Genomic DNA, 57,671 nt, shown 5'->3' with positions numbered 1-57,671 from the left:
GCGCATGATCCGGCAGGGTGAAAAATTTAACCTTTCTTTCGAGTTTGGAAACCATAACCTGAAGTCATTTTACAGTGTATTGGCGAGGAGCTTCCATAATCTGGGAACACCACTTTTTACCTTCAGGTTTTTCGAGAACATCTGCGATGAATTCAAGGAAAACTGCCTTCTGCTCATCATCCAGAACCAGGACAAGCTGCCGATTGCCGGAGTTCTCACGTTCTTCTATAAAGACCAGGTTCTCCCGTATTATGCGGGCTCCCTGGTTGAATACCGGGATCTGGCACCCAATGACTTTATGTACTGGCAATTAATGAAATATGGCTGTGAAAACGGCTATCGCTTTTTCGATTTCGGAAGAAGCAAGGAAAATACCGGATCATTCCATTTTAAAAGACATTGGGGTTTTGAGCCAAAGCCATTGTATTACCAGTACTTCCTGAACAGGCTCACGGAAATGCCCAATCTCAGCCCTGCAAATCCCAAGTACCAGAGAAAGATAAAGCTCTGGAAAAAGCTGCCCCCCTGGGTTACCCAGACTATCGGACCATCCCTGTCGAAGTATCTGGTATAAAAAGTATTCCCGGTATAGGCCGAATGAAAATACTTTACCTTGCGCATAGAATCCCTTATCCTCCCAACAAAGGGGATAAGATTCGCTCATTCAATGAGATCAAATGGTTATCAAAGAAGCACCAGATTTATCTCTGCTGTCTGGCGGATAATCCGGAAGATCTTCACTATGGAGACGATCTTCTGGCTTATTGTCAGCAGGTGAAGATAGTGCCTGTCAATCCCCGGATTGCCAAATTGAAAAGCGTATTCGCTCTTTTTTCCGGAGAATCTCTTTCCATACCCTACTTTTATGCCAAAACCCTGCAAACGGCAGTTGACCATTTGCTGGCAACTGTGGCTTTTGATTGCATTCTGTGCTTTTCCTCGCCGATGGCTGAGTACATCTTCCGCTCGCCTGCCCTTGGCAGGCGCAGCTCCGGTGCACCCTCTGCTCCCCGCCTGGTTATGGATTTTTGCGATGTGGATTCTGATAAATGGCTCCAGTACGGACAGACTGCATCCTTTCCCCTCTCCCGCATCTATCGGCTGGAGGGCCGAAGATTGGCCCGCTACGAGAGGAAAACTGCGGAGTTTTTTGACCACTCGGTAGTCATTTCCCAAAAAGAGGCTGAGATCTTTCAAACCCGGAATCCTCATATCTGCCGGTTGACCGTCATTGCCAACGGCGTCGATTATCACTATTTCGATCCTGACGAGCTGCATCCTCTCCCTCCGGACTCTTCGCTGTATTCAGCTCCCGGGAAAAAGAGCGGCTATCCTGTTCTCCTGTTTACCGGGGCCATGGACTATCATGCTAATGCGGACGGAGTGATCTGGTTCAGTAAGGAGATTTTCCCCATGATCAGGAAAGCCGTACCGGAAGTACGGTTTTATATCGTCGGCAGCAATCCCGGACGGAAGGTAAGAGCCCTCGATAATGGAGATACTATCAGGGTAACCGGCTTTGTCGAAGATGTAAGGCCCTACTACCAGAGAGCTGATATTTGTGTCATCCCTCTGCGGCTGGGCCGGGGAGTACAGAACAAGGTTTTGGAGGCTATGGCCATGGGCAGGGCTATAGTTACCACTTCCAAAACCATCGAGGGCATTCATGCAGTACCGGGAGAACATCTCCTGGTAGGCAACGATCAGGACAGCATTTCGCGTGCAACAATAACCCTGTTGGAAGATGAAGATCTCAGGGCAAAATTGGGAGCCAGGGCGCGCCAGCAGGTAAGAGCCTGGTATAACTGGTCCGCCTGCATGGAAAAACTGGAGTCTCTCCTGCAGGAAGGCCATGACCGTGATTTGGCCGCCCGGAGAGAATACAGTCACCATTCAACCATATTGTCAGGAGCTGATTGATAAAGCGATGTGCGGAATCTCAGGGATACTCTATTACCAGGATCGGCCGGTTGGCGAATCTTTGCTCACGACGATGGCTGAAGTGCTGAAACACCGTGGGCCTGATGATGCAGGATATTTTCTGAACAGCACCCAGGCCGATCCACCAACACCCAGGTGGAAGATCACTCCCGGAAAAGGGAATGTCGGCTTCGTTCATACCCGGCTCAGTATCATCGACCTTTCTTCAGGTCACCAGCCGATGACCAATGAGGATGAAACCGTCTGGATTACCTTTAATGGCGAGATCTATAATTTTCCCGACTTGAAAACCGAGCTGCGCAATAAAGGACATCGGTTCAAAACCAACTGCGATACCGAAGTCATTATTCATGCCTATGAAGAATGGAAAGAAGAGTGCGTCAAGAGGCTGCGGGGCATGTTCGCTTTCGCCATCTGGGATGAAAAAGCTCAGACGCTCTTTTTAGCCAGGGACCGGCTTGGAATAAAGCCTCTCTATTTTTATGCAGACCAGACCAAATTCCTGTTCGGCTCAGAAATAAAGGCCATTCTGCAACATCCCGAAATATCCAGAGACCTCAACCTGGAAGCCCTCAATGACTACTTCTCCCTGCTCTATGTCCCGGCCCCGAAAACTATTTTTCAGGGAATCGCCAAGCTCCTCCCCGGATGCACCCTCACGGTACGATCCCGCGAAATTACGCTCAACAGGTATTGGGACCTGAATTTCGGTGAAACAACCCACCAGACAGAGAGTGAGTGGTGTGAAGCGATTCTGGCCAAACTGAAGGAGGCTGTTTCCATCAGGCTTATCAGCGAGGTGCCGTTAGGTGCCTTTTTAAGTGGCGGGGTGGATTCCAGTGCAGTCGTGGCCCTGATGTCCCTCCTCGTGCCAAAGCCGGTGCAGACAACTTCCATCGGCTTTCATGAAGAAAAGTTCAATGAGCTCCCCTATGCCCGATTGATGGTGAATCGCTATAAAACGGATCATTATGAAATGCAGATCTCGCCAAATGCCGTAGAGGCCCTGGAAAAACTGACCTGGTTTTTTGATGAGCCCTTTGCTGATTCCTCTGCCATTCCCACCTATTACGTCTCCTGGGCAGCACGGCAAAAAGTGACGGTGGCGCTTTCCGGTGACGGCGGTGATGAAAATTTTGCCGGTTACCGGCGCTACTATTTCGACCGGCTGGAAAATACCGCCCGGTCCCTTTTCCCTGCTTCGGTACGAGAGAATATCATCGGTACCTTAGCCAGATTGTATCCCAAGGCGGATTGGCTGCCCCAGATGTTTCGGGCCAAAACGCTTTTGACAAACCTCTCTCTTGATCCCGTGGAAGGGTTTTATAACTCCATGTCCTGCTTTGGCCAGTTCAGGGAAAGCATTCTGAATCCCGACCTGAAAAAAGAGCTGCATGGCTATCATCCATCCCGCCTGTTTCACGAATATTATGAACGGGCCAATACCGACGATCCGCTTTCCAGAGTACAATATGTTGATTTTAAAACCTATCTGGTTGACGATATCCTCACCAAGGTAGACCGGGCCAGTATGGCCCATGCCCTCGAAGTGAGAGTCCCGCTGCTGGACCACGAATTTGTGGAACTGGTGGCAACCATACCTTCCAGCCTGAAACTCAAGGGGAAGAAGCCAAAGTACATATTCAAAAAAGCAATCGAACCCCTGGTCCCGGAGGAAATTTTGTATCGGAGAAAAATGGGGTTTTCGATGCCGATTTCCGGGTGGCTGAAGAATGATTTAAAAACCATGTTTGAAAGCTCCGTCTTCGAGAAAGGCTCCATTTGTGAAAGGTATCTGAATACAAAAACCGTTGCCACTCTGTGGAAGGAGCATCAGGCCGGATCAGGAGAGTATTCGGCAGAATTGTGGAGTATCCTGTTTTTTGAGTTTTGGGGAAGAAACTGGCTCCAGGATATCCAAGAAAAATAACCTCCCGACAATAAGCGAGAAGAAATGTTCCAGTCCATTTTCACCAATTACGAAGTCGCCAAGTTATCCGCAGGTAATGCCAATTTGACCAATGCGGTGATTTTTTCGATCCTGCTCATTGCCTCTTTTCTTACCTTGAAAAAGGCTGATTCACAACTCCTTGACAAGTTACAGACAGGTCAACTCAAAGGTCTGGCCATTTTGCTGGTGATTATTGGACACCTGTGGCTTCATGTGTCAAAGACAAAAAGCAGTATCATCCTCAGTGGTGATGCCGTTGCCTTATTCTTTCTCCTTTCCGGCTATGGCCTGACTATGTCGAGCAAAAACAAAAAGCCCGGCTTGAGAGATTATTTTCTCCAGAGAATGAAAAGGGTAATGGTACCCTATTGGATTGCAACGGTTTTATTGATTGTATTAGACTATCTGATTCTGCGAAGATCCTATCCATCAGGAGATATCCTGTTAACCTTCCTGGGAATCAATATCAATACCACAACACGCCATATCGATTACGTACGGTGGTATATTACCGTGTTAATTTTATGGTACATTTTGTTTTTTGTTGCTGCTTCTCTACCCGGCAGGAAGAAGGTTATGCTCTTTCTCCTGACCTGTTCAGCGATAATGTTCTCCCTGAACTATTATGTCACTCATCTCGGCTGGAATCAGATCTTCGCTTTCCCGGTCGGCTGCGCGTTAGGCTATTATCATCCGTTTTTCAGGGAATCGTTTACCAATACCAAAAATAAACCAATCCTCTTTGGCGTATCCCTGTTGTGCATAGTCTTGAGCATAGGGATTAAATCATTTTTCCTGCCTGCCGTAATTACTGTCATACCCTCCATCGTGTATGAATTTGCCAGTGAAGTCATCGGCATCCTTTTTTGCATGGGATTGATCTATCTCTTCGCATGCATCGGGTCCTGGAATTACTATAGCCAGTTTCTCACCTATATCGGCAATATTTCTTATGAGTTGTTTCTGTTGCATGGAGCTTTGTTAATCAAGTATAACCCGATTGTTTCGGGCAGCTCCATACTGAGTCTATCAGTTCAGTTTGCATTTCTCCTGATGGTGACCATGCTGTTGGCCTCTTTATTTCAAAAAGGGATACAAGCAATTGCCTGAAGCTTTACTGAAAGCTGATTCTCAGTATGCCGAGCGGTTTCAGCCACGGGCATGGAGCAGCCGGATTCTTTTCCATCACCGCACCCAGGGACAAGGTGCAGAGGGTGTTCATATCCGGGGCATGGCAGGAGGATTCAAAAATTGCGGATATCAGGTCGACATTATCGGTCCTCCCGGAATCGACCCTTTTGCCGTATCAGTAAAACCTGAGACTGCAAGCGCAAATAATGGTTCTCATGGTTCATTGTTAAACAGGTTCTGGCACATGGTGAGTAAAAACACACCTCAGGTTGCCTTTGAAATTATGGAGCTTGGCTATAACGTTTATGCCTATAAAAGTTTACGTAAGATGTTAAGCCTTTATAAATATGACTTTTTATATGAGAGATACGCTCTCAACAACTTTGCTTCGACTTTTCTGGCTCAACGATATGGAATTCCCCTCGTGCTTGAGGTAAACGATGCAACTGTCATTGAAAGATCGAGGCCCTGCGCCCTCAAGGAGATGGCACGGTCGATAGAGAGAAAAGTATTTGAAAAAGCAAACCTTTTGATAACCATTACTCACCACTTTAAGCAATTGATCCTCGATCAATACCGGCAAATCCCCGAAGAAAAAATTTTAGTCCTGCCCAATGCCATAGATCCTCAACGGTTTGAGATACCTCCATCGAAAAAACTGAGGAAAGAATATCTTGGTATTCAAGCCCGATATGTAATCGGCTGCGTTGGAGCATTCGTATATTGGCATGGCCTGGATTTTCTCCTTCAATCTGTCCATGATCTTCTTGAGGAAATGGATATCCATGTCTTACTGGTAGGTGATGGACCGGTCCGGAAAGATCTTGAAAAACTCATCAATGTCTTGAATATCCAGAACAGGGTTACGATAACCGGCTTTGTCGATTATCAGGATGTTCCACGATATATTGAGCTCTTTGACATAGGCTTGATGGCGGGCTCGAATATGCATGGTTCGCCAATGAAGATATTTGAATATATGGCTCTGGGAGTCCCGCCGATTGCAGCGGATTATCCTCCTCTGCGGGAGATAATCCGTGACGGTGAAGACGGAAGCCTGTTTCCACCCAATGATACGGTATCATTGAGGATGAAAATCAGAGAATTGCTGGATGATGGAAAGATGAGAAACCGTATGGGCAGGAGGGCAAAGGAGAAAGTGATGAATCAATTTACCTGGCTGGGAAACGCTGAAAAACTGCTTCAAAAACTGGGGAAGGTGAAAGCTCCCCAAAAGCCTTCAGGTAACTATCAGCTCATCCCTGTTTCAAAGGAATAGACACCATGGTACCGTCCCCAGTGAAAAGCGCATGCAAGCAGTTGTTATTTAAGGCTAAAATTTACCGTTTCAGTCTTCTTTTAGAGAGATTTTTCGTATTGCCTTATCATATGATAACCGATAAGCCCAACGGCTTTTATCCGGAAACATCAACCAGTCATTTTGAACGGCAAATTGCCTTCCTGGTAAAGAATTACCATGTTATGTCACTTGACGAAATCATGGAGAGATCCCAAAAAGGAGAATCCCTGCGCGGTTGTGTAGCCATCACTTTTGATGACGGGTTCAAAGATAACTTTGAGAAAGCTTACCCGATTCTGAAAAAATATCAGGTTCCGGCTACTATTTTTGTAACTACGAGCTATGTTGAAAGCGGGATCGCACCCTGGTTTATCAAGCTGCGCTTCATGTTTATGAAAACAGACAAAACATATCTGGAGCTTGCCGCTGATAAGCGCATTACCGCTCCCCTGCGAACCAGAGAGGAAAAGTTTGCTGCATCCGAGAAGGTCATGAGATATTTCAAAGATTGTCCCGATGAGCAGCGGCTCCGTCTGCTCGATGAATTGGGCATAAGACTTGCAGTTAATGATTTCAGGGAGCTTGATAACCTCATGTTAAGCTGGGATGAAATCCGGGAGATGTCTGAACAGGGGATTTCCTTTGGGGCCCACACCGTCAACCATCCGATATTGACCAGGATACCGCTTGCTGTGGCTGAAGAGGAAATCCAGCAATCAAAAAAAACGATCGAGGAAAAGGTTGGTAAACAGGTGAGCAGTTTTGCTTATCCATTTGGCAAAGAAGCCCAGTACAGCCCTGAGATGTTCAATATATTGCGGAAACTTCATTTTAACTGTGCAGTAACAACGATAATAGGTTCAAACAATCACCATACTGAAGCATTTGCACTGAAGCGGTGGTACCCCTGGGAATTATCTCAAATTCTTTAAGATGATAACCAGTGGAAATTATAGAGGTAACTATGCTGAAAATTATTCCGGTCCTTGCCCTTGGTATCCTGCTCTTGTGCCCTCCATACCCGGTTTGGGCGACATCCGAGAATGCCTCACATGAAGATATAGTTAACGAGTATCGAGAAGAAACTCAAAGTGCAAAAAGAATTGGCATTCAAGAGGCATTTGAAATCTATAAATCCGGCAAAGCCATCCTGATTTCAGTTGATGGAGCAAATTACTACAAGAGCAGACGTATTCTTGGATCTGTTAACATTCCTTTATCGACGCTGGAGAAAATTAACCTCCCATATCCAAAAGACCAGACAATTTTACTCTTCTGCAGGTGAGCGGGTGAGGCACAGAGCGCTCGTGCAGCGATCTTATTACGTGAGCAGGGATATACAAATGCACTGTGTATCTTAGGCGGGCTTGATGAGATGCCGAAAGCAGGTTTTGTCCTCGTAAGAAATGGAAAAATTCTCATTGGAAAACATTGAGTAACTCAGCTCTGATAAAATCCAGAATACTGGATACGGAACTATCCTCGCCTCGCGGATTAAGTTTCAGGATTATTGATAATTCCGAGGAATTTGAAAGCCTTCACACTGTCTGGAACAGACTTGTTCAGAGAAGCTCAAACAGGGCCATAACCCAGACCTGGGAATGGCTGTATACCTGGTGGGAAATCTATGGTGATGAAAGATATCTGTTTATTATTCTCGGATCTGAAGGTGAGGAAATCATCGGGATAGCTCCTCTTTCGATACACCGTGAAAATATCCGGTATTTCAAGTTATTACCGTACAAAACCGCAGGTTTCCTCGGTTCCGGCAGAACCAGTGAGAGAAACGTTGTTTCCGATTATCTTGATTTGATCATTCGGGAAGGCAGAGAAAAAGACTTTATCGATGGCCTGGTGAAATGCCTTTCCGGTCTCCCTGCCTGGGATGAAATAATTTTAGAAAACGTTTCCGCCGAGTCTCCTGCTTCAACCCTGCTCCATGAGGCTGCCCGAAAGAATGGGTTAAATTTTCAAATCACCAAACGCACTCCGAGCATCTTGATTAAACTCCCTGATACCTGGGATGAATATCTTCAATCCATTCAGGGAAGTCTCCGCTACAAGATCACCAGAGGGAGAAAAGAATTCAATAAACTGTCAGGAACCTATCATGTGGTTCAGCATGAACATGAGCTTTCGAAAGCATTCGATGATCTGGAAGCCTTGCATCAGCACAGATGGCAGGGCAAGGGACAGCCCGGAGCTTTTTTCAGCCGGAAATGGAAGGCATTCCATAAGAAACTGATACCTCTGGCATTCAATAACGGCTGGTTAAAGCTGTGCTTTTTACATTTAGAGAACAGACCCGTGGCCGCTAATTATAATTTTGCCTTTGACAACAAAATTCATTTTTTCCAGGCTGGGCTTATTCCTCACGAAAATACCCATGTACGGCTTGGATTGCTGCTGCACAGCTACTGCATAGAGGAGGCGATTCATGAAGGCTATAAGGAGTATGATTTTCTCAAGATAGGAGGCCAGGGTGCCGGTTATAAGGAAATGTGGGAGAACTATTCACGGGATTTACTGGAAATACGGATATCCAGACGCTCCACGCAAGAGAATATGTACAGATTGTTAACCGGTTGTTACAACCTCATAAGAAGAGGAAAGCACGAGATTGAATCCAAAATTAAAAATTGATTTTGATACGGAAGTTGACCTCGATTCACGTGGATTTCCATCGGTATTCATACTCAACTTAGCATATACGGGACTTGGCATCGCCAGATCTTTTGCCGAAACAGGGATAAAGGTTTTCGGAATAGGATCGAAAAGATGGGCATGCGGTAATTATAGCAGATATGTTAATTTTTTCCATTCTCCGGATTCTCAGGCCGAACCGGAGAGGCTCTCTCAGTTTCTGATAGCCCTTGCTCAAAGAGAAACCCAAAAGCCGGTCATCTTCCCCACCAGAGACCATGATATTCTTTTCCTCAACAGGTACCGGGAAAAACTCGAACCCTATTTTATCATTGCCCTGCCGGAAAAGAACACCCTGAATACGGTCATGGATAAGTGGAAATTGTTTGAAGCTGCCAAAAGGTGCAATGTCACTACACCGAAAACATATGTAATTGGCAGAGAGGATGAATTAGGTTCAATAAGCTCTCAAATTGACTACCCGGTTATCATAAAACCTCTTCGTGCGGCTGACTGGAGAAAAGACAGAATTTGGAAGATTGTAAAAAGGAAAGCGATTTATTGCCCATCCGAGAAAACTCTTTGGCGGGAATACAATAGATTCAAGCACATCAATCCTACGGTATTGCTGCAGGAATATATCGAGGGTGCGGATGACGATATTTATACCTTTTGTTCCTATTGTGACCGGCATTCTCATGTTCTGGTTTCTTTCAATACCCGAAAGAGAATCCAGAGACCGGAGAGGTTCGGTACCGGGATTGTTGTTCAAAGCGCTGTTAATAATGAAATCACTGAATGCAGCAAACGCCTGTTAAAATTTATCGGATTTACCGGCACATCGGAAATTGAGTACAAAAGGGACCCTGCCACCGGAATCTATTACCTGATTGAAATAAATCCCCGGTTCTGGGACCAGCACCGGCTGAGTGGAAGCTTTGGCATCAACCTCCCTCTGGTCGCCTACTCTGACCTCACTGGCAAAGGCAGGCCTCCATCCTCCTCCTCAAAATATCAGCCAGCTACCTGGATTGCCGAAGATGGCTTTATCAAGCATTTCACCAGCGAATTGTTCACCCGGAGAAAAAAACCGGGGGATATACTTCATAAATTGGGCGGGAACATCAATTACGCGGTCTGGGATAGAAAGGATCCCCTGCCATTCCTTATTTCCCTTGCCCTGATGATCACTGATATGTCAAAACAAGTAACACAAAGGATATCCTCATGGGTGGAATAGCCGGCATTACCTATTGGTCCGCTGAGGCACCAGGTACAGGGGAGGAGTTACTTTCCCGGATGGTTGCTGCGATGCAACACCGGGGAGCAGACTGCAAGGTGCAGTCTTTGAAAGGCTGGGGGGCTTTTGGCGTCAGGTCTCACCAACCGCATGGATATCTCAAAGAGTATGTTTATGACAATTCGAAGAGGCTGTTGGCGGTGATAGATGGTGATATCTTCAGCGTACGCGACCAGAGCTTCGATCCTGGTTCTCTTTCGAACGCTGATCTTATCCTCCAGCTCTACAGCAAATACGGAGTTAATTTTGGAGAGAAAATCGACGGCTCATACGCCATTGCCGTCTGGGATGAGAGTATACCTCAATTATTACTCATCAGGGATCGGTTGGGTTATAAGCCTCTTTTTTATTCCAGATTGAAAAATGCCATGATATTCGCTTCAGAAATCAAGGCAATTCTTACCTGTGAGGACTTTGAAAAATCAGTCAGTTTACGGAGTCTGAATAATTTTCTCTCCTATGGATATGTTCCAAACCCGGACACGTTATTTGAATCAATCTACCAGGTGAAACCGGGGCATATACTCGTCTGCAAAGATGGAAATATCAGTGAAAAATCATACTGGGAAATCAAATACCGGTTGAATGGCCAGGATACACCGGAAAACCATTATCGGGAAAAATTCCTTGAGACCTTCAAAAATGCAGTATCAAGACGCTTGAGGAAATACCCGGATGCCGGAGCTTTCCTGAGTGGCGGACTCGATACGAGTGCAGTTGCCGCTGTCATGTATGAGCTCAAAGGGAGGCAGCCGTTCAAGGTATTTACCGCAGGATTCAAGGAAGAACGGTATAATGAAATAAATGACGCCAAAGTGGTCGCTGACTATTTCGGCCTTGACCACTATACAATTCTGGTTGATTTTGATGATAACTTTCATTCACTGCTGGAAAAGTTAGTCTATCACCACGATGCACCTTTTGCCGATACCTCGGCTATCCCATCCTATTTTGCCGCTCAACTTGCCAGGGAACAGGGAAGCGATGTTTTAACCGGCGACTTTCCGGACCAGCTTCTTGGCGGATCGGGTCACCATTTTAAAGCCCTCCGCAGCTTACAGCATGACTGCCTGCCGTTCCGGCTTCTCAAATGCAAAAGCGTAAACCGGATGCTGACAGGCATGACCTTGTCCGCGGGCAGCAACTCATTGCTGGACAGGACCAAGAGAATGGTTTACCGGCAGACCCATCCGATCGAGGAACAGCGGGTAATCCTGGATATGCCGATCCCGGAGCTGCTCAAACAATGTCTCTACAGCGCTGACATGCTGAAGATCAATGCCCAAAACAATCCCCTTTCCATAGCCCGCTCTATCTATGAGCATGTTTCGGATCAGGACCTTTTGAATAAAATTCTTTACTTCGACATGATTTCCTATGCTCCGGATGATCTCATGGTCAAGGTGGAACGGATGACCATGGCTCATGGCCTCAATGCCATAAGTCCCTTTCATGATCTCGAACTGGTAGAGTTTATCCTTACCATCCCAACGGATTTAAAGATCAGGGGCAGCGCTGGAAAATACCTCATGAAGGAAGCTTTGCGGCCCCTGCTTCCGGAATATACTCTGAAAAAGAAGAAACAGGGATTTGCCATGCCAATTCAGGAATGGCTTATCAGGAAGATACCTCATTATGTGAGGGATATACTCCTGGATTCCCGAACCTTAAACCGTGGCTATTTCAGCAGGAAATTTATAACCAAAATGGTTGAAGACTTTGTGTCAGGCCGTACCGATTACGCATCGGGTTCGGAGGCAGCGATTATATCGCTCATCACTCTGGAGCTTTGGCACAGGATATTTATAGACACTCAACCAAGCGTAAATTTTTCCGGGGAGCTCGAAATTCTGACATGCGGGATTTAGCCGAAAAGGCCGTTAAAAGTGTATTCTGGATTGGAGCCGCCAAATTTTTTGGACAACTGTTTTCATGGCTCGTGACCCTGGCCTGGCTTCGGTTGCTCTCCCCGAACGATTTTGGATTGATGAACATGGCCCTGGTATACGAAGCGGTCATCGTTATCGTATACGATCTGTGCATGGGCGAAACCGTGATCCAGAAAAAAAATCTGACCATCGAGGATATCAACTGCGCATTCTGGTTTTCATTGACCTTCGGATTGTGCCTGTGTTTCGCCACCTGGTTCCTTGCCAAAATCATCGCCCTGTTTTTCGGCAATCAGGAGCTTATCCATATAATTCGGGCCTTAAGTATTGTAACCTTCCTCATGGCCGTAAAGGGAATACCGAATAGCCTGCTGGCAAGAAATCTTGAATTCAAAAAAATATCGCTTGCGGAGTTTATATCGGTTGTTTTCAGCAATGCAGTCAGTCTGGTGATGGCATTCATGGGATATGGTGTCTGGAGCCTCGTTATGTGCACGCTGCTGCAAAACTTTGCTTCCTGCATTATCATCCTCTACTATTCCCGCTGGAAGCCGCAGCTTTATTTCAGTTTTTCGAGGATCTATAACCTCCTAAGATTCGGAATCCCCATAACCGGCCACCACCTGCTGAATTACGTCTGTCAAAAAAGCGATTCGATTATCATTGGCAAATTCCTTGGCGAGAAATCACTGGGTTACTATGGAGTGGCCATGGATTTCTCCAGAATAGCTATCGATAAGGTCATTGTAATAGTTAATAAGGTCACCTACCCGGTATTCACAAAAGTTCAGGATAGCAGAGAAGATCTACAGCATTACTTCTTAAAGCTCACCTATTTTATTTCAATCTTTTCCCTTCCTATCCTGCTGGGTATGTCTGCCATTTCCGAAGAAATTTTTGTCATTGTCATGACGCCAAAATGGCTTCCCAGTCTCCCTGTTTTCAGAGTATTCTGCCTTTTAGGGATCGCCTACTCATACACCGGTGTGTTACTTACTGTTCTTAAATCCGTTGGAAAAACCAGGCAGTTATTCACCTATTCACTGCTGTGCGCCACCCTGTTGCCTCTGGCTTTCCTTGCTACCATTCAGTATGGCCTGCTCGCTGTTGCCCTCTCCTGGCTGATTATCTACCCGCTGGAATTCAGCTACCTTCTCTACCATGTGTTGAAAGAGGTTGACGTCTCATTCAGCAGGTTTTTTAAGGTAGTCAGCATGCCCCTGATCGGGTCACTCCTGATGTTTATCTTCATCACCCTGATAAAAACTGCCCTCTTCAAAGATACTGTATCCATTCTCAGCATGTCCACCTACATCCTGATCGGTGCAGCTTTCTACGTATTGTATATATCTATTTTTTCAAGAGACATCCTCGATGATGTGAAAAACATCATCGGCAAGGTGAGGGCCAAAACACCACTGGCAGATTGTTCTGACTAGAAGATACTTACTGATACAGGATCAGTTAAGTAAATAATGATCATATATAAATAAATATAATTATTTTTAACTTGATTTCTGAGCCTGTCTATACTATATTTATAGGTATTGTAAATAACGAAATGAATATCTATAAGGTTAACTGAAAACGATAAAAATATCTTGCCACTGGAAATCTACTGAAAAAATAAGTAAACTATGTAATAACAATTTCTGTCCTGAGTTCTGCGATGTGGGTATAAAGATCTCTCATAAACAGCAGAGGAGAGTTTTTATCAACTTGGAGTATTTTATTAACACTGGGTTGGGGGAGAACAGGGTTCAGGAAGCCCCGGGTGAGGAAAACATTATGTCCAGCAAGCTAAAATCTTATCTTCTCTTGATTTGTCTTCTGATTGCAGCGTTGTCCATTTCTGCCTGCCTGTATGATAACCAGGGAGTCACAAAAATAGTTGACAATGGTGACCCTTCGACCCACATTGACTTGACGTTCATAGGATCGGGGTTCACGTCAAACGAGATGCAAACATATGAAGCCAAGGTAGCTGAAAACCTTAGCAGAATACTCACCGTTAATTGGTTTGTCAATAACTATGCCAAGTTTAATGTCTGGATGATAGATGCCAATTCCCCGGTATCGGGCCAGGACCTTGATCAGGCAAAAATTAATTCTCTTGCCGCTCAGACTCCCTGTGATATCCTGATCGTTTTGCACAATTACGATGGTCAGGAAAGCTATGGCCAATCATCGGTGCATCTCTATAAATACTCTAGTAGTTATGTTGTTCTTGCTCACGAACTTGGCCATGTCATTGGAAAACTGGACGATGAATACCATACTCCGGCTACTGCCTGGAAATGCGATGGTCTGAGTAAGCGTACCCTGAATATCCATGATCAACCTAGCAATGAAAAATGGTCTGATTTGATCGACACTCCTCCCTATGAAGGGGCCCGTTATTGTGAAGCGGGTCTTTTTCGTCCATCCGAAAATTCAATCATGAGGGATTCGGCTCACAGTACCTATTTCGATGCGGTTGGATATAAAGCCATGGATCTCGGTGCCGGCAAAATTCTTGGGACCATCGAATCAGACCCTCCCAGCCTGGACATCTTTGGTGTAGAAAGTGGTGATACAAAAAGTGGAAATTTGAACATAGAAGCAATAACTCACGATGAATCAGGCATTGAAAGGGTAGAATTTTACTGGTCAAAAGAAGGAGAAACTTCAAAGTCGATAAAGATAGCCAGGACCCCCTCTTACAGCTTATTTATTGATACAACCCGATATGAAAATGGCCGGTACTACCTGGATACCTATTCCTATGATAAGAACTGGAATTATACCAGACTGACCACGGCATTTACCATCGCCAATAACCCTGATGATCCCGGCAATCCGGGTGATCCAGGGGGTCATGAGGATCCCGGTGATCCTCCGGTTGCTGGTTTGCATGTTCCAATTACTGTTCATGAAGCCTTGACTCAAGACAGCGATTACTGTGCCCGGACAGGTAAAATACGTACTATGCCGGGAATGGACAGAATTAATGAACCCCTGACCGTAGGAATTCCTCTGGCAGAGGATTCAGGAATTACTGACATTGCTCAACTTGGGTTGCGTGGTGCAAACATCCAGCAGTTCAGACCTCTGGCCTATTGGCCAAATGGCAACCTCAAATGGGTGCTCGTAGATACCCAGATAAGTGTTCCAAAAGACTATTTGGCAGTTATCAACCTGGTTGAAGGAACGGGCAATTCCGGTGGCTCTGCCCTGGCCGCTGATAATGGTGATTATATTATCATAGATACCGGCCCGGCCCAATTCAGGTTAAAGAAACGAAATTTTAACCTGTTTGACGAGGTTGTGGTTAATGGTAAAAGACTTGTCCTTCCCAATAATTCAGGAGGCTTGTCTATGGTAGGTTATGAAAACAGGACTTACACCTTATTGGATGGCACAACTCATACATTAAAGATGAATGAAACCTATGATTCAAAAAATGACGCTGATTCAGGAGCCGTGATTGAAGAAAATGGGCCGGTAAGAGCGGTTGTCAAGGCGATGGGTTCATTTAAGGACACTTTGGGTAACCGGTTAATGGATTATACTATACGGTTCCATTTCTATAAGAATAAATCTTACGTGAAGACTTATGTAATCATGAGGCATGGGAAAGAAGAGAAACATATCAATGAATCGGGCAAGTATTCTCAGATGCCAAGGATCTTTTCTCAAATGCAGTTATCTATTCCCCTGAACCTTGGGGACAGGCCAAAATTTGAGTTTGCCACCAGAGACAGCATCGTTTCTGGAACCATTGATAATACTGCCTCTCTGTTTCAGGCCTTCAGTGAAGCCCATCGGAGAAGTACGGTTGAGAACGACAAACTTGATGCCACGACCAGTTGGCCTCATCCTCCAATGGAAAGGGCTGCTGGTGATGTGGGAACTAACTATATTCAAAGAGGGCTGGAACTGAAAAACGGTTCAGCTACTCTTAACCCTCTGGGTGATTCAAGCCATTGGACGAGAGGTTTTGCTGAAATCAAGGATCAGAGTAACATCGGATTATCGATAGCCATGAAATACATGTCGAGTTATTGGCCGTCGAGTATTACATTTACCTCTCAGGGCAATGTAGAAGTCGGAGTATTCTCCAGATACAACTCGAAAAAGGACATCGTTATGGGATGGGGAACGCATGAGACACGGGAAATTCTGTTTGACTTCCATACCGATCCAATCGATAACCTGACAGCTCTTTACCGCATAGAACAGCCGCTCGTAGGAAGAGCATCCATCAACTACTATGGAAAAACAAAGGCTCTTTTTGGTCAGGAGGGGCTCGTCAGCGCTACAGCAATGGATGACTGGTTTCTGAGGAATTTTGGCCAGCCCAGATATGGTATTCCCAAGGATGAGTGGTCTCATTGCAATAATGGGGTCTTAGTATGGAGAACGTTTTGGTATAGCGGTGTACAGGGAACTGATGTGCCTGCTTGCAGCTTATTTACATTTTTAAAGAATGGTGCTGGCGGAAGATATATGGGGGGCTTGCAGAAAACGCTATTCAACACGGATTCCGCCATTCGAAGGACAGATGATTTCGATTATTCAAAATCAATTATCAAATCTGATTATCGGTATGCAATCGTCGAAACAGACGCCTATAATGCAGGTGGAGGGCAGAACCACTTCGATTATTATAGCCATAACCACTGGTGGGCAATGCCGTTATATTATTACCTGACCGGAAACGAGGAAATAAAAGAGGCTATACATGATTACCTCGAAGAATTCATTAAAAAAGGCCCGATCAGGTTAAAGGATGGAGATACACGTTCCAACTCCCGGTATTACAGTACTATAGCACTGGGTTTTGAATTTTCACAGGATGAACGGCTCAAGTCTATACTCGAATCAATGACTGATATGCTTCTTGATTCAAGAGATGAAAATTCGAAGCCCGGAAGAAACCCGGAGCGAGGTTATGTGTGGGAGTGGCCGAATGAGGAAAATCCGCATCTCAGGTTTTTCTTTATCTCAATACATCCGGATGCTGTCTGGCAGGGATTAAGAGTTCTGAAAACCTGTGACACGACTTATCCGAGAAGTGAGGAACTGGAGGATTATCTCCTTGGTGTAAGTCAGTGTATATACCATGAGCTTTACTTCGATGAGCCGGGGGGAACTGATTTTGGCTATCTCAATCGCTATCTTATCCACAGTGCTAACCAGTGGGTAGATGGTGAAATGGGTAAATTCGACTCATCGAGAGCAATGTGGTTTGCATATCTCAAGACGGGAGATGTGAAATACCTGGAGCGAGGTAAAAAGCTCCTTGCTTTTGGAGGCGGGCTGAATGCTGCAACCCCATACCCTGCCCAGGACCTGATGTATGCAGACCTGTATGGTTTGAATACCTGGCATTACCTCGATAACCTTGAAGTAGTCAACAATGGCAATAATAATTACGCCTTGACCTGGACAGTACCTGATGGAGCGGTTTCCTATCAGATAAAGTTTTCAGACAAACCTATTGTCGACTGGCTGGGTTTCAACCAGGCAACCCGGGAATTTCAATATGATCCTGCCAGCTTTACAGCCTTTTTTGCCGCAGCCAACATTGATAACGAACCTCAGCCTGATCAGCCAGGCAGCAAACAGAGCTGTACCATAGATATCCCCGGAGTGATAAGCTCCTATAATACTTCACGAAATCTGGAACCAAATAATCCGTCATTCATTACCTATGATCCAGATAAGACGTATTATTTTGCTATGAAATACTTTGCTCAATAATTAATTCAATCCTATTACAGAGGAATCTGCTATCAAAAGAATTCAAAAATCCGGGAGCCAGTGCTCAGAGGGAACCACCCTCTCGTGGCTCCTGTGATTTCTGAATTCTCCCATCTCGGTAATCAACGGGGCCTTTTGCCCGCGCTACCCTCTACCCCCAACACCCTTTTTACAAAGTGAGATCAACTATGAGCGCTATTTGTGGAATAATCGCTGACCAATCGAAAGATAGCATTCGCCAGATACTTGCAAGTATGCTTGCGGCCATGTCTTTTCGAGGGCCGGACGGTACAGGCATATATGGGGAAGATACCATCGGTCTGGGAGCCAGTATTCAGAGGACCGTTGGTGATAGTACTCAGCCTGTTACCAACGAAACAGGTGAAGTGATTGCTGTCTGTGACGGAGAGATCTACAACCACCAGGAAATAGGGTCCTGGCTCCTGGGCAGAGACCATAAGCTGTCAAGAGAATCGGATACGGAAATCATTCCCCATCTTTATGAAGAGCGCGGTGACAGTTTTGCTGCTGAGCTGAATGGAATTTTTACCATAGCCCTGTATGATGCACACCGCAGACGTCTTCTCCTGATCCGTGACCACCTTGGTTCCCGCTCTGTCTTCTACAGTGAAAAAGACTCGAAATTTATATTCGCGACCACGATTCGAGCTCTCCTGGGTACTGGTATTATAGGACGCAAGCTATCTCTCCAGGCAGTGGATCTATATTTCGCCGGCACCTGTGTTCCTCATCCCTATACCATGTTCGAGGAAATCAAGAGTGTACGTCCCGGCTATGCCGTTATCTGGGAAAACGGCTCGTGCAGAGAACATGAGTACTGGAGCCTCAATACTATTGTCGAGGATTATTCTACCAGTGAGGGAGATTTTCAGGATCAAATACGAGAGCTTGCGCTCAATGCCATCAAGATAAGGATGATAGGAGAAAAGCCGTTTGGAGCGATACTCAGCGGAGGTGTCGATTCCAGTCTCATTTCCTCCGTCCTTGCTCAGGCCGCACCAGATAAAAAACTCCAGACATTTTCCATCGGATTTGAAGAAGAATCGTTTGACGATTCTTCTTTGCAGGAAATTATGCTGAGCCGATACAACCTTCTGAAGAACAAGGCAACCTTACGGGCTGAAATGGCTGCTGATCTTCTTCAGAAAGTAATAAGGAACAGCGACTATCCTATCAATAACGCTTCGGCCATGGGCACATACCTTTGTATGGAACAGGTTAAATCTGCTGGTTTGGAAACTGTTTTTGATGGTGAAGCTGCTGACGAAATTTTTTGTGGCGGCGGCGGTGTTGTGGGAGAAAATCTTGTCGAACTGTTCGAGAGAATCCCCAAATTGTTCCGCACCGTAATATTTGGTCCTTGGGCAGGTTCGCTGCAGATCAACAGGACAGGGAAAGTAGCCGCTTTCAGGCGCTTGTGTCAAAGGGTTTGCATGTCGCCCATCGACCGGATGTTGACCTGGCTGCCTGCATTCGACCGTGAAACCAGACGCCAGCTCCTCACCGGAGAATATCAGCGGCTTGTGGGAAATTGGGATGAGCTTGAGCCCGGCAAATTTTACCTGCGGCGCGCACAATTCAAGGACGGGATAAACCTGTATCAGTACGGGGCATGCAAGACCTATCTGCCTAATGATCTTCTCTTTAAAAATGAACGGATGTCAGCCGCACACGGGGTGGTGAACAGAACCCCCTTCATTGATTATAGATTGGTAGAACTGGCCTTCAGAATCCCGGCTAAATATAAACTGACAGGTTATACACCACAAAGCGCTGAGAAAAAGCTGATCTACCGGAAGGCGATCCAGGGTTTGATCCCGGAAGAAATCCGCCTGCATAAAAAAATACGGGGATTCAGCCAGCCTACTGCTCTCTGGATGCGCAAGGAGTTAAAAGATTTTATCCTTGATATCGTTCTGGGGAAACAGTGTATTGGCCGCGGAATATTGAATCCGGTTTTTATACGAAAAATTGTCGAAGAACATATGAGCGGTGTGGGTGACCGCGACCGGCTGATATGGGGAATAGTAACCTTTGAATTATGGATGCGTGAATTCGTTGATTAATAGGAAAATTAAGTTCTTCCATATATTTTCCACCTTTGTACCAGGCGGGGTGCAGGTACGAATGTCTATGATTATTAATGCCCTTCCTGAATATTTTCACCATACCATCATGGCCATGGACCAAAGATTAGATGCAAAGAATCTTGTCCACGATGATAAAGTTACCGTAAATTATATAACTCCTGTGCGTAAAGAAAGCCCTTCCTTCTTTACCATTCCCAAACTGGCGAAGATAATTTACTCGATGGTTCCAGACATTGTTCTAACATACAATTGGGGTGCCATCGATGCCATCTTAGCAGCCAAGATATGCAATTTCAATAAGATTATCCATATGGAAGCGGGCTTTCGGCCCGATGAGGCAGAGGTACCGCAGAAGAAACGAAGAATCCTCTTTCGGCGTTTTCTGTTTCGCCATGTATCAGGAGTGATCGTACCATCGGCTAATTTACGGGGGATTGCTGAAAATATCTGGCAGATACCCCGGGATAAAATCATTTATATTCCGAACGGTGTTGATTGTAACCGTTTTTCGCTCCGGAAAACCGATGAAGCCCGCCAAGAGTTGGGTATAGGAAATGAAACCTGTATCATTGGCACAGTAGCCCATCTGCGGGAGGAAAAAAATATCGGTTTACTCATCCGGTCCCTGGCAGGTATCAAGACACTCATCCCTCCACCGCATCTTATAATCGTCGGCGATGGGCCGGAAAAGGACGGGCTGATGAATTTAGCCGAAGAACTGGGAATCAAAGAAAGAATCCATTTTTTCGGGCATCATAAAGATACTCCCCGCTACTATCAAATGATGGACATATTTGCCCTGTCTTCAAAAACCGAGCAGATGCCTGTGTCGGTTCTGGAAGCAATGGCCAGTGGACTGCCGGTATTGAGTACTGATGTCGGAGATATCCGGAACATGGTGGATAGGGAAAATCACGCTTTTATTGTTCCCCGGGAGAATGAACCACAGTATCAGGCAGCACTTGAGCAATTGATCACGAACAGGGAAAAACGGTCATACCTTGGCATGAAAAACAGGCACAAGTGCATATCCGAATACCGGCATGATCAGATGATAAATGCCTATCATAATCTGTATCGAAGAGTGCTCGCAAATGAAAGATAAGCGCCTATGAAAGTCCTTGTTTATACTACCCTTTTCCCAAACCATCACCAGCCGAACAACAATATATTCATAAAAAAGCGCATGTTCCACTTTGCCCAGCTCAGGAACTGCGAAATTAAAGTCGTCGCTCCGATCCCCTACTGCCCTCCCCTGCCTGTTTTCGGCAAAAAATATCAATACTCCCAGATTAAAAAGTACGAGCTCATGAACAACATCGAAGTTTTTCACCCCCGCTATCCCCTTGTCCCGAAAATAAGCATGCCTTTTCATGGTTTTGCCATGTACCTTTCTACCATTGGTCTGATTAAAAAAATCTCTAAGGTCTTTCCCTTTGACCTTATAGATGGCCATTACATTTTTCCCGATGGCCTGGCGGCCTTACTGTGCAGCAAGTGCATCAACAGGCCTCTCGTTTTATCAGCGAGAGGTTCCGACATAAACCAGTTTACCCGTTTTAAGTCTATTAAACCCATGATACGGTATACATTGAATCAGGCAGATCATGTCATTTCGGTCTGTAATGCTTTAAAGCAGGAGATGACCGATCTTGGCATTGATGAAAAAAAAATCAGTGTCATACCCAATGGAGTTGACATAGATATTTTTTATCCTATAGATAAAGAGGAAGCCCGAAGAAAGCTTCTCATCAACCAGGATCACAAGGTCATTGTATCGGTTGGCAGTCTTATCCCACGCAAAGGATTCCATATTATCCTGGAAACCCTGCCAGGGTTAATCCAGAGGGATGCGAAAATTCATCTTTATATTATCGGAGAAGGCCACTACCGCTCCTCATTGGAAAAACAGATAAAAGACCTGCATCTGGACCGGCACGTGACCCTCGTGGGCGAGGTGGCGAATGACGAACTGAAGTTTTGGTACAGTTCGGCTGATGTTTTCTGCCTGGCCAGTTCACGAGAAGGCTGGGCCAACGTCATTATGGAATCCCTGGCATGTGGAACACCGGTAGTTGCAACCAGAGTTTATGGTGCTCCTGAAATAATAACCTCAGCCGCGGTTGGAATATTGGTGGACAGCACTCCTCAATCCCTCTCTGAAGGCTTAAAAACAGCTCTGGAAACTGCCTGGAACAGAGAATCGATACATGCCCATGTAAAGAACCGCACCTGGTTTACAGTCGCTGATGAAGTCAAGTCGATTTTCGATATGGTCTTGAGCAGGTAACCAGCCAACTGAGGCCAGACAGTGTTCTTACTCGTACTTGCTCTATTCTTGGGTTTATTCATTGGTGCATTATGGCAGCCAATCTTTGGAATTTTAGGCTATCTTGCCGTCTATTTAATCTGGGATCCAGGCATGTGGTGGGGAAAGGCCATTAACCAGTATTTGCCGAGACCATCCTTTATGGCTATGGCGTTTTTAGTAATCGGTGCAATAATACACCTAGGTGAATTAGACTGGTCTTTTTCCCGGAGAGAGTATGAGCTTTATTTATTTCTTGGAATGATCTTTTTAAGCTCTTTCGTTTTTGGCATTGGTGTACAGGATGACAGTTGGGTATATATCGTAAAGATGGCCAAAATGTTCGTCTTTATTTTCCTGTTAATCAGGGTTGTCCATTCCCTCCACGATTATAATCTGTTAGTCTGGATATTTATCATAAGCACACTGTTTTTGTCCTACGAGGGTCATACAGTTTCAGCCGGCTATTATTATAAAGGGAGACTGGAATTCATTGGAGGTGTGGATTTCGGCGAGGCAAATGGTGTTGCTGCCGTATCGGCTATAGGTACCCTTTTCTTAGGTCTTGGAATATTATATGCCTCAACATGGTGGAAGAAATCACTTTACCTGCTTGGGACTGCTTTTACTATAGATACCATCATCTTAACCCAATCCCGCGGGGTTTTTGCAGGCCTTCTCATCGTGATTCCCTATATCCTTCTTTGGGCACCTTCCCAATACCGTAAAAAAATCTGTATCTTTGCCGGAGTGGGTATTGTACTTTTTGTAACGCTCGTAAGTGGAAACTTCATGACCCGGATGAAGACAATGTCAGAGGAATTGGAATATGATCAGGAAGAAAGACTGTCGAGAACAGATTACTGGAGGACATCTCTCCAGATATTCAAAGATCACCCTTTGGGGATCGGCGTCAAGAATTTTCAAAAAATAGTAACGGCTTATGACCCTCGCAATCCGGGAATGGATGCTCATAATACCTACGTCATATGCTACAGCGAAACAGGCATCTTAGGAATAATTCTATTTCTTATTATCATTGCCGAAACCTTCCTGCAATTGAGGCGGATTCACCTTATGGCGATAAACCTGCCGGAGAATGAGATAACCTTTTATGCATTGGCTTTGGGAGGAGCACTTATAGTGTATTTGACAGGCTATGGAATGACTCATACAACACTCTATAAAGAAATACTCTGGATATTACTTGCTCTGCCTATCTGCCTGGAAAACGTTGCCCGAAACTTATTATCTGAAGCATCACAGGAAATATATGATAGTGAGCTCTAGAAAATTAATTTTGTTGTTGTTTCTGATCATCTTACCGGGAATTTTTTCTCAGGCTCCGCTACTTCTGGCCATGAACCAGACTACCGGCTCATTCCAGCGGGTTCCGGCAATTCCGATACGGCCGGAATACAAGCAATTCAGAATCTTAATCTGGCAATACGGCACATCGGTGATGAAAGATCTTGATCTGTACCGGAAAGCCGGATTTTGCGGATTTCATATCGATAGAGGATCAGGGAAAGAAAAACTTGCTCAGTTTTCGCTCGAAAACCGGCTTCCCTATTATGTGGATCATGTAGGTGACAAGGGGTTTCTCTATCTCACGGGAAATAGAATCGCTTCGGTTACCGATAAGCATGGTTTAGCCACCCGGCCTCACAGTTTGGCTGATCCAAAGACCATTGCGCAGATAAAACAGCACATCACTAAAAATATTATGGCAACCAAAGAGGGATATGTTCTTGCGTATGCCTTTGATGATGAGATCTCGTTAGGGCGTATGGTAACGCCGTGTGATGTGGACATACATCCTGAATCAATCGCCTGGTTCAGAAAATGGTTGCAGAACCGATATGGAAATGTTGACAGGTTAAATAACCAGTGGGGAACCTCATTCGGGAGTTTTTCCGAGGTCCTGCCGCAGGGTTTTGAAGAGGTGCGAAAGAAATTACCCGTCAAGCATCTTTCCCGATGGAATCTTTCACCCTGGATGGACTTCAGGAGCTTTATGGACTTTCAGTTTGCCTCGGTGCTGGCCGACCTTACGCACCATGCAAACACTCTTGATCCCAATACCCCGGCAGGTTTTGTCGGAGGGCAGGCTCCGGGGCCCTGGGGTGGTTACGATTACGCCCTGCTGAGCCGGGCGGTTCAGTGGATGGAAGCATACAATATTCATGGCACTAATGAAATCCTGCGGTCGTTTTGGAATAATGACCGGCGGCTCCGTATGCAGACCTTTTTTTCCACGCAAAATCCAAAGTTAGATTCATGGTTCCTCTGGTACTATCTGCTTCATGGTAATCAAGCGGTGATCGCCTGGCCGGAGGGATGGTTCCGGGGTGAGGGGTATGACATCGCACCCTATATCCTCGCCAATAAGAATACCTTTCAGGAGATTCAGGGAGAAATAAGCGAACCGCTGCTGAGCTCTGAAACCGTCTTTGAAGCGGACCCTATCGGCATCTACTACAGCCATCCCAGTATTCAGGCAGGATGGGCAATGGATGCCATTGTTCACGGCGGAACATGGTTTAACCGGAAGGACTCGATAGATAACGTGAACCAATCGAGCGGCATACTTCGCCAGGTGTGGTGCAAGCTCCTGGAAGATATGGGATATCAATATGATTTCATAAGCTACCTTGATGTCCGGGAGGGGGTTATTGATCTGCTCTCAAAATTCAAGGTAATTATTTTACCCAAAACCATTTGCCTTTCCGGGATCGAAGTGAATGCCCTTCGAAAATTTGTGGCTGCCGGAGGTATCCTGGTCGCTGATAATCTGTGCGGAGTGCTTGATGAGCACGGCAAGGGGCAAAAGCAGGGAGTGCTCGATGACCTGTTCGGGATCCGGAGGAGGGAATCAGCAGGATATATGAATGGTAAGGGAATCACCGAGATCAATGCCGAAAAATATCGGCAGCCATTTCTCAAACGCCTTTCATACTATGATGGCGCCTCCCGGTATAAAGAGATCGTGGTTTTCGAGCTGGGGATCGGTCATGGGCCGCAGGCTCAAGGGATTGAGGTCAAAGATACACGAAGTTTATTTCATTGGCTTGATCAGAATACATCGGTTCTTATCAGGAATCGTGCTGACAAGGGGTATGCCGTTTATCTTAACCTCTCACCGATAGAATATTGGGATACAGGCAAACGGTTCTCACGCTATGGCGATACCTGGAGGGAGATAATGTCCGGTATCATGAAGATGGCCGGACTGAAGCCGAGAGTGAAAGTTTTTGAACAGGGTAATGCTGCAAACATGATCGAGTGTCTCTCCTGGAAAAACGGCAGCAGGCATTATCTTGGCCTGGTAAAAAATCCGGCGGAACAAAAAGGTCCTCAGAGAGTATCTGAAAAATCAACCATTCAGGATATAACCGGCAAGGAAGTCAAGATTCGCCTGGAGTTCAGGGAACCAGTACAGAAATTGATCAACCTGCGGTCTCGTAAGGTCCTTGGGGGAGGCGGCCGGGTGTTTTCGGATGACTTCAGGCCCTGGGAGGGTAATTTCTATGAAGTGGTTTTCTAGTTTTGGCGAGCCAGGCTGTTGAAGCCGTCGAGTGTCTGAAAACCGGACATTGGATAAGGTAAGATTTTTATTGTAACTGCTTGATATATGGTTCTTTTTTCTCAAAAGTGCGAGAGTTCTCAAAAAAACATTGTCTGAAATCTAAACAGTTGACCGGCAAAGTTAAATCTTCTTAACTATTTGATGAATAAGTATTTTATTGTGCTATCCAGCATTCTTCCCCTCTAAGTCATTAAAGAAGCCCTTCACTTTTAACCTGGATGGATCGGCTGCTGTTTTTGCTAAAGCTACCAGGACGGGAAAAAAGGGTTTTGACTGAATTCAAAACGGGAGCTTAACCCTACAATTCCCCTGGCATGGTTGTTGCAAAAATAAGAAGTGCTTAAGCACACGATCTAGATCGGCTACAGACGGATAATTCAGCTACTGGCAGGAATTCATCTGGAAACAGCAGGCCAATCTGACCACCACATGAGGAGGAAAAAAAGTGAAAGGTATTCTGAACGCACACAAATACTTAGTGATTACTCTGGCGATCGTGATAAGTTTAGCCTTTTTGTCATCTGCCCAGGCTCTACAGGTTACTTTATGGGATGGTACCAATGCCCCTCTAACGGTTGCCGATGGTGACCTAAATGATTCTAATTCCGCCACTGGCTATGTCACCTATATAGGCAACTATGGTACCTTTGTAATGAACGTCACTACCGGAAGCTCGAAACCGGGTATCGGTTCAGCTAACGTACCGATGATGGACATCAACTCATTTGAAACAAGTTCTTCATCCGGCGGAACTATTCAGGTCAGCGTAAGCGATAATGGCTTTGGACCTATGAATGCTGGCCTGAGCGGATTTCATATCGAGTACAGTGGTACAACACCTGGTACTGTTTCAGGAGCCGTTTATTGGGACGATACCGATGCCCTCTACGACCCCTTAACTGGAGCTGGGACGCAACACCTTATTTCTTCTCTGCCGGCACAAACGGGAAGCTTCGGTGTGGAAGATAACCCAGCGGGTATTCCTGCAAATTCTCCTTTCTCTCTGACCATGATAGCGACGATAACCCATACTGGTGCCCAGTTCACTTCACTGGATTTCTCGCTTGTACCAACCCCTGAACCCGGAACCATCCTCCTGGTCGGATTAGGACTCCTTGGCCTCGGGATCATCGGAAGGAAAAAAATGGAAGTATAAGGTTTAATGCGCTTCAGGCAGAAGAAATATTCAAGAAGGAGCGAGAGGCCCTCTCGCTCCTTCTTTCGCTTGTCTGACCCCTTTCTCCCTCTTCCATTCCGGGCAAGATAAACCAGTATGCTCTCACCAACTGGCCATTGTTCACCATCCTGGTTCAATCTTGGCTCACCTTCGGCCAGTTCCTTACTCAAGACGACGGCTCATAATAAAGATATCAGGCCATATCGGGCGGCTTCGAAATAAACAGTGTTTGTATTCGAGCACTCTGTTTACTCTGTAAAGATCCAAAAGGGAGGGAATTTCAGTCATGATCCAGGTGAAAACGAATAAAAATCACCCCAAAAGCAGTATGTCTCTTTCACTTTCATTCATTTTCCTGCTCTGTGTCTCGTGCCTGCTGCCAGTCTCGGCCTTGAGCGGATGCACGAAAACAAAGCAGCAGCATGTTGAGAGAAGTGAAAATTTTCTGAAGAAAAAAGATTACAATGCAGCCATTATCGAGCTTAAGTGCGCTGTCAACCTTGATCCTGACGATCACCAGGTACGACTGAAACTTGCTGAAACGTATTTCCAGACAGGTAAACCGGAAAATGCTGAAAAGGAACTCAAGCGGATAATCAGCAAAAAAAGCGATATCAGTCAGGCACATTTCCTCCTGGCTTCCATTTACCAGGTCAGGCAGGAAAATGATAATGCTCTCAAAGAGGCCAGGCTCGCTTTGGAATTGTTGAAAAAAGATGGCCAGAATACTGAGGAAGCACGGCTGCAAAAATCTAAAACCCATAATCTCCTGGCGACAATTTACCGGCAAACGAAGGAATATCCTCTGGCCAAGTCACACTTTGAGCATGCACTGGAGTTGGATCCTGCCAATATCGAATTTATTATCAATCAGGGCTGCCTCTCCATGGATATGAAAAATTATGTCGATGCCAAAGAGAGATTCGAGAAAGCCAGGGATCTTGCGCCGAACGATATCAAGCCTTATCTGGCATTAGGAAAATATGCCTATTCACTGAAAGAGTATCAGCAAGCGGAAGCTTCCTACCGAAAGGTCCTGAACATAGATCCCTCTTCTCTGGAAGCCATGACTGTCCTGGGAGATATCTTGATCCATCGGAATCAGCTTGACGAGGCTATCAAACAGGGGAGTGTGATTATCCAGAAGTATCCGAAGCAGCCGTATGGATATCATATCAGAGGAGAGGCAAAATTTTACCAAGGTAAAACGAATGAAGCGATCCTTGACCTTTCGAAAGCAGTCAGTATATATCCGGCAAGCATCAATGCACATTACCTGCTTGGCATGGCATACTATAAAATCAACCAAAAGGACCAAAGCATCAGCTCACTTCAGGAGGTAATCAAGCTTGATCCCGATCATCTTGGTGCCCGTTCCCTCCTTGCTGCCGCAAACCTCGATCTGAAGAGGTATGATATAGCTCTGGAGGAAGCACAAAAGGGGTTAAGCCTGTCTGCGGAAAATCCATATCTCCATAACCTTGTGGGTCTTGCATATATCGGCCAGAATCAGTTAGACAAGGGGATGGAAGAGCTGCAATTGGCACTCCAGGAAGACCCGAATTTTATGATGACCTATCGAAGCCTGGCCACTCTTCATCAGGTGAGCGGAGAGAAAGATGATGCTATTAAAGTTTATGAGTCTGCCATTAAGATCGATCCTCACAATATAAGCTTTTACCCTCCTCTGATTTTAGCCTATCTCGATCAGAATTCGCCCGAGCAGGCACTGAATATCTGCTCCACTGCTCTTGCATCCGGCGGTCCCAGTCCGGAGATATTCCATAACCTCATGGGCTTGGCCTATGTGCGGCAGGGCAAACTGGATAAGGCGAGGGAAAGCTTTACCAAGGCCGCTTCTCTCAATCCCAGGTTCCTGAGCGCACAGTATAACCTTGCCAAGCTGGATTTCCAGGAAGGTCATCCTCAGCAGGCCATAGCCGGGTATGAAAAGATTGTCAAACAGGATCCTGAAAATGTTGAGGCTCTCATCGGCCTGGCTGACATCTATGCAAAAACCGGCAACCGGGAGAAACAAATCGCCTCTCTTCAGGAAGTGCTTGCCACAAAGCCTCAGCATGAGGGCGCCTTGGTAAAACTGGCTCAGATATATTCTCAGCAAGGTAATTTTAAAGCTGTCATAGAAATAGCCAGGAAAGTCCTTGTAGCAGTACCGGATTCGAATCTGGCGCAGAGCATTCTTGCCGCAGCCTACCTGGGAAACAAGGAATATGGTCCGGCCATTACCGAAACGCAAAAGATAGTCCAGATGAATCCAAAGGATTTATCGGCCCAGGCACGCCTGATTCATACGTATGGTCTTAATAAGGAATATGATAAAGCAAAAGCAATGCTGGAGGACAGCCTATCCAAATCACCCAAAGATGCCTCTGCCATCCTGGGTAATTTAGCGGTATATGCTTTAAACAGCGGCGATACTCAGAAAGCTGTGGAATACTTGAACAGGGCTTTACAAGCAGATCCCCAGAATGAAAAAAACTATCTCATGCTTTATACCGCTTATATGCGGCTTAAGCAATCTGAAGCAGCTCTTGGCGTCTTACAGGCAGGCATTGAAAAATTACCCGATTCCGCAGATTTGAGATTGAATCTAGGAAATGCTTATTCCCGGTTCAACAAGCCAAAGGAAAGTATCGAACAATGCCAGTACCTTGTTGAAAAATTAGGTGTCAAAAAAAGCATCGTATATCTTCTCATGGCCGATACCTACCTGAAGATACATGAAGAAGGCAAAGCGGAAGATTCCTATAAAAAGGCCATTCAATCGGATCCCAATAATATCATGGCTTATAACAATCTGGCCTGCTTCTACACCGATAAAGGGAAAAACCTTGATCAATCACTGGTATTTGCCCAAAAAGCAAACAGTCTGGCTCCCCGGAATCCTTATGTACTCGATACTCTGGGAATGGTTTATATCAAGATGAACAAGCCGGGCCAGGCAATAGAAAAACTGACCCTGGCAGCAGATCTGGATAAGGGAAATCAACCGGCTATCGGGTATCATCTCGCTCTGGCGTTATATCGGAATGGGGAAAAGGAAAAGGCTCTGGCTCAACTGAATCAGGTATTGTCGAAGCAAAAGGAATTCCCTGAAAAGAAAGAGGCCGAGCAGTTGTTAAGGGAAATGACCAGGTGAGAATAAGCAGGGTTGAAGCCATCATTCCAGTCTATATGCTGAGAATGCCATGAATTATTATTCCATTCCAACACTTATGAGCTGCCTGTTTACTTTTGGGCTGGCCCTTTTCGTCCTTCATCAAGGCCATGACAGGTTGCAGAATAAAGCCTTTGCTCTTGCCGCGACGAGCGTGAGCATTATGGAGTTTGGCAATTTCATGGCCTTGAATTCATCTCATCCCGGTGGATTACTATTTTGGGCACGCATCAGCTTAGTGGGATGCTGCCTTATACCGCCCAACTGGTCTTTATTCAGTCTGGTTTTTGCCAAGGCCAGCTATGAGACAATACCGAAAAAGCATAAATTTTTTCTGGCGGCCGTATACATCGTGGCATTTTGCTTTCTCATTTTCGTTCCTTCAAACCGCTTCATCAGCCTGCCGGATTTTCAGAGCAGCCGGTATGATTTCGTTCTCCTGAGAGTCGCAGGCAGGCTTTTCACCCTTTTTCTCTTAGTGACCATTGCTTTTATTCTGGTCAACCTGGAGGCAATTTATCGAAATTCCCAGGGAGCTCAAAGGTGGCAAATCAAGTACAGCATTATCGCCATATTTGCTGCCTTCAGCTATTTCATATACATTATCAGCAGGGCATTGCTTTTTCGTCTCATGTACGTGTCATATCTGCCTGTCGGATCATCAGTCATTTTATTCTGCTCCGGCCTGCTCGCCTACAGCTTTATCAGGCATCGACTCATGCATATTGATATTTTCATCTCACGGCAGGTATTTTATGGATCGTTTACCCTGCTGACAATCAGTCTCTATCTCATTATGGTTGGGTTCATCGGTGAATTGGTGAAAATCCTGGGACTCGGTTTTAATCAATTATTTTATCCGGTCTTTGTTCTGTCAAGCCTTATGGCCCTGGCAGCCATCTGCCTGTCTAAAAAGAACTGGACCGTGCTCAAAAGGTATATCGACAGACATTTTTATAAGAATAAGTATGACTATCGGTTTGAATGGATCGAGCTGACCAACAGAATCAGTTCCGTGGTTGAGATTAAGGAGTTATTAGCCCGGTCTATCGATCTTATCGCTGAAACAATGTGCGTAAGCGAGGTATCGATCTGGCTTTTTGATGATGAAGATAAAAAATTTCATCTTTCTGCTTCCCGTTATCTCCATCTGCCGGAATCTGAAATGTTCGTGAGCCTGGATCATCCTTTAATTGGATATCTCAAGGAAAAAGCCGGCCCTTTTTCTCTTGTTCCCAAAACAGAAGATCATAAGGCCGAAGAGCTGTATCATGCCCACAGGAAATTCTTTAACCGATATAAAATTTGTACAGTAACACCCTTGATGGTCAAAGATGATCTTATCGGCTTTATGACCCTGGGGGAGGAAGTTACCGGAGCGGTTTATAATTATGAAGATTTCGATATCCTGAAAACCATGTGCCATCAGGTGGCCAATGGCATCTTAAAGATTAAGCTGGCAGAGCGTCTCGGACTTGCCCGTGAAATGGAGCTTATGAACAGGGTCTCATCATTTGTTCTCCATGATTTGAAAAATTACGTTTCGATGCTCTCCCTGATTGTCCAGAATGCTGCCCAAAATATGGATAATCCTGAATTTCAACGGGACGTCTTGCTGACCATTTCAAAAACGATAGAAAACATGAAGGAATTCATGGCCAAGATGTCCAGTCTGCCCAGGGAAATACTGCTCAATAAGATACCCTGTAATCTGTCTGAATTATCGAAAGATACCATCGAGAAGATCAAATCATGCAAGAACGGGATTACGATAATCGAAAACTACGGCAAGTTGCCTATGGTCAATTTAGATCCGGAAAAAATTCAAAGTGTTATCCGCAACCTTATTATCAATGCCCAGGAATCCATACCGGATGGCGGAATTGTCTCGGTTTCGACTTTTACCCAAAATGGAGACATTGTCATTGAGGTAAAGGATAACGGGCCTGGCATACCCCGTGAATTTCTGAAGGAAAAATTATTCAAACCTTTTCAGACAACCAAAAAACGAGGGCTGGGTATTGGCCTCTACCAATGTAAAGCGATTGTCGCAGCCCATCAGGGGAAGATAGAAGTGGAGAGCGAAGAGGGATCAGGAGCCCTGTTTAGAATATACCTGCCAGCGAAGAAGTAAGGTATCAGTAAATTAACTGAAGATCTCTTGTCCTAACGTTAATTTCCTGTCATGATCTGGAGCAAGAAATGAGCAAGCCGAAACTTCTCATAGTTGATGATGAAGAATACATCTGCAAGCAGATTCAATGGGGATTAAGCAGTGAGTATGAAGTCCAGACAGCCCACACTGACCGCGAGGCTTTAAAAAAGTTTCATGGACAGAGGCCGGACATCATAACCCTTGATTTAAACCTGTCCACACATGATAATCACGAAAAGGGATTCAAGGTCCTTGAAGAAATTCTGGCCATTGATCCCTATGTCAAAATTATCATGGTAACCGGCAGTGAAGGCAAAGAAAGCGCTCTGAATGCTCTCAGGCTTGGAGCCTACGATTACTACGTCAAGCCTGTAGACCTGAGCGAACTGAAGATCATCTTAAAACGCGCCCTGTATATCAGGGAACTTGAGATTGAAAATAAACGGTTACAATCGCAATTCGATGAGGATGGGAAATTGTTTGGTATTCTCGGCAATTGCCAAAAGATCAGAAAGGTTATCAGTCTGGCCAGAAGAGTGGCAAAAACCGATATTGCCATCTTCATCCATGGAGAAAGTGGAACAGGAAAGGAATTGATAGCCCGGGCAATTCATAACTTAAGCCAAAGGGCTGCTCAACCCTTTATTCCTATCGATTCCGGAGCGATCCCGGAGACTCTGCTGGAGAGTGAATTGTTCGGTCATGAAAAGGGAGCTTTCACCGATGCCAAAAGTCAAAAAATCGGAAAGGTTGAGCTTGCTCACGAAGGGACTCTCTTTTTCGATGAAATAGCGGAATTACCCTTGAGCTTGCAGGCCAAGCTGCTGAGGTTCCTGCAGGAAAAAAAAATTCAACGACTTGGTGGAGTTGAATTTATAACAGTCGATGTACGGATCATTTCCGCAAGTAATAAGGACCTGGAGCAGGAAATACTCAAGGGAAACTTCCGTGAAGACATTTATTACCGGCTGAATGGAATAACTCTTGAGTTACCTCCATTGCGGGAGAGAGAGGATGACATCGTTCTTATTGCAACTCACCTCCTTGAAAAGTATGCCCAGGACATGGGAGAAAGCCCAAAGAAGCTGACTGCCGAATCAATCAGGATAATGAAAGCCTACCAATGGCCTGGCAATATCAGGGAATTGGAAAACAAGATTAAAAGAGCATTGGTTTTATCGACTGATAAGTATATCAAACCAGAAGACCTGGGGATAGGCTGTGATCATGAAGAAGCGGGCAAAATGGAAATAACGCTGAAAGAAGCCCGAGAAAAAGTAGAAAAAGAAATGCTTCAGTACAGCCTTGAGAAACACAAAGGGAATCTGACAAAGGTCTCAAAAAGCTTAGGCATTGCCAGGTCTACAGTCTATGAGCTTATAGAAAAATATGCGCTCACTTACGAAGTGGATGAATAAAGGTGGATAACCGATTGAACACCGATTTTGAGCAGACAGCGCAGCGAAAACCCCGGCCTGAAAGTCCGGGGTTTTCGCTGTCCATATATCTCTGCGATCTTACCCTCGAATTAATCTTACCATTAAAACCAATTCCTAAAAACTAATTCCTATCTCGATCCTTTTCTTCCGCATACCGTAGCAACAGTCTTGAGGATAGTAACCAGGTCAAGAAAGATCGACATGTTTTTTATATAATAAAGATCATACTGCAATTTTTGAACAGCATCCTCAACCGAAGCTCCATAGCTGTAATTGACAGCAGCCCATCCGGTTATACCAGGTTTGACCGAGTGTCTCTGATTATAATAGGGAATGCTGTTGGTCAACATCTCAACAAAATGCGGCCGTTCAGGGCGGGGACCAACAAAGCTCATATCGCCCTTGAGCACATTGATCATTTGAGGTATTTCATCGATGCGCACCTTACGGATGAATCTTCCAACCTGGGTGATGCGAGGATCATTTTCTCCCGCCCAGATCGGGCCGCTATCTTTTTCTGCATCTATCCTCATTGATCTGAATTTAAAGATCCTGAAAACTTTGCCGTTATCACCGACTCTCTCCTGCTGGTAAATAACCGGGCCGTCCGATTCTAGCTTAATAAGTAAGGCTGTGATAAGCGAAATGGGCAGGGTAATCAATAAACCAATCAAGGAAAGAGAGATATCGAGAATTCTTTTCTCCCATTTTATCCAATTGTTCTTTTTAAATCCCTGTGCAAATATCAGCCAGCTTGGATGCAGACCATCAATCAGGATCTTCCCCCTTAACCTTTCATAGAAGGTATGCAACTGCATAATTTCGATGCCTTTAAATTTACACCTGATAAGATCTTCGGCGGGAAATTCTTTCCGGTCATGGGGAAGGGAGATAATGAGCTTTTCCACTTTTTCTTTTTGAATTATGACATCAAGGTCTTCGATTGTTCCCAAAACTTTCTGATTGGCAATACGTTTTCCCACCAGACCGGGATCGTCCCCGACAAATCCGACCACCTTGAATTGAGGATTATCATCAGCTAATATTTCCCGTACCGCCATTCTGCTCAATTCATCGGTCCCCAGAAACAGTATCCTTTGCTGAATATTGATTTTGGGAACAATCCAGTAGAATATGAGTCTCCAGCACAAGATGGATCCGCAGGCTATCATGGAAATAATAAAGCAATTAGAATAGTGCATGACATTGCTCAGGAGAAAATAAAGGCCCACGGAGACTAAGGAAAAAGAGAGAATGCATCGGAATATCAACCACTTCTTTTGATATTTTTTCTCCAGAGAGTAAAGCTCGTTGACAAAAAGCATTATCTGGCTGATGAAGACAAAGATAGCTGAGTAGATAAAGCCCAGGTAGGCATACTTCAGGTGTTCAGCATTATTCCCAAAGTTACCATTTACTCGAAAGGCTATAAGCGCGGCAGATAATAGGACAAGGAAGTCGATTGAGAAAACCAGAAGGTAAAGTCTTGAATAGTGTTTTTCTATGTAATCAAACATAAGATGTAACCTCAAGGATGCAAGCTTCAACTACATGGTTTCGCAAGAGTGACGGCTCAATACCTACGACCAATCTTCTGATAAGTTCCAAGAACCTCCTGTGTAACCGCTCCCCCTTACCTATCCTCCTGAAGGATTTGGCGAGGAAGGATATGGATGATTACCTTCCTATGAAGTACCTCTCTTTCGCAATAAACTCGATAACATGCGGTTATTTACATTAATTTTATGAACTTCGGCAAACATATTTTTCTACCCAATGATTAATCATAAAATCTCTTTGATGTTTGCAGATTGTACAAGCAAATTTTATACCTTTTTTATTTATACCCGGATGAATACCTTAACAATGTACCAGTGATGCTTGATCATCCAATAAAATTAAGTAGTTACTTAAGCATTATTGGGTGAGGTCTGTTTCGTGTTCGACCTGGTTATGCTATGTGCTTGATTGAGCTGAATATTGTCACTTATCTAATTGATTTTAGATAGGAATTAACCAACAACCGGTCAAAAGAACACCACTCTGTGGTGTATAAAATATGAACTTGTTGCCAGGGGAATATGCTTTCCAAACTGACCGGGTAAATAAGGCAGCCAGTACTAAAGTAGTACAGGCGACACCACCAGGGGAAAGGTAATTTTGCCGTTGACATTCCCTTGCAGGAAAAGTAGAATATCGAATGTGACCGGGTGGTCACATTGTTCTCAAACGTGTTGCCTTGTGTGACCAAGTCAGGGAAAAAGAAGAAGAGACATGCTGGCGAAAAAGACATTCTGCAACCTTCCGCACGAAAAGCAGAGGAAAATCATCGAGGTGGCCATACAGGAGTTTGCCACCAGGGGATACCAGAAGGCCAGCATTAATACTATGATTGCCAGTCTGGGTATTGCCAAGGGCTCGATGTACCAGTACTTTGAAAATAAGGAAAGCCTGTTTCGCTATATCTTCGAATATGGGGTCCGGCTGTTGAAGGATAATGTCCATCAGACGGAAAGCATTGCCTCGCCCGGACAGGATACCTTCACCAAGATTCAGACCTTTTTTTCTTCAGCCATTGTCTTTGTAAAAAAATACCCGCTCATATTCCGCCTTTACCTGCGGACGGTTTTCGAAAGTGATCTGCCATTCAAACAGGAACTGGTATCAAGGATTCACCTGTTCTCGATGGCTTATCTGGTTCCCCTTCTGGAAGAAGGAAAGGCACGGGGAGATATCCGGAGTGATTGCAAGCCCCAGTTGGCTGCTTTCATGATTATGGCAATAATCGATCGATTTCTTCAATCATACCTTTGGGCTTATCTCGACTCAGCTTCAGATTCTGGTTCTCCTTCGTCGTCTCCTTCATCTTCTCCCTGGCTCAGGCCGGAAAATCTGGAACAGGACCTCATGGAACTGATGAAAATACTGGAGCGGGGGCTGAAAGCCCGGCCTGGAGAGGAAAGGGAGATTGAGCGGCTGAGAACACCAGATGCGGTGGATAACCCTGAAGGATGCGGGATGCATCCAGGGAATTCACCAGAGAATTGACCGGGATTTTTACAATGGAGCAGTGAGGATGAGATCCAGTATGGAGTTTATAGAGCTTACAGCTTCTCCAGCAGGAGTGGCGATAAGCCGGGAAGAGGGCGCACAACTCTTTCTTGACCCAGTGCTTGAGCCTGTATATGAAAAGGTTATTCGCCGGGAGCGGCTTTCGGCTGACGACGGATTGACCCTGTATCGATCGGACAATCTCCTGGGTATTGGCTTTCTGGCCAACCTGGTCAGGGAGAGAATCAATGGTCAGGATGCTTATTATATTTACAATCAGCACATTAATTATACCAATATTTGCAGAAACGGGTGCAGCTTCTGTGCTTTCAGCCGGAAGGATGGGGAACAGGGGGCCTACACCATGTCTCTCGATGAGATAGCGGAAAAGGTCCGCTCGCGGCTGAACGAGCCGATAACCGAAGTTCATATTGTCGGCGGTCTGAACGAAGAGCTTCCTTACTCCTATTACCTGGACATGCTTTCCACTATCAAGAGGATTCGTCCTGCCGTTCATATCCAGGCTTTTACGGCTGTCGAAATTGCCTGGCTGGCTGAAATTTCGGGCCAGACCCCAGCAGAAACCCTGCTGGAGCTGCGTGAGGCCGGCCTTGGCTCCCTGCCGGGTGGAGGAGCGGAAGTTTTCAGCCCGCGGGTCCGCCAGTTGGTCTGCCCGAAAAAGCTGCCTGCCCATGGCTGGCTGGAAATCATGAGGACCGCTCATCGCCTTGGGATCAGGAGCAATGCCACCATGCTCTACGGCCATGTCGAGACCCTGGAGGAGCGGGTGGATCATCTTCTGGCTTTGCGGAACTTGCAGGATGAGTACGCCGGCTTTCTGACCTTCATTCCCCTGGCTTTTCACCCGCACAATACCCGGCTGTCCTCCCTGAAGAAAACGAGCGGTTTCGACGATCTGAAAAACATTGCCATTGCCCGGCTGCTTCTGGACAACTTCGTCCACATCAAACCCTTCTGGATCATGGTAACCCCCAAAATCGCCCAGATCGCTCTCTCCTTCGGTGCGGATGACATGGACGGCACGGTTATCGAGGAGCGCATCACCCACATGGCTGGCGGGGAAACCGCCCAGGGGCTGCCCCAGTCTTACCTGATCAGCCTGATCCAGGAAGCCGGACGGTGCCCCCGGCAGCGTGATACCTTATACAACCTGATCGAGAACGGAATCGGGAATACCAGGGAGCACGATACTGCCCTGCCCCGCAACGGGGGAGCAGCAAGAAGGGCGGATGCCGATACCCTGAAATCCATTACCGACAAGGTCCTGGAAGATACCCGCATATCCCCTGAAGAGGCCGCTATCCTCTTCCGGGAGGCTGATTTATTGACTCTGGGTAGCCTGGCCCATGTCAGACGGCAGAGGATGCACCCGGACAACCTGGTCACCTATATCGTGGACCGCAATATCAATTATACCAACATCTGCCTTTCAAAGTGCCGCTTCTGTGCGTTTTTTCGGGAAGAGGGTGCTGAGGGCGGCTATGTTATTTCCCGTGAAGAGCTGGCCCGCAAGATTGAAGAGACCCTGGAGCTTGGCGGCATCCAGATTCTGATGCAGGGCGGGCTTCATCCCCGGTTGATGCTGGACTATTACGAGGACCTGCTCGGTTTTATCAAGTCCCGCTACCGGATCCATATTCATGGCTTTTCCCCACCGGAAATCATTCACTTTTCCCGGCTGAATAATCTTCCGGTGCAGACAGTTCTCGAGCGACTGAGGGCCTGCGGCCTTGACTCCATCCCCGGCGGAGGGGCGGAGATTCTGGTTGACCGGGTGCGCAGGGAGGTCTCCCCCTGCAAGTGCACCTGCCGCGAATGGCTCGAGGTTATGGAAACAGCTCACCGGATCGGCTTAAAGACCACAGCCACCATGATGTTCGGCCACATCGAAACCCTTGAAGAGCGCATCGAACACCTCTTTCTGATCCGGCAGTTGCAGGATAAGACAAAAGGATTTACCGCCTTTATCCCCTGGCCGTTTCAGCCGGGCAATACCTCCCTGATTTCAGGACCGGCAGCTTCGGGCTTCGAATACCTCAAAACCCTGGCTATCTCACGGATATTCCTGGACAATGTCCCCAACATTCAGGCTTCCTGGGTCACTCAGGGGGCCAAGGTTGCCCAGATCGCCTTAAGATTTGGTGCCAATGATCTTGGCTCCACCATGATCGAGGAAAATGTCGTGGCCGCTGCCGGAGTCTCGCACCGGCTGCCGGAATCAGAGCTGATCAGGATAATCGAGGGTGCCGGGTTTCAGCCCAACCGGAGAACCATGGACTATGCCCTGCTCTGATCTCCTAAGAGGTTCCCCCTCCCCTGCCGAACTGATTCTTCATCGGGCCGCCTGGATCCTGCCGATTTCCTCGCCTCCTGTCGAGGATGGAATCGTGGCTGTCCGGGATGGCAGGATTATCGAGGCCGGGCCTGCACAGTCGATGCGGCAAAAGTATGTCCAGGCTGGCGGACTCAAAGTCCGGCTGATCGATCATGGGGATGGCGCGATCCTTCCCTCTCTGGTGAATGCTCACACCCACCTTGAGCTTTCCTGCCTGGCCGGCAGGGTTCAGGTAGAAGGCGATTTTGTCAACTGGGTCAGGAGCCTGATTCAGGCCAGACAGGAGTGCAGCAGCCAGGATACTGCCGCAGGAATTGCATCTGCAATCAGGCAGCTCTGGCAGCGGGGGACTGGCCTGGTTGGCGATGTTTCAAACACCGGAGCTTCAATTGCGCCGCTTCGGGAAAGCGCCCTGGCTGGCCGGGTTTTTCTGGAAGCCATTGGTTTTGAGGAACAGAAGGAGCTTGAAAACCAGCAGGCTATTCAGGCTATCCTCAGCTCTTACCCGCTTTCGGGACAAGGTATTCACCTCTGCCTGGCCGCTCATGCTCCCTACAGCGTGTCTTCCCGCTACCTGCAGTTCCTGCGGAAAAGTCCGCTCTGGCCGGACCGGCCCTTCTCCATCCATGTGGCCGAACCCAGAGAGGAACCAGTCTTCCTGTCCACCGGAGAGGGTGGACTCCGGTCGTTCCTGATTGAGCGGGAAGCATGGGACCCGGCCTGGGTCCCTCCCCAGGCAACGGCGGTCCAGTACCTTTATCAGCAGGGAATCCTGCGGCCGGAAACGATATGCGTGCATGCAGTCCAGGTATCCGACGAGGATATCGAGCTTTTAGCCAAAACCCGCAGCCGGGTTTGCCTGTGTCCGCAAAGCAATCATAACCTTGGCGTGGGATGTGCGCCGGTTCAAAAATTCATCGAGCGGGGAATTCCACTCTGCCTCGGAACGGACAGTTTAGCCAGTAATACCAGCCTCTGCCTCTGGCAGGAGATGGCTTTTTTAAAGACCGCCCTCCCCTCTCTATCCGGCAGGCAGATTCTCCGTATGGCCACTCTTGGCGGATCGTTGGCCCTGGGAGAGCAGGAGCTTGGGAGTATCGAGGCCGGAAAGCATGCTTCATTGATTTTCCTTCCAGTCACTGCTTCATCAGGCGACGAAATTGAGGAAGCAGTGGTTCTGGAAGGTTGCGATACAGAGGTCACATGGATCAGTCAGCGGATCAAGCGGGAAATCAGCAAGGGCAACCAGGGAATCGATCTATGAATCAGCCAATGCAGATGCGCCATTATCAGGAGAGAGGGAGAATGAAACTGCGCCTTGGCAAGCTCTCATATTTGAATAATGCCCCAATGTATTACGGCCTGCCGAGGAATAATCATTCGCTGCTGACCGAAAGCTGCACAATCGTGGAAGGCCCCCCATCTTACCTCAACCACTGCATCCGGCAGAAGGAAATAGACCTGACGGTTGCCTCTTCCATCGAATATGCCCGGAACTTTGAAGGTTACCTGATTCTGCCCGACCTTTCCATCAGCTCGGACGGGCCGGTGCAGAGTGTACTGCTCCTGAGCAAGGCTCCGATGGAGGAATTGCACGGGCAGCCCCTTTTGCTCACCAGCGATTCTGAAACCTCGGTAGGACTGGTGAAAATCCTGCTGTCGCAGCGGGGAATCGAGCCGGTTTATATTCGGGGAAAAGTGCCGGGGCAGGGGGGACCAGAGGCGGGAGGGAATGGAGGAAATGGAAGCTGCTGCCCTCCTCCTGAGTTCACTGCATTTCTGGTGATTGGCGACCGGGCTTTGCACTTATGGCAATCGGAGAAGGAGCGCGGCCCTTATTCATACCTGTATGACCTTGGAGAAGAATGGAAAAAAATGACCGGCCTGCCCTTTGTTTTTGCACTCTGGATGGTCAGGAAGGAGGCATTTTGCCAGGCACCGGAGCTTGTTTTTCAAGTCCAGCAGGCACTTTTGGACTCCCGCGATTATAGCCTTACCCATCTTGAAGAATTTATAGCTTCGGTCAAAACCCAACCAAAGCTGCCTGCGGCAGTTTGCCGCAGCTACATCCAGAACCTACGCTATGAGCTTTCATCCCGCTACCAGCAAGGGTTACTGCGGTACTACAAGTACTTGCATGAGATGGGAGAAATCCCTCAGCCGGTTCAGGGATTGGAACTGTTGCCTTGTCAAAAATTTCAGCACCTTATTTAACGTGATCATCTATCCCGTCAGAGCATTGTGATGAAGGTCCCTCAAATGGGAACCGCAGGTGAATTACTGTGACCATGTAAAAGGGGGTGGACGGTGACCGGTGGTTTATGGTAATATAAACCAGAAAAGCTCATAAAGGGGTTTAATTTTTTAATATAATGATTCTAAGGAGTGAAACTTTCAAGGAGATATTTTGATGCCGCAGAACAATCAAAAAGAAAGTAAGAAGCAGGTAGCTATTGATTCAATTGAGCAAGCCTTAGAATTAGAGAATATAACTGGACATTGGCGAAAATGACCGGGTTTGAAAATGGGTAATTTAGGAGTAAACTGGGAGAGGAGGTTAATATATTATCCAGGAGGTCATCCTATGTTGACCCGAATATTACACAACTCTCCCAACCTATGTGAATTTATAGAGCATCTTGATTTGCCGTTGACAGAGCCACAACGGCAGCATGTAATAAATCTGGTTGATGCTCTTTTGGTCTGCGATTCGGATAAGACCCTATCCGAACTACAACGACAATTTGTTCAATGTGTTGATGCTTCTAACATGGCCGATACTCTACGGATTGCACCTTGGACAGCAGAGGCTATTCGTCACCGAGTGGGTGCTTTTCTCCTTACCGAGGCCATAGATCGAGTTGAGCGTTTGGGATTGCCCAAAGTTATCTGCATCAGTTTGGACGACTCATTAGGTGCCAAGGACAAAGCCACCCGCCATTTGGAAGTAGTGGATTGGCACTATGACCATACTGAGAGTAGCAAGGGTAAGCCACGGTACAAGAACGGCTTTGTCTATTTGGATTGCAACCTGTGGATCGGGGGACTTATACTGTAAACGGGTTAAAACTTTACTTTTTGTCGAGAATTCAGGAGTCAGGAGTCAGAATAAAGGCTATCTTTTCTTCTGACTTCTGACTCCTGGCTTCTGACTCCTAATAAGAAGTTCAATATTCACCCGTTCACAGTATACTTTCACGTACACCATTCGGCTTTACTTGCGAGAGAAGACTATCCGCCGCCTCAACCGAACGCGTGCATCCGCTCATCATTTGCACTTTGTCAGCAAGAACAGTCTGCTTCGTCAAATCCTCAAGGAGCTAAAGTCACTGTTACCCAAGGATTTTTCAGTCTATGTTCTGTTTGACATCTGGTATGCATCGGCTCGCTCCTTAAAGTATATTCATCGGCAAGGTATCAAAGAGGCATTACCGGGATCGACACCCTGCGTACTTTGTCTGTACGGATCTGTCCCTGGGGCTTTCTCAACCGCTCCAGTGGTATGCCAAACGTTGGGGTTGTGAGACCGACAACTTTTACCTGAAGACTCGTTTGGGCCTGGCAGACTTTCGTGGCCAGTCTTACGAAGCCACTGACAAGTGGTGTGCAGTGGTACACTTGGGTTGGGCCTATGTTCAGTGGAGACTGACCCTGGAGCAGGATGATCACCTGCGGACCCCAGCCGATGTCATTCGAAGGCATCGAGATGAGCATACCCGAGACTGGTTGGTTGGAGCTTGTCAGGAGGCCATTGCTACTGGTGATGTCGAGGCCGTAGTCCAGCGATTCATGCGCGAGGATGAGTGTAGCTCCTCATTGCGACGGCTCCAAGCATAGTCTTGGGATTTTAGGTGTCAAAAAGGTTTTGGCACTCCGGGGGACAGGTGCGCCCTGAGAAAGGTCAACAGGAGGGGTATATGAGGCTTCTCAAGGTTAAAAATCGCCAATGTCCAGTTAATTAGTGCATGGCGCGGTAAGAGTACACGGCGCGGTAAGTACGCGACCAGTTCTCCGCCCCCTCACCCCCGGTCCCTACCCAAAGGGAGCAATGTCATTAACTTAAGCCAGCGCTTTCCCCCTCGCCCCTCTGGGGAGAGGGCCGGGGTGAGGGGCGTTGGTCACGGCTGATCCTTAAGTTGTATATGACATTGCCCTCTGGGAGAGGGGGGATAAGGTGCTCTCCCAAAGGGTAGATGAGGGAGTAGGATGCCACCACCTTCCCTCTCCCTCTGGGAGAGGGACAGGGTGAGGGGGGAAGTTCAGACCAACTGGCCATAGAATTCCCGCGGCCAGTACTTAAGGAAGATAAGGAGGTGAATCGACTAAAATTATTCAGGACTAAGGTTTGTCAGTAAAATTTTTTCAGGTTTTTCAGGAAAGTGATAAGGAAATAAGGTGTTGGTTGGGAATGGATTCCCATCATGTTAACCAAAGGAGATGTGGCAATGAAGAAATTTTGGTGGAAAGGAATAATATTTAGCTTATTTTTTCTGCTTCAGTTCACAACTCTTAGACTCAGGGGCTTTAGGTTCAGCTCTTATTGCTTTGCCGAGACGAACGTTGGCGGTCCTATAAGGGGAAACATTGTCTGGAGCCTGGATAAAAGCCCGTATATTGTGAAAAGCTCTGTTATTGTCAACCAGGGGGCCACCTTGACCATTCAACCTGGCGTAGAGGTGAGGTTTGATGAAAGTAAGGCCATTCAGGTGGACGGCACCCTGATCGCCCGGGGAACAGCGCAAGCCAAGATTCTGTTTACCAATAGCACGGTGAATAAAAAGTGGGGATATATCTTGTTTACCGATAGCAGTGTGGGTGCTGAATTTGATAAGGAGCAGTATGTTGATGGCTCGATCCTGGAATATTGCATTGTGGAATATGCAGGCGGTATGGATAGAGAAGGCGCGGTGATCTGCGAAAAGGCCTCGCCGTTTATCAGCTATTGCGAGATCAGGAATAACGCCACCCAGGGAATAAGGACAAAAGGCGCCTCTGGCCTGATGGTAAGTAACTGCATCATAGAGAAGAATACTGGCCAAGGGATTAATACCACCGACAGCAGCTCGCTGACCATTGCCTCATGCACTATTAACAATAATAGTAAGGGCGGGGTCTCTTCCTCCTCCGGCAGCTTGACCATAACTTCAAGCCAGATCAGCAATAATACAGCAAGCGGCTCTGGCGGCGGGGTCTCTTCCTCCTCCGGCAGCTTGACCATAACTTCAAGCCAGATCAGCAATAATACAGCAAGCGGCTCTGGCGGCGGGGTCTCTTCCTCCTCCGGCAGCTTGACCATAACTTCATCTGTCATTAGCAGTAACAAAGCTTCCAACACCAGTGGCAATGCTCATGGAGGTGGAATTTGGGCCTACGGCACCTACGGCAAGGTTTGGGTCTCCTACAGCTTAATAATGGATAACTCCGCAGATCATGCAGCGGCTATGTTTTGTAGCGGCAGCTCCTTAAAGCTTATTGGTAATACCTTTGTTTGCAATAAACACTCAAAGGGTACGGCTATATTGGTCAATGGGTTCAGCAGTTATGCCATAAACCACAATAACTTCTGCAACAGCAATATCAAGTATGAGCTCTATCGCAATGATCCCTCAACCTCGTCTACGCTCGATGCCACTCAAAACTACTGGTGCAGTGAGGATGAATCTGAAATCATGGAGCGCATCTTCGACTTTTTTGACGACAGCAGCAGAGGCAGGGTGGAGTATTATCCCTTCCTCACCGAGCCAGATCCTAATGCTCCCCTGCCTACCTTCTACCGAGACAGCGACCAGGATAATTATGGTGATCCCACTCAATCGATCCAGGCGCTTGAGGCTCCCGCAGGCTATGTGGATAACTTCGGAGATTGTAATGACCAGGATGGGCAGATCAATCCCGAGGCCACTGAGATTTGCAACGGGATCGATGATGATTGCGACGGCCTGAATGATGAAAACCTGACCCAACTCTGCCCAGATGGCCAAACCATAGCCACCTGTCAGAATGGCCAATGGGTTGGCTGCACCACTCCTCCCCCTCCTCCCACTCCCACAATCCCCTGCGGCGATGCGGATGGCAATGGCACGGTGGATATCAGCGATGCCCTGCTGATCGCCGAGTATGATGTTGGCCTCAAAGACTCATCTCAACTGTCCGGCTTTAAGGCCTGCGATATCAATAAGGATGGGGTAGTGGATCTTTGCGATGCTCTGATGATCGCCGAGTATGATGTGGGTCTTGTCTCAAAGCTTGAATGCAGATGGATCGATTAAGGAGGTGATCTTCATGATAAAGCTGATGAAGTCAGAAGTAACCCCTAGAGTCTCCTCTTGCTCACTCCTCTGCGGCCTCTGGTTAGCCCTCTGCTCCTTGCTTATGCCAGCCGCCACTGTCTGGGCAGGTTATGCCAATACTGCCTTCTGGTCGAACCAGGCCGGGCAAAAGGTGGGCTCTCTCAAGGTATCAAAGGGTGATGAGATTCACCTGATCCTCAAGGCTGAGGTTCCAGCCTCAAAGACCTTGCGGCTGTATAAATTCACCATCACCTACAATAGCGGCCTGGCCTCACTCGCTGAGGCCAAAAAGCCGGCAGGGAATAGCTTCTCAGGCTCGATCAGCACCAAAACTGCGGGTGAGGTGGTATTTAATGGCTTTAGCACCGATGGCTTGGCAGGGCCAGCCACAGTCAGCCTGCTCGAGCTAAAGCTCAAGGCTACGGCCAAGGGAAGCTTTGGCCTGGCTGCCCAGGTGAATAACTTTGGCTATGATTGCACGAATCAGTTTCCGCCTACCCTTCAGCCTGCCGAGATTGCTATTGAGGAGCTTCCAATTTGCATCGCTGCTCCTGAGACTTGCGATGGCAAGGACAATGACTGCGATGGCAAAATCGACGAAGACCTAACCCGTGCCTGCTCAACTGCCTGCGGCAGCGGCACAGAAGTCTGCCAAGATGGAAAGTGGGTTGGCTGCACCGCTCCCCAGCCTCAAGACGAGACTTGCGACGGCGAGGACAATGACTGTGATGGTCAGGTCGATGAAGGGGTCAAAAGCAGCTACTTCCAGGATGCTGATGGTGATGGCTATGGCAACCCTTCGGTGAGCATTCAAGCCTGCTCTGCTCCTTCTGGTTATGTGGCCGATAACACTGACTGTGATGATGCCGATAAGAGTATCTACCGAAATTGCGGTCCAAAGCCACAAACTGCCGCCTTCTGGTCGAACCAGGCCGGGCAAAAGGTGGGCTCTCTCAAGGTATCAAAGGGTGATGAGATTCACCTGATCCTCAAGGCTGAGGTTCCAGCCTCAAAGACCTTGCGGCTGTATAAATTCACCATCACCTACAATAGCGGCCTGGCCTCACTCGCTGAGGCCAAAAAGCCGGCAGGGAATAGCTTCTCAGGCTCGATCAGCACCAAAACTGCGGGTGAGGTGGTATTTAATGGCTTTAGCACCGATGGCTTGGCAGGGCCAGCCACAGTCAGCCTGCTCGAGCTAAAGCTCAAGGCTACGGCCAAGGGAAGCTTTGGCCTAGCTGCCCAGGTGAATAACTTTGGCTATGATGGCACGAATCAGTTTCCGCCTACCCTTCAGCCTGCCGAGATTGCTATTGAGGATGAGATTACTCCCCGCCCCTCGTGCAGTGAGGATGATTCAGGGGCAGTGGATATTCAGGGAGCCAGCGGGAGAGTGGGAAGTGAGGCCAAGATTCTGGTCAGGATTCAGAATGCACCTAGTAAGATTGCCTCGCTTGGCCTGAGAGTCAACTATGATCCTGCGGTGTTCGAATACCTGGGTTTTGAGACGGGAGAGGTAGCCAGGCCGTTCGATCAGTTTAATGTCAATCCTGATCCTGATAACCCTGGCCAGCTCATCGTAGGGGGTCTGTTCACCGCGAGCAGCATTCCCCAGGGAACAAGCGGTGGCCTGGTAGAGCTGAAATTTAAGGTCAAGGGTGGCCAGGGAAATCTGTGCTATACCTTCCAGGTTGAGAGACTGAAGGATGATATAGCCAGATTCTCATCAAGCGGGGGCTGCTTCTGTATCAAAACCTGTGATGGAGACCTCAATGGAGATGGACAAATTACCCCGGCTGATGCTCTGATTGTCTTCCGGTGCTATCTGAAATTAGGCCCCTGCCCCGATTGTACTGATGTCAATGAAGATGGTGAGGTTACTCCGGCTGACGCTCTTTGCCTGTTCAGAAAATATCTGGGTCAGCCATCCTGTTTAGATTAGAGTTAGATTTGAAGTAAGGAAGTAGAGAAGTAAGGCAGCAGAAAAACCAGGAGGCAGAAGAGATTCTTCCAGCAAGGCCAGAATCTGCCTCCTGGTCTTCCTTCCCCCAGCAAAATTTGCTACCTTGATATCTGCTCCCCCTGGTTTTTGTTCCCTCAACCCCTAGTTTCTGCCCCCCTCAACCCCAGACCTCTCCCAAAGGGAGAGGGAGAATGAACAACCGTAGGGGTGGGTTTTGGGTTTTTAGCCCACCTTCTGTGCAGCAAGTACCGGCAGGATGCCGGTGCCACTAATATACTGAGCAGAAGGCTTTGAAACGGCAATCAAAAGCATGCCAGAAGAATTAAACATACGTCAGCCAGTTGTATTTATCCTCAAGCTCACCCTTGATGATGCCGAAATACTGCTCCTGGATTTTTTTGGTGATGGGGCCGACTTTTCCCGTCCCGATTTTTCGCCGGTCGATTGAGGTGATAGGAGTGATTTCCGCTGCCGTGCCGGTAAGAAAAACCTCATCGGCGATATAGAGGGCTTCGCGGGGAATGGTATGCTGTTCGATCCTGAGCTGGAGATCCCTGGCGATCTGAAATACACAGTGCCGGGTAATCCCGGCCAGGATCGAGGAACTGGTGGGAGGGGTATACAGTACACCACTTCTGACCAGAAAGATATTCTCGCCTGACCCTTCGGAAACATAGCCCATGCTGTCCAGAGCGATTCCCTCATCGAAGCCGTTTTCGATGGCCTCGATCTTGATCAACTGAGAATTAAGATAGTTACCACCGGCCTTGGCCAGGGATGGCAGGGTATTGGGAGCGTACCGGTTCCAGGAGGAAACGCAGGCCGAGATGCCGTTTTCCATCCCTTCCTCGCCGAGATATTTTCCCCATTCCCAGGCAGCAATGGCGCAATGGACCGGGTTTTTCAGCGGATTGATGCCCATTTCCTGAAAGCCCCGGAATACAAAGGGCCGGATATAGCATTCTTCAAGGTTATTTTTTTTGACGGTCTGAATAATTGCCTCACCGAATTCCTGTGCTGTGTACGGGATATCCATGCGGTAAATTTTCGCCGAGTCGAGCAACCTCTCCACGTGAGCCTGAAGTCTCAGGATGACTGACCCTTTGAGGGATTTATAGCAGCGCAGGCTCTCGAAAATAGAGCTTCCATAATGAACGACGTGCGACATAATGCTGGTAGTGGCATTTTGCCACTCGACAAACTTTCCATCATACCAGATCAGCGTATTATATTTCATGATTGTTCTCCCTGTTTTTCCGGGTTAGCTCCTTACGGGTTTATCAGTGTATTGGTGTACCCTATCTCGTAGCCCAACTATACCTGCGCCATGGGAAAAGCCATTACCCGTGAGATATCTTCGGCCTCAGTGAGCACCATCAACAGGCGGTCAACCCCCAGGGCGATTCCGGCGCAGTCCGGCAGGAGTCCCTTTTCCAGGACCGAAAGAAAATGCTGATCCAGGGGATAAGCCTCCTTGTTCATGGCTATCCGCCTGGCGCAATCCCGCTCAAACCGCTCCCGCTGCTCCCTGGCACAGGTCAGCTCGGAAAATCCATTGGCGATTTCCACTCCCTTGAGGTAAAGCTCAAATCTTTCACAGAGGTTTTGAGCATCGGGTTTCAACCTGGCCAGACTGGCCAGAGGAGCGGGAAAATCACACAGAAAAAAGGCAGGAATATCCTCTAAGGCTGGCTCTACGATCTCAATCAAATCGAGAAAGAATCGATCTTCATCCCATTCCCTGGAGGGACGCCAGCGGGCGTGCTGCCAAAAGGCATCATCGATCGTGATTCGGGGAAAGGGTGTGGAGAAAAGAGGTGCTCTGTCCAGACAATTGCCCATCTCTCCATCGACGGTTTGGATGAGAGACTCTGTCATCTCCATCAGGGTCTGATAATTTATTCCCGTCTCATACCACTCCAGAATCGAGAATTCGCAATTATGGTATTTCCCGGCCTCATCGGACCGGAAAGCATGGGTAACCTGATAGATTTTTTCCAGGCCGCAGCCGAGCAGCCGCTTCATGTGCAGCTCCGGAGAGGTTGCCAGGTAGAAATTCTTCCCTGCGGAAATAGCATCGATATGGGGATCAATTCCTGGACAGCGAACGAGAACAGGGGTGGTAACTTCCAGGTACCCCCGCTGTTCAAAAAAGTTGCGAATGCTTCGCAGCATCTGATGACGAAAGAAATGCATTTCAGGCTGGATCATGCTTATCAAAAGACAGAAAGAGTCTGTCCACCCCTACTTTTTCGCCCGCTCGACATACTGACCGGTCCGGGTATCGACTACGATCCGGTCTCCGCTGTTGACAAATATCGGTACCTGGATCCTGGCCCTGGTGTTCATGATAGCCGGTTTATTGCCTCCGCTGACCGTATCTCCCTTAAAGCCGGGCTCGGTCTCGACCACTTCGAGCTCTACGAAGTTGGGCAGGTTTATGGCAATAGGCCGGTTGTTGAAAACGAGCACATTGACGTTGAGATTTTCGATCAGGTAATCCTTGGCATCTCCAACCTGGGATTCTTCCATCTCGATCTGCTCGTAGTTTTCGGTATTCATAAAATGATACATACCTTCCTGAGAGTAGAGAAACTGCATGGGATGCTCTTCCAGTTGAGCAGGCTCAAGTTTTTCACCCGACTTGTAGGTCCGGTCAAGGACATTTCCGGTAATCATATTCTTCAGCCTGGTCCTGGTAAAGGCATTTCCTTTGCCAGGCTTGACAAATTGAAAGTCCACGACAATATACGGTTCTCCATCTATCTGAATTTTGAGGTTCTTTCTAATATCACTGACTTCGTACATAAGAATCCCTTTCTGTATTGGATTAAATAGCCGTAGACAAAGTATATCAAAAATGGAGGACAAGTTAAAGTAAAATTCAGATGAGCGTATCTTTTCAATCCTGCCGAAATAGATAAAGAGTTCAAGCCTGAAGATCGATAAATGTTTTAGGGAGGAGACAGGAGTCAGAATTCCGGATCCTGAAAAACAGCCTTTATCCTGCTCCTGACTTCCGGCTTTTGAAAGCCGGGTAATTCAAACAGCCAGGGAGATAACCGATGAAAACCAAATCTCTTCAGGAGGAATACAGCGAAAAATTATCTTCAACACTGCAAAAACTTAACCTCAAAGTGGATATTTTCCAGGCCAGGGCAAGTAAGGCTACTGGTCTGGCCAAGGCAAAATACCTGGAAGAGGTGAAAAACATCCAGGAAAAGCAGGAGCTTCTCGACGATGCCATAAGAAAAATCAATGAAATGGGCAATCAACTCGACAGGAGCGATTTCCGGAAAAAAATTGATCATCTCCTCGATGAAATTGAAAAGGCAACAGAGGAAGAAAAACAGCGGTTAATTGACCTTTTGGGATAACTTTCCGGAGTGAATATCGTTGATGCCCGTGCTGGCGGCACTCTCCTTAAATCCGAAAAGCTGATGAGCCCCTTTCTGAAGAATCATGATAATTTTTCCTCAAGGTCCCTCGTCTATTTATTCGAGTGTTTTCTCTTGACATTACCGATGCCGGATTATAAAGTAACAGCCAAAAAATCATGAGCTTGAGCTCCACCACGGTGTAATGATACTATCGAGCTATGTTCCTTAACAACCCAACTAATAAAAAAAGGCAAAAGATCCTTATTATAGATGACGATATTGCTCTCTGTACCGTTTTCAAGGATATTCTTGACCAGAGCGGATATCAGACATTTGTAGCCCAGAATGAAGAAGATGTATTATCCATCATCACCAGGGAGACTCCTGATCTGGTATATGTGGACCTCGAAATGCCGGACCTCGACACTTCCGATATCTCAAATCAGATAAAAAGAGTTAATCCCAATACGATGATTGTCCTTATCTCAGGATATCCCCCCCATTTTGTCGAAGATGAAGTCAAGTCGTCTATCGGAAGCGGTATAATTGACAAATTTATCGATAAGGGCGACTTAAGTAACTTACCGACCATCACCGCACAATTATTGTCTGAAAGGCCAAACTAAACCCTCCATTGGCCAATAACCGAAACATAAAGTATACCGTGTACCAGGAAAGAGCCCCAGCCCTTTCACAGGTTTGTTACAACTTTGAACCATACGAGGGTATCAGAAGATGGAAATTCCGGTTCTGGAGTATGTGGTGAAGTTTTTAGCAGGAGGCAGTATTGTTGTCGGGGTATCATATCTGGCCCATAAAGGTGATACTACCCTGGCCGGGATTCTCCTGGCCGCGCCAATCGTTACCCTGACCAGTTCATTCATCGTGGGCAATGAGAGCGGCCACGATGCTCTGACGGATACGATCAGGAGCGATATAGTATTTCTGCCGCTTATGTTCGCTTATCTCATTCCTCTCTACTTCCTGTTGAGGAAAACCTCTCTCAACGCGAATATAGCTATACTTCTTGCACTGATGATATGGACTATTGCTATCTTGGCCTTTTTCCGATATAGACACTGGCTGGGGCTTTGAGCGGTGGTCAGTGGCCAGTGATCAGTGGTCAGTGGAAAAAAACTGATGATCGAAAACTTTTTTACAATCGCGTTAATTCCTCAGCCAGAACACCGGGAAGCTGGTTGCGGTTGGCCTCGGTTACCTGGATCAGAGTCACATCGGGGCGTTTTTTAAGGGAGCTGATAAAACCATCCCCCTTCAAAGCGATGGTGGCTAATACTCTTTTCCCTGAATTTAAAGCCTCAACGGTTTTCTGCTGAAAAACCGGTGAAAAGCACTCCATTTTGCCGATTTCATCGATCACGATAATTGCTGTTCCCTCCTGGCTGATGTCGATCGATGGAATAGCCACCCGCTCGAATTCTTCCAGATTTATCCCATATTTTCCCACACGATACGGAGACTTTATCGTGACATGAGACAACAAGGCTGCATCGCCGGAAAGAGTCTTAATCCGAAACCCCTTCCTTGCCCCTCCCTCTCTGATCTCTTCAGTGAAGAATCCCGCGGCATTCCCTTCCCTGCCTTTCCCGTTGATAATCGAGAGGATCTTATGGATCAGGGTTGTTTTCCCGATCCCGGGACGTCCGGTCAGAAGGATATTTTTTCGATAATTCATGGACGAATTCCTGACTTGCAGGAGTGGGTGAGACAATATTGGGGGGATCATGGTGATTGCCTCAAATCAACCTCTGGATTTCAGCTATTACTTCTTTCATCTCTCCAAAAGATTGCTCCACTTCCTCTTTGGATAAGTCAAAAAATAGGCTATAATCACCTTCCATCCTGTTTTCAAATGCTTTCCTTATTAACTTGCCATACCTGCTATCAACAATACCCTCTTTCACGAATTGTTTATTAAACCAGCCAATTAACTGTGCATGTTTAGCTGTCTTGAATTGATATTTGACCGCTAATGCCGAGAGAATGTAATAAATCCCATAATAGATACGGTTTACAGCCAGGGATAATTCATTGTGTTCAATCAGGAACTCTACCTTCCCAACGGTTTCCCTGCTTTTGTTTACATAGTTGGTGATTAATACCTCTCGATCTTCATTCGTTAAGGTCATAGGACAAGCCCTGTTTCCAGTGCATCCAAAATGAATGGCTGTTTTCCTTTAATAGTTTTTAATTCTTCACTTGAAATGAGTTTAATATCTGTCAAAATATCATACTTATAATCGATCTCCCAGGTTTTGTCGTAGATCTCGTCCTTGAGCTTCCAGTCATAGGCTTTCTTTAAAATGACAAGGATATCATAATCAGAATACCTGTGTGCCTTTCCCCGGGCACGTGAACCAAAAAGGATCACTCTATCAATATAGTCCGGGAAGTTTTTGACAAGCAACTCCTTAAGCTCATGCAGAGCTTGCTGGTTAAGCATTTTGACAATTCCTTATCACCATAGTGCATTCCATTTTTATACAGTGACTTTTATAATTTATTCGCTCATATTGGTAAGACAACACAGTAATATTTCTCCCCTCTATAGGATTTTCACTTCGCTAAAGGCATCAGATCCAAACAGTGTGATGGCTACCATATATGAGCGAATTTATTATACGTAACTACACAGGCACAAAGGGGAAAAAGATACAATGCATATTGAGCACTGTAATGGGACAGTTGAGCACAAAATAACCAAAGGTAACTTTGTGCCTCTGTGCCTTTGTCCCTTTGTGCCTAAGTAGTTACTATTATACATAGTTTTTAAATTTTTTCCAAGACATACTATAATTCCTTAGTGGTATTTATCAATAATCTCCTTCATCAGATCGACTGTTGTCCGAAGATCATCAAGCGAGAGCGTTTCAACCGTGGCATGAGTATACCGGCACGGAATGCAGACCGCAAGAGCCGGTATCCCGTCTGCGGCCAGTTGCACGGCTGCCGCATCGGTTGATCCTCCGACTACTCCCAGTTGCAGGGGGATATTCTTTTCCGAAGCGATTTTTTCAACATACTCCCGCAAGCCCTGATGGGTCACCATCCGGCTATCGACAAGCCGTAATAACGGCCCCTTGCCTATCTGAAACTGCCCCCGGTAGATATCCGGCACACCGGGAAAATCAGGAGCACTGGCAGTGTCGATGATAAAAGCGCTGTCAGGCCTGATCCGGCTTCCGGCCACGGCAGCCCCCCGCAGGCCGCTTTCCTCCTGCGTGGTAAAGACACAACTGATCTTCGGCCCAGGCTGAATACCCTTCATGCTCCGGATCACCGTGATCAGGGCCGCACAGCCAGCCCGGTTATCGATACCCCGTGAAGCCACAAGGTTATTGGCCAGCCTGGATAGCTGCTTGGCAAAGACGATCGGATCACCGATCTTTATTCCCATCGCCCTGACCTCTTCCGCGTTGCGGGCTCCGACATCGATAACCAGATTCTGCCAGGGGACTACCTTATCCAGCTCTTTTTGCCCCTCAATGGCCATATGCGGTGGAACCCAGGCTACGACTCCCGGAATTTCAACACCCTGTGAGGTAAAAAGCCTCATCTGCCTCGATGCGAGGATGCGGTCGTCAATACCACCCATCTTTTTAAAGCGGATAAATCCTTCCGGAGTAATATTAGCTGCCACCAGACCAAGCTCGTCCATGTGGGCAAAAAAGGCGATATGGCCTTTTCCCTGCCCCTCCCTGGTACCGATGAGATTACCAAGGGCATCAATTTCCAGCCGGTCAAGGCAGTCTTCGGTCAATTCCCTGATCCTTTTCCTGATCGGCTCTTCATACCCGCTTACACCAGGCACCATGATAAGCTCTTCAAGCAGCGTATCGACTTCCATAACCTGTATCTCCTCCTTAACGTATGATTTTCTCCCTCTCTTCCGGATCGGCTCCGCCATCCAGCAGAGCTACACCGGAGAAAGGTATAAAAAAAATCTCCTCTCCCGTGGTAAGGTAAATTCGTAACTACGAAAGAGGAGATGGTAAAAATGACAACAATCCGGTGAATAACCCTTGTGTTAATTACCAGGTGGATTGATTCAGAAAAACAGCCTCCTTGTAGGGGTCTGTGCCGTTTCCATGCAGATTATTTTTCATATTCCCCTTTGAATGCTGCAAATAAACATCTTTTCCCTGATTAGCCAGGTTGTTCATGAAGGAGTTGTCATTGATTTGCCCGGTTGATTCAAGGAGGGAAATCGCTCCGCCTTCGCCCTGCTCGGCCTGGTTTTCGACAAAGGTATTGTAACGGATGACCGGCGTTGATCGGAAAGCGAAAATCCCCGATCCCTCGCCCTGCTCTGCCCGATTGTTGTAAAACGCGTTCTTATCAATGACCGGAGCTGACTGGCAGCAGAAAATTCCCCCTCCCAGTCCCTGATCAGCTACATTATTTCTGAAGGTATTCCGGACTATTTTCGGATTGGACTGGTAGCAGGCGATACCTCCTCCTTCGCCTTTATTGCCCCCTGCATTCCCGTTCTGGATGATCAGACCCTGAATTTTCCCGCTGCTGCCGTTTTTGAGGATAAGGCAGGGGCCTTTATTTCCTCCATCGAGTATGGCGGCTTTTCCGGGATTTTTACTCTCAAGATTGATAGATTTCCCGTCAATGATCAGGTTTTCCTGATACCTTCCGGGGGAGATCACAATGGTGTCTCCTTCCTGCGCCTGATTGATTGCCTCCTGAATGGTGTTCCTGCCCGGAGAGGGAACGACGATGGTGGCAGCTTCCAGGGATGAAAGCCCTATCAGCACGATAACCATGCTGCTTACGATATTTCGCATTATAAACCATTTCATGAGCGATTCTCCTTCTGTTATTGGTAATAATACCCTATTTAGGCTTAGTTTTCAGCAAAATCTATTTCCCTGATGGTGTCTTTGGATAAATACCCTCTTCCAGTGAAGATTTTCAGGTATCTTCCCTGTACGGGAGGAAAAGAAGTACTCACCCACTGAGGAAGTTCGGGCGGATCGCCTGTCACTGCTGCCGGCCAATCCGTCTTGACCGCAGATCCAAAGGCAGCGGGATCATCACCCACCCAGATCGTCCACAGCCGAACACTGGAAGATGAAAGGAGAAGACGGATCTGGCCTACCTGACAGCTCTGTCCCAAATCATAGATCACCCAGTGATCAGGGAAAGGAGATTCAACATTTTCCGTCTCCGGATGATCATCGATCAACCGTTCCGGGGAGTAGAAGAGACTTTCCGAATGCACTCCCATTGGGCTCCTCCAGATAACAGGAGACGATATCCCCGCCTCAAAAGACCAGGAGGGAGATGTCAGGCTGTGGCCAGCTATATCCTGAGCCGATATTGTCACGGTGATTGTTTCCTGATCGCCGAAATTGCACTCGGGATTTACGACCACCGTATAACACTGAGATCTGCCGGATACCGGAGTAATCACCAGCGGGCTGTCCCCGAAATGATATGTCTGGGAGTAAGAAAGTGTACCCGTCAGGGATATGGTAACAGAGGTCAGATCAAGGTCATTCTCTCCATTGGAAAGGAGGAGGAAGCTGAGATTAGTGTCCACTGCTACCTCACTGCTGCCCGGTCCGGGAGTCAAAAGCCGCACCGAAGGAGGAAGAGAAGGTTTGGCCCAGGACCCTTGCGGCATGGCCACGGTCTGATAAACCCGGTCATATTTGATCGGTGCCGGTCCGGCATGGCATCCGGCACAGACCTTGCTGTCTTCCAGGTTTCCGCCTCCGACACCACCCAGGACAGGCATATCGCCAAAGCGGCTCTCATCGCCAAAAATGGTTGGAGTATAGCCATCCTCCTTGTACCAGCGAAAGCTCAAGGCTGGCGACTTGTCCTGAGTGCCGGGGGTGCTGATAAGCTCCCCGTGGCGAATCATGGCCGGATCGGAAGATCCATGCACATTATGACAGGCCGGGCAACTGATCCGGGAATCCATAATAGGGTCGCCGAACCTGACCGCATCGGCAGCCACAGGGCCGCTGGCCAGATCTGAAAGCTGGACATATCCGGAGGTCCCCTGAATAAAGGAGAAAGAGCCAAGGAGATTCCACATTCCTCCGCCGATTTGCTGATTGAGGGTTTGTACGATGCTTCCGCCATTATAGACAATGGTATACTGTGCATCGCTGGCCCAGCTCGAGGAAACAGGCCAGCGGACATAGACCTTGTAGGCTCTATTCATGGGAATCTGCGGAGTCCAGGCCGCCGTGCAGCTTCCACTGCCTGCAAGATGCCAGGCATAATCGGTTCCATAATACCCGGTGAGGGTATTGTCTATCTGCCATCCTTCACCCGAAAAGGCCGCACCCGTATTGTCGATAATGATCTCATCCGGCACCTGTAAATAATCCCAGTCAGAATCCCAGGCCGTGCGCCCTGAGCTTAAGTGGTACACATGACGGTTGATCGAATCGTCCTGAAAATTGGTCTGATAGGGTGAGGTTGCTCCCAAAAGTTTGGCAAAATCATGGCACCCATAGCAGAGAGCGTACCGGTCCTGAACGGTTCCTGCCTGAGGGCCGGTGAATAAGGGGATGATCATCCGCGCTGCAAGCCGATACCCATTCTGGTAGTTCTGAGAATCGTCGGTATCCCAGGGATTCGAGTCATGGGTGTAGGTTCTGGCCTGACCATCCATGTGCCTCCCGGCTGCATTGTGGCAGGAAGTGCAGGCAATCTTATGGCCGGTGATATTATAGCCGTAGGTGGCATTATCCCCCATTACGTTCGGAGCCGACACCCCGAGAC

42 protein-coding genes (2 of these 42 cut by a window edge) are annotated in these 57,671 nt (G+C 47.1%); 32 read left to right on the top strand and 10 right to left on the bottom strand.

What is annotated here, in order from left to right:
- From AB1611_03845 to prsR, 21 genes are all read left to right on the top strand, one after another.
- Positions 1-574, top strand: the final stretch of a protein-coding gene (locus tag AB1611_03845; GenBank protein MEW6378727.1) for a FemAB family XrtA/PEP-CTERM system-associated protein. It extends 575 nt beyond the left edge of the window; only the last 574 of its 1,149 coding nucleotides appear in the window; its start codon lies off the left edge, out of view; the stop codon is at positions 572-574.
- A gap of 23 nt (positions 575-597) precedes the next feature.
- Positions 598-1,920, top strand: a complete 1,323-nt coding sequence (locus AB1611_03840; GenBank protein ID MEW6378726.1) for a TIGR03087 family PEP-CTERM/XrtA system glycosyltransferase — start codon at positions 598-600, stop codon at positions 1,918-1,920.
- A 7-nt stretch (positions 1,921-1,927) separates the two neighbouring features.
- Positions 1,928-3,871 carry an asparagine synthase (glutamine-hydrolyzing) gene (gene asnB / locus AB1611_03835; GenBank protein MEW6378725.1) on the top strand — a complete coding sequence of 648 codons (1,944 nt, stop codon included), beginning with the start codon at positions 1,928-1,930 and terminating at the stop codon, positions 3,869-3,871.
- 24 nt (positions 3,872-3,895) lie between these two features.
- Positions 3,896-5,002 carry an acyltransferase gene (locus AB1611_03830; protein MEW6378724.1) on the top strand — a complete coding sequence of 369 codons (1,107 nt, stop codon included), beginning with the start codon at positions 3,896-3,898 and terminating at the stop codon, positions 5,000-5,002.
- A complete protein-coding gene (locus AB1611_03825) occupies positions 4,995-6,302 on the top strand; it encodes a glycosyltransferase family 4 protein (protein MEW6378723.1) in 1,308 nt (435 codons plus the stop codon). Before AB1611_03830 ends, AB1611_03825 begins: the two co-directional genes overlap by 8 nt.
- A gap of 110 nt (positions 6,303-6,412) precedes the next feature.
- Positions 6,413-7,255, top strand: a complete 843-nt coding sequence (locus tag AB1611_03820; protein MEW6378722.1) for a polysaccharide deacetylase family protein — start codon at positions 6,413-6,415, stop codon at positions 7,253-7,255.
- A gap of 11 nt (positions 7,256-7,266) precedes the next feature.
- Positions 7,267-7,608, top strand: a complete 342-nt coding sequence (locus tag AB1611_03815) for a hypothetical protein (protein MEW6378721.1) — start codon at positions 7,267-7,269, stop codon at positions 7,606-7,608.
- A gap of 146 nt (positions 7,609-7,754) precedes the next feature.
- Positions 7,755-8,966: a GNAT family N-acetyltransferase gene (locus AB1611_03810; GenBank protein MEW6378720.1), complete on the top strand. Its 1,212-nt coding sequence runs from the start codon at positions 7,755-7,757 to the stop codon at positions 8,964-8,966.
- Positions 8,944-10,206 (top strand): ATP-grasp domain-containing protein, encoded by a 1,263-nt coding sequence (locus AB1611_03805; protein ID MEW6378719.1) that lies wholly within the window; start codon positions 8,944-8,946, stop codon positions 10,204-10,206. Before AB1611_03810 ends, AB1611_03805 begins: the two co-directional genes overlap by 23 nt.
- Positions 10,194-12,134, top strand: coding sequence for an asparagine synthase (glutamine-hydrolyzing) (asnB, locus tag AB1611_03800; protein ID MEW6378718.1), 1,941 nt, complete (start codon positions 10,194-10,196; stop codon positions 12,132-12,134). Before AB1611_03805 ends, asnB (AB1611_03800) begins: the two co-directional genes overlap by 13 nt.
- Positions 12,122-13,594, top strand: a complete 1,473-nt coding sequence (locus tag AB1611_03795; GenBank protein ID MEW6378717.1) for a lipopolysaccharide biosynthesis protein — start codon at positions 12,122-12,124, stop codon at positions 13,592-13,594. Before asnB (AB1611_03800) ends, AB1611_03795 begins: the two co-directional genes overlap by 13 nt.
- A 349-nt stretch (positions 13,595-13,943) precedes the next feature.
- The gene (locus AB1611_03790) at positions 13,944-17,900 is read left to right on the top strand and encodes a M64 family metallopeptidase (GenBank protein ID MEW6378716.1); all 3,957 of its coding nucleotides are present in this window, start codon (positions 13,944-13,946) and stop codon (positions 17,898-17,900) included.
- Between the two features lie 188 nt (positions 17,901-18,088).
- A complete protein-coding gene (gene asnB, locus AB1611_03785; protein MEW6378715.1) occupies positions 18,089-19,987 on the top strand; it encodes an asparagine synthase (glutamine-hydrolyzing) in 1,899 nt (632 codons plus the stop codon).
- Positions 19,971-21,116 (top strand): glycosyltransferase, encoded by a 1,146-nt coding sequence (locus tag AB1611_03780; GenBank protein ID MEW6378714.1) that lies wholly within the window; start codon positions 19,971-19,973, stop codon positions 21,114-21,116. Before asnB (AB1611_03785) ends, AB1611_03780 begins: the two co-directional genes overlap by 17 nt.
- A gap of 6 nt (positions 21,117-21,122) precedes the next feature.
- Entirely contained in the window at positions 21,123-22,301 is a 1,179-nt protein-coding gene (locus tag AB1611_03775) for a glycosyltransferase family 4 protein (GenBank protein ID MEW6378713.1), read from the top strand.
- A gap of 48 nt (positions 22,302-22,349) precedes the next feature.
- Complete coding sequence (locus tag AB1611_03770; protein MEW6378712.1) at positions 22,350-23,609, top strand: O-antigen ligase family protein; 1,260 nt, start codon at positions 22,350-22,352, stop codon at positions 23,607-23,609.
- A 10-nt stretch (positions 23,610-23,619) separates the two neighbouring features.
- A complete protein-coding gene (locus AB1611_03765; protein MEW6378711.1) occupies positions 23,620-25,866 on the top strand; it encodes an alpha-amylase family protein in 2,247 nt (748 codons plus the stop codon).
- Positions 25,867-26,353: 487 nt separating this feature from the next.
- Entirely contained in the window at positions 26,354-27,064 is a 711-nt protein-coding gene (locus AB1611_03760; protein ID MEW6378710.1) for a PEP-CTERM sorting domain-containing protein, read from the top strand.
- A gap of 307 nt (positions 27,065-27,371) precedes the next feature.
- Positions 27,372-30,245, top strand: a complete 2,874-nt coding sequence (gene prsT / locus AB1611_03755; GenBank protein ID MEW6378709.1) for an XrtA/PEP-CTERM system TPR-repeat protein PrsT — start codon at positions 27,372-27,374, stop codon at positions 30,243-30,245.
- 76 nt (positions 30,246-30,321) lie between these two features.
- Positions 30,322-32,397 (top strand): XrtA/PEP-CTERM system histidine kinase PrsK, encoded by a 2,076-nt coding sequence (prsK, locus tag AB1611_03750; GenBank protein ID MEW6378708.1) that lies wholly within the window; start codon positions 30,322-30,324, stop codon positions 32,395-32,397.
- 68 nt (positions 32,398-32,465) lie between these two features.
- The gene (prsR, locus tag AB1611_03745) at positions 32,466-33,836 is read left to right on the top strand and encodes a PEP-CTERM-box response regulator transcription factor (protein MEW6378707.1); all 1,371 of its coding nucleotides are present in this window, start codon (positions 32,466-32,468) and stop codon (positions 33,834-33,836) included.
- Positions 33,837-33,985: 149 nt separating this feature from the next.
- Here prsR and AB1611_03740 read toward each other — a convergent pair whose 3' ends face one another.
- The gene (locus AB1611_03740) at positions 33,986-35,374 is read right to left on the bottom strand and encodes a TIGR03013 family XrtA/PEP-CTERM system glycosyltransferase (protein MEW6378706.1); all 1,389 of its coding nucleotides are present in this window, start codon (positions 35,372-35,374) and stop codon (positions 33,986-33,988) included.
- A gap of 757 nt (positions 35,375-36,131) precedes the next feature.
- Between AB1611_03740 and AB1611_03735 the strand changes: the two genes are divergently transcribed.
- The 8 genes from AB1611_03735 (at position 36,132) to AB1611_03700 (ending at position 47,496) form a co-directional block, all read left to right on the top strand.
- Positions 36,132-36,905, top strand: a complete 774-nt coding sequence (locus tag AB1611_03735; GenBank protein ID MEW6378705.1) for a TetR/AcrR family transcriptional regulator — start codon at positions 36,132-36,134, stop codon at positions 36,903-36,905.
- Complete coding sequence (gene mqnC, locus AB1611_03730) at positions 36,847-39,222, top strand: cyclic dehypoxanthinyl futalosine synthase (GenBank protein ID MEW6378704.1); 2,376 nt, start codon at positions 36,847-36,849, stop codon at positions 39,220-39,222. Before AB1611_03735 ends, mqnC begins: the two co-directional genes overlap by 59 nt.
- Positions 39,209-40,528, top strand: a complete 1,320-nt coding sequence (locus tag AB1611_03725) for an amidohydrolase family protein (GenBank protein MEW6378703.1) — start codon at positions 39,209-39,211, stop codon at positions 40,526-40,528. Before mqnC ends, AB1611_03725 begins: the two co-directional genes overlap by 14 nt.
- A 41-nt stretch (positions 40,529-40,569) precedes the next feature.
- Positions 40,570-41,478, top strand: coding sequence for a menaquinone biosynthesis protein (locus tag AB1611_03720; GenBank protein ID MEW6378702.1), 909 nt, complete (start codon positions 40,570-40,572; stop codon positions 41,476-41,478).
- 370 nt (positions 41,479-41,848) lie between these two features.
- Positions 41,849-42,322, top strand: a complete 474-nt coding sequence (locus AB1611_03715; protein MEW6378701.1) for a hypothetical protein — start codon at positions 41,849-41,851, stop codon at positions 42,320-42,322.
- Positions 42,323-42,873: 551 nt separating this feature from the next.
- The gene (locus AB1611_03710) at positions 42,874-43,101 is read left to right on the top strand and encodes a hypothetical protein (protein ID MEW6378700.1); all 228 of its coding nucleotides are present in this window, start codon (positions 42,874-42,876) and stop codon (positions 43,099-43,101) included.
- A gap of 779 nt (positions 43,102-43,880) precedes the next feature.
- A complete protein-coding gene (locus tag AB1611_03705; protein ID MEW6378699.1) occupies positions 43,881-45,533 on the top strand; it encodes a right-handed parallel beta-helix repeat-containing protein in 1,653 nt (550 codons plus the stop codon).
- Between the two features lie 13 nt (positions 45,534-45,546).
- Positions 45,547-47,496, top strand: coding sequence for a cohesin domain-containing protein (locus tag AB1611_03700; GenBank protein ID MEW6378698.1), 1,950 nt, complete (start codon positions 45,547-45,549; stop codon positions 47,494-47,496).
- A 343-nt stretch (positions 47,497-47,839) separates the two neighbouring features.
- Here the strand turns inward: AB1611_03700 and ilvE are convergent, their stop codons facing one another.
- The 3 genes from ilvE to efp form a co-directional block, all read right to left on the bottom strand.
- The gene (gene ilvE / locus AB1611_03695; GenBank protein ID MEW6378697.1) at positions 47,840-48,754 is read right to left on the bottom strand and encodes a branched-chain-amino-acid transaminase; all 915 of its coding nucleotides are present in this window, start codon (positions 48,752-48,754) and stop codon (positions 47,840-47,842) included.
- 77 nt (positions 48,755-48,831) lie between these two features.
- Positions 48,832-49,728 carry an EF-P lysine aminoacylase EpmA gene (epmA, locus tag AB1611_03690; protein ID MEW6378696.1) on the bottom strand — a complete coding sequence of 299 codons (897 nt, stop codon included), beginning with the start codon at positions 49,726-49,728 and terminating at the stop codon, positions 48,832-48,834.
- A gap of 33 nt (positions 49,729-49,761) precedes the next feature.
- On the bottom strand, positions 49,762-50,325 hold the full coding sequence (gene efp, locus AB1611_03685; GenBank protein ID MEW6378695.1) for an elongation factor P: 564 nt from the start codon (positions 50,323-50,325) through the stop codon (positions 49,762-49,764).
- Between the two features lie 257 nt (positions 50,326-50,582).
- Here efp and AB1611_03680 point away from each other — a divergent pair, with 257 nt between their 5' ends.
- From AB1611_03680 to AB1611_03670, 3 genes are all read left to right on the top strand, one after another.
- Positions 50,583-50,894, top strand: a complete 312-nt coding sequence (locus AB1611_03680; GenBank protein ID MEW6378694.1) for a hypothetical protein — start codon at positions 50,583-50,585, stop codon at positions 50,892-50,894.
- A gap of 221 nt (positions 50,895-51,115) precedes the next feature.
- Positions 51,116-51,523 carry a response regulator gene (locus AB1611_03675; GenBank protein ID MEW6378693.1) on the top strand — a complete coding sequence of 136 codons (408 nt, stop codon included), beginning with the start codon at positions 51,116-51,118 and terminating at the stop codon, positions 51,521-51,523.
- Between the two features lie 109 nt (positions 51,524-51,632).
- Positions 51,633-51,992 (top strand): GlpM family protein, encoded by a 360-nt coding sequence (locus AB1611_03670; protein ID MEW6378692.1) that lies wholly within the window; start codon positions 51,633-51,635, stop codon positions 51,990-51,992.
- A 61-nt stretch (positions 51,993-52,053) separates the two neighbouring features.
- Here AB1611_03670 and AB1611_03665 read toward each other — a convergent pair whose 3' ends face one another.
- From AB1611_03665 to AB1611_03640, 6 genes are all read right to left on the bottom strand, one after another.
- Positions 52,054-52,593, bottom strand: a complete 540-nt coding sequence (locus AB1611_03665; GenBank protein MEW6378691.1) for an NTPase — start codon at positions 52,591-52,593, stop codon at positions 52,054-52,056.
- 61 nt (positions 52,594-52,654) lie between these two features.
- Entirely contained in the window at positions 52,655-53,047 is a 393-nt protein-coding gene (locus AB1611_03660) for a HEPN domain-containing protein (GenBank protein ID MEW6378690.1), read from the bottom strand.
- On the bottom strand, positions 53,044-53,361 hold the full coding sequence (locus AB1611_03655) for a nucleotidyltransferase domain-containing protein (protein ID MEW6378689.1): 318 nt from the start codon (positions 53,359-53,361) through the stop codon (positions 53,044-53,046). The genes AB1611_03660 and AB1611_03655 overlap by 4 nt, the downstream gene beginning before the upstream one ends.
- Positions 53,362-53,718: 357 nt before the next feature.
- Positions 53,719-54,765, bottom strand: coding sequence for a M42 family metallopeptidase (locus AB1611_03650; protein MEW6378688.1), 1,047 nt, complete (start codon positions 54,763-54,765; stop codon positions 53,719-53,721).
- 184 nt (positions 54,766-54,949) lie between these two features.
- Complete coding sequence (locus AB1611_03645; GenBank protein ID MEW6378687.1) at positions 54,950-55,729, bottom strand: hypothetical protein; 780 nt, start codon at positions 55,727-55,729, stop codon at positions 54,950-54,952.
- Positions 55,730-55,773: 44 nt separating this feature from the next.
- Positions 55,774-57,671, bottom strand: partial view of a hypothetical protein gene (locus AB1611_03640; GenBank protein MEW6378686.1) — the 3' portion only. Its footprint extends 430 nt past the window's final position; the window shows 1,898 of its 2,328 coding nt (coding positions 431-2,328); the start codon falls outside the window, past its right edge — the gene reads right to left on this strand; it ends in the stop codon at positions 55,774-55,776.

It is taken from the genome of bacterium, assembly GCA_040755755.1.
In the GTDB taxonomy this organism is placed as follows: Bacteria; SZUA-182; SZUA-182; order DTGQ01; family DTGQ01; genus DTGQ01.
This window is presented reverse-complemented; position numbering and strand designations above follow the sequence as displayed.

Excerpts from the sequence above, each read along its gene's own strand:
- AB1611_03650 (MEW6378688.1), bottom strand. The coding sequence starts at position 54,765 with ATGGAAGTCGATACGCTGCTTGAAGAGCTTATCATGGTGCCTGGTGTA.
- epmA (MEW6378696.1), bottom strand. The coding sequence starts at position 49,728 with ATGATCCAGCCTGAAATGCATTTCTTTCGTCATCAGATGCTGCGAAGC.
- AB1611_03775 (MEW6378713.1), top strand. The coding sequence starts at position 21,123 with ATGAAAGTCCTTGTTTATACTACCCTTTTCCCAAACCATCACCAGCCG.
- AB1611_03740 (MEW6378706.1), bottom strand. The coding sequence starts at position 35,374 with ATGTTTGATTACATAGAAAAACACTATTCAAGACTTTACCTTCTGGTT.
- AB1611_03790 (MEW6378716.1), top strand. The coding sequence starts at position 13,944 with ATGTCCAGCAAGCTAAAATCTTATCTTCTCTTGATTTGTCTTCTGATT.
- AB1611_03830 (MEW6378724.1), top strand. The coding sequence starts at position 3,896 with ATGTTCCAGTCCATTTTCACCAATTACGAAGTCGCCAAGTTATCCGCA.
- mqnC (MEW6378704.1), top strand. The coding sequence starts at position 36,847 with ATGCGGTGGATAACCCTGAAGGATGCGGGATGCATCCAGGGAATTCAC.
- AB1611_03655 (MEW6378689.1), bottom strand. The coding sequence starts at position 53,361 with ATGCTTAACCAGCAAGCTCTGCATGAGCTTAAGGAGTTGCTTGTCAAA.
- AB1611_03840 (MEW6378726.1), top strand. The coding sequence starts at position 598 with ATGAAAATACTTTACCTTGCGCATAGAATCCCTTATCCTCCCAACAAA.
- prsR (MEW6378707.1), top strand. The coding sequence starts at position 32,466 with ATGAGCAAGCCGAAACTTCTCATAGTTGATGATGAAGAATACATCTGC.
- AB1611_03725 (MEW6378703.1), top strand. The coding sequence starts at position 39,209 with ATGCCCTGCTCTGATCTCCTAAGAGGTTCCCCCTCCCCTGCCGAACTG.
- AB1611_03700 (MEW6378698.1), top strand. The coding sequence starts at position 45,547 with ATGATAAAGCTGATGAAGTCAGAAGTAACCCCTAGAGTCTCCTCTTGC.
- asnB (MEW6378718.1), top strand. The coding sequence starts at position 10,194 with ATGGGTGGAATAGCCGGCATTACCTATTGGTCCGCTGAGGCACCAGGT.
- AB1611_03680 (MEW6378694.1), top strand. The coding sequence starts at position 50,583 with ATGAAAACCAAATCTCTTCAGGAGGAATACAGCGAAAAATTATCTTCA.
- AB1611_03665 (MEW6378691.1), bottom strand. The coding sequence starts at position 52,593 with ATGAATTATCGAAAAAATATCCTTCTGACCGGACGTCCCGGGATCGGG.
- efp (MEW6378695.1), bottom strand. The coding sequence starts at position 50,325 with ATGTACGAAGTCAGTGATATTAGAAAGAACCTCAAAATTCAGATAGAT.
- prsT (MEW6378709.1), top strand. The coding sequence starts at position 27,372 with ATGATCCAGGTGAAAACGAATAAAAATCACCCCAAAAGCAGTATGTCT.
- asnB (MEW6378715.1), top strand. The coding sequence starts at position 18,089 with ATGAGCGCTATTTGTGGAATAATCGCTGACCAATCGAAAGATAGCATT.
- AB1611_03720 (MEW6378702.1), top strand. The coding sequence starts at position 40,570 with ATGAAACTGCGCCTTGGCAAGCTCTCATATTTGAATAATGCCCCAATG.
- AB1611_03795 (MEW6378717.1), top strand. The coding sequence starts at position 12,122 with ATGCGGGATTTAGCCGAAAAGGCCGTTAAAAGTGTATTCTGGATTGGA.
- AB1611_03735 (MEW6378705.1), top strand. The coding sequence starts at position 36,132 with ATGCTGGCGAAAAAGACATTCTGCAACCTTCCGCACGAAAAGCAGAGG.
- AB1611_03660 (MEW6378690.1), bottom strand. The coding sequence starts at position 53,047 with ATGACCTTAACGAATGAAGATCGAGAGGTATTAATCACCAACTATGTA.
- AB1611_03675 (MEW6378693.1), top strand. The coding sequence starts at position 51,116 with ATGTTCCTTAACAACCCAACTAATAAAAAAAGGCAAAAGATCCTTATT.
- AB1611_03670 (MEW6378692.1), top strand. The coding sequence starts at position 51,633 with ATGGAAATTCCGGTTCTGGAGTATGTGGTGAAGTTTTTAGCAGGAGGC.
- AB1611_03645 (MEW6378687.1), bottom strand. The coding sequence starts at position 55,729 with ATGAAATGGTTTATAATGCGAAATATCGTAAGCAGCATGGTTATCGTG.
- asnB (MEW6378725.1), top strand. The coding sequence starts at position 1,928 with ATGTGCGGAATCTCAGGGATACTCTATTACCAGGATCGGCCGGTTGGC.
- ilvE (MEW6378697.1), bottom strand. The coding sequence starts at position 48,754 with ATGAAATATAATACGCTGATCTGGTATGATGGAAAGTTTGTCGAGTGG.
- AB1611_03820 (MEW6378722.1), top strand. The coding sequence starts at position 6,413 with ATGATAACCGATAAGCCCAACGGCTTTTATCCGGAAACATCAACCAGT.
- prsK (MEW6378708.1), top strand. The coding sequence starts at position 30,322 with ATGAGCTGCCTGTTTACTTTTGGGCTGGCCCTTTTCGTCCTTCATCAA.
- AB1611_03715 (MEW6378701.1), top strand. The coding sequence starts at position 41,849 with ATGTTGACCCGAATATTACACAACTCTCCCAACCTATGTGAATTTATA.